The sequence below is a fragment of the Bacillus paralicheniformis genome (assembly GCF_002993925.1).
GTDB lineage: Bacteria > Bacillota > Bacilli > Bacillales > Bacillaceae > Bacillus > Bacillus paralicheniformis.
Window position 1 is genome coordinate 3764381 of record NZ_CP023665.1, and the last position, 57671, is coordinate 3822051.

A 57671-nucleotide genomic window follows, 5' to 3' on the forward strand; every position below is an offset into this window, starting at 1 on the left:
GCCCGCTTTGTATGCAGGATATATAACGGCCGGCTACGAAAATATCGGCACACATATCAAACAAAAACTGAATGATGCAGGAATGCCGATAAAAGAATTTACAGGCGGTGAGTCGGACGTATCGCGTCTGAACGAATCACTCAGCCAGATTCCCGATCCAAAAGTCAAGGACATTATAAGCGAAGCGATCCATGAAAGTGTGGGAACGGGGTTTTTTAACCTCTACTTCACAGCCGCCGTCCTCTCCCTTGCCGTCATCGCTTCTGTCAGCATTTTATCGCTTTACAGAAAAAAACAAGCCGACACGGCAACCCGTCTGAAAAAAGATGTGACAAACTAAAAAGCATTTGCTCCCCTTAGGAAAACAAATGCTTTTTACGTTCACAAATGAATACCGCAGCCAGCCAAAAGCCGATTACAGCAATTGGGGGATTTTTCATACCTGACGGCTCAAGTTTCGCTTGCTTTAACTTTATGCCGGCCGGCGGGGGGCTCCCCGACAATTGCCACAGAGCTGAGCCCACCCCGGCGGTTTGATCTATCAAAAAGGATTTCATGCCGTCATCTTTTGTCGTCAATTTCCACATCTGAGATCTGCTTTTGCCGCCGTAATGGTCAGAAGCTGCGGCGTACCAGAAATAGGTTGTGTTCGGCTGTAAATCCTTCCATGTCACTGAAGCCGTCTTTCCGCTTTTCACCGTTTTTGCTTTCCCAATTTCCTTGTTCGAAAAGACATTCAGCTCAAAATAATCGGTTTTAACCTTTTTCTTCCGTGGTTTCAGATCCGTTTTGATGTTGAACTCGTCTTTCGGGCCGAATTGGTGCGGATCATAAAAATTATAGTCGTCAAGATATGGCGAATACGTTTTGACATGGATCGTGTCATGCTTCGGATCTACATGAAGAATTCTTAAATAACCTTGGCCTCCTTCAGGACCGCCCTGATAGTCGGCAAGCATTTGATACACCTTGCGATCCGGCTTGCCGTCCCCGTTATCATCAAGCCTGTCGACTTGTAAGTTGGAGCTGTGATAGTGGCCGCTCAACACAGCGATCACATTCGGATTCCGCTTGATGATCTGTTCAAATATTTTCTCCCCGATTGGACTTCTGCTTCCGCTGACAAGCAAAAACTCGTGAAATGACAAAATCGCTTTTCGATCGGGATGGCGTTTCAGAACATCATCTATCCACTGCAGTTCTTTTTTTCCGATTCCCCACCCCATCGATACCATGATATAGTCGTTTCCCCCGCTGGAGATGAGATCGTAATGCCCTTTGTTATTCTGATAAGACCCGCCGTAATGCGGTTTTTGTTTAAAACGTCTTTCCCCGAAATACCTGCCGAATTTCAAATAAGACCGGTCTTTATGGCTGACATCGTGATTGCCCGCCAGCACGCCGTATGGAACTTGATGGTCGTCGAGAACTTTCATGAACTGGTCGGCGCGCTTCCATTGCAGCGGCTGATCCGCTTCATCCACAAGATCCCCCGTATGAAAGACGTACTGAATGTTCAGCTTATCCTTTTGTTCGGCGATCCACTTGACCTGACGTTCAAAAATGTGCGGATAGCTTTCCGAATAATATTGCGTATCAGACATCCACACAAATGTATAGTCATTTTGCGAAAGCTGAATTTGATCCTGAATGATGATGCTCGCCTTGGATTGACGGATATAATCGGCAGCTTTTATGCTTCCTTTGAGGGTGAAAGGTTTTTCATCCTTTGCAACATGGAATGTCAGCGTCTCCCACCTCTTGCTCGTCCAATTCCAAGCGAACATGGAGACTTTTCTGCCGGGAAGCGAACTGCCTCGCCACCGCACTTCCACCTTGTCGTTCGGCCCCGTATTTTCATCCACTTTGACATCAAAGCGATGGTACGGAAACTTTGTTGTTGATGACGTTTCAAAACCTTTTCCGTCAGGTGCGGACATGCCGCTGCGCTCTTCTTTTGTCATCGCCTTTTCCCCTCTGACCGCAAAGCTTTGCGGAGGTTCCGTCCCGCTTTCGTTCGCTGACACGTCAACGTGCTCTTCGTCTTTTACAGTGTACTGAAACCCTTGATGGAATGACACTTTCATCTTATCTTTGGTCGGGTCCTTGACGCGAACGGCCAGCTTAGCTTGTGTGCTGCCGGGGGCATTTTTGACCTGGGCTGGCTTGTCCGGCTTTTCCTCTTTAATATAAAATGCCTTTTTCACGATTGACAGGTTGCCGGCGCTGTCCTCCGCTTTTATTTTCAGTTCGTGCTTTCCCGCATCCAGGCCGGCAGAAGATATAAAATAGGGAAGCGCTATTTTTTTGCCGTCAAGAACGGCTTTTATGCTTTTCACACCGCTCCATTTATCGTGTGCGACCGCATTGATCTCAAACGATCCTTTATACGTCCTGCCGTCTTTTAATGACGTTTTGATCTCAGGGCCTGTATTATCAACCGTCACCCTGCGGATGAGCCTTTCTTCGCCATTCTCCGCTTCAACGATGTGCGGCCCTTCATCCCAGGCCCGTGTATGCCATTGACTGGCAAGCGATGTAAACTTGGCTTCCGGAATCGAAAAACGGAATTCATACCATTCGCGCGCCCCTGGACCGTCGCCGGCCGGAAGCTCAGCTTTCGGATCGTCGTACTGCTCATCGCGAATGATGGTCCCATCCGCTAAGATAAGACGGGGATTCTTGAGGACAAAATCATCCCTGTTTTCTTCTGCAGATTGTTCAAATGGGGTTGACTTCGTGCCTGAACGAACTTTAATCGCAAACGGCTTTCCTTTTTTAAATTCCTCCGGAGAAACCGGAACCGTAATGGTCGTATACCGGCGGCGCGAATCGTCAAAAACTTTTTGAACCCTTCTGCCGATCGTTATAGCATTTTTAAAATACAGATTTGTTTGATTGACATCGAATGCAAAGTAGGCCTTTTTTTCAAGCGCTGATTCACCTTTTTTTTGTTCAATTCCGTCAATCCGAATTGTCGTTTCAAAAGGCGGCTTTTCTGCTGTGGCTTTCAACAGCATTTTTCCGGAAACGGTTCCGCCTTCGCTTACATTCAGCCTGAGCCCCTTTAAAATCCGCTGTTCAAGCGGTATCGTTTTCTTTTCAGTCACCGTAACATTTGATCCATCGCCGGACCGCATATAGTATTCCACTTTTTCTTTGCCAATGAGCTCGGCAAAATAGATATTGTGGCGGTACAAACCGTCATTGCGGCTTTTTTCAACACGGACTTCAGTAAACGGCTCATCATCATTCATACGGTAGAAAAACTGCGCCTGTTTCACTTGCCGATTGTCTTTCATGTCAGCTAAGAGCTGAATCGTTTCACCCGGTTTGACCGCTTGATGATCCGTCATATCATGGATCGCCGGCTTTTCTCTGTCAGGCATGACCGTCACCGTCTGTGAAGGAACCTGCGCCTTCAGGAGCGAACCAGGAGACGGTGTTTCTTCCCCGGCCGATATCATTTTCATATGCTTCGTTCCATCCAGCGGATATCGATAAAGAAGCGCTTTATTTTTAGTGACATCAGTTTTATCCGGCTTGCTTTGATAACGGGCGGATGCGACCTCTTCCCCGCTGTTTGTGCAGATAATCACCTCTCTCGGCGCCGTATTTGCCAGGCCGCTCCCTTTGAGAACAGAAAGCGTTTTGCCTTCACGAAGGTGAACACCGTAATGCTGATTGAAGTCATCTTCCGTCAAATGTCCGTTTGAGCGGTTTTTCACCCAAAACACGTGTGTTTGACCGGAAGGAATCGTCACATCATCGCGTTCAAAAGGCCAGACGGTGTCTGATTCCTTGCCCTTTTCAGGATGCCTGTATTTCATTTTGTAATTGTTCAGATGAACAGCTTTATTGGTATTGTTATAAACTTCAATAAATTCATAGCCGTCCTTTGCACCGGTGTTTGACGTGTCGACAGCCATTTCCGTGATCAACAGCTCCGGAAGCTTTTGTGTATCCGTACGTACGCCTTTCAGGGCGACAGTATACACATCCGTCTTCACAGAGGAACGACCGGCCTGAGCCTCAATGTAATACTGGACTTTGTCGGATGCTATGGATTCGCTTTCCAACTTGGCAATATAGCCGTTCTGTTTGCCCGGCTCTACTTCCATCGGAATCCCCCGATACGGCAATTCGGCATGCTGCTTGTAATACAGAATGACCGTGTCAGCGGCCGCCTCCGCGGAAAAATACAAGTCGTCTCCTTTTTTTACTTGTTCAACAGAAGTATGCCTGATGGCCGGTGAACCAAGCTGACTGTGCTCTTTTTCCGCCGCGGACGATATCGGCATCTGTAAGGCAAAAAGTAAAACTGCGGCCAGAAACAAAAGGGTTTGGCGATTTCTGTACTTTTTCATCGTCTACCTCCCTTTCGTATTTTGCCTTTACAGATCATTTTTATGAAAGAGACATCCGTGCAAAAAAAAGAAGCCTGATGATTCATCAGACTTCAACTTATTTTTTGGACATCGGTTCGATAATTGCTTTTTGAATGAGCAAGTGGAAAACCGACAGGACGATCGACGCAAAAATGGCTGTCCCAAAGCCGTCCAGGTCAAAACTGTCCCCCATAATGGATGCGGTCATATAAAGAGTAATCGCATTGATGATAAACAAAAATAAACCTAACGTAATCACCGTGACAGGCAGCGTCAAAATCACCAGCACCGGCTTCACAAACATATTTAAGATCGATAAAATCAAGCTTGCCGTGATGGCTGCCCCGATGCTTCTGACGTGAACCGAATCAAAGTAACCGGCAATAACGATTAATAATAAGGCATTGACAAGAACGTTTATGATCCATTTCATCATCTGTCGACGTCCCCTTCATTCGGCACTAGGAATACCCAGACAATATAAATCAGCAGAACGGGAACTCCGGTCGAAAATATAAATAATAGAACCGTAATGATTCTCAGCAATGACGCATCCATATTTAAATACTCAGCAAGACCCCCGACGACCCCGGCAATCTTTCTGTCTGTTTCGGATCGAAATAGCCTTTTCATTGTATCACTCCTGTGTATGGTTTAAATGGATCGATCCTGTCTTCGATTCCAAAAAAACAGTCATGCTATGATCATGATTTTGATTTGCTTTTAGATACATTTCTTTCTGGATTGTCTCGTTTTTTTCTTTTAAAATTTCCGCATCTGACAGATCATGAGACAGAGAACCGAGATTGCTTTTCAGCTCCGCTGTCACAGCGCAGTCCCGGGGAACATTCAGCTCTACGCTTCCAGTCGTTGTTTTCACATATGCCGTACGGCAGTGCGGATTTTTGACTGTTGCAGCAATATTGCCGTTAAAGCTCTGCAGGTCAATCGCATCACATGAACCTTTAAGATCGATCAATCCATTGATGGTTTCCGCTTCAATCTCTCCGCAAGTATGGTCGGCGAGTTTGATTTGTCCATTTGCAGTTTCCAATGAAGCTTTTCCTGCCGTGAGAGCAGAGAACGACAGCACGCCGTTCGTCGTTTTGGCGGACAGCTCTTTTACGTTTAAATGTTCCCCTCTGACCGGGCCGTTAAACAGCTTAAAGCGGATTTTGCCGTACTCTTTGTCCGGTATATAGACGGTAAGGTTGGTCTTCATTGTTTTTTTCTCCGTGCGGATCGTGAACTTATCGCCTTCCACACCGCAGTCGATATGCTGGAGAAAAGCCTGCCTTGCTTCATCCTGATTTTCGGCGCGGTACACTTTTGCCTGACATTCGACTCTGATGTCGGAATCGTTCCATGGTACAAGGTTGACGCTGCCGTTGGCAAGCTGAATATCCAGAGTCGAAAAATCGGAGTCTTTGAACTGGAATATATGCTGAACCTCGAACGAGTGCCCGAAATTCAAATCCAGGTCTGCTTCTTTCACTTTTTTTACAGCGGTATCAATCCATTCGAACAGTTTGGAACCGATTGAAGGCTTCGGTTCTTTTTTCTTTTCGCTGTAGAAGTCTTCCGCATCAATGACATTTTCAGACAGAGCTGTCACTTTGCTCTCCGTTTCCCTATAGTCTTCTTCAAGTTTTTCGATCAGGATCAGCGCCTCTTTCGCAGACAGTTTTCCTTCCTCGACCAATTTTAAAATTCGCTCTTTCTCATGCTTCATGAAAAGCTCCCCCGTTCTCCTTCTTTTAGGCCTGAGTCAGCATTTTAATCCCTTGAACAACGTTCCAGACCACAATAATCAAGCTGATGATCCCGAAAAAAACAAAACCTCCGACCATGAAAATGACCGCCAAATAACCGCCGTCATTAAAGATAAGCGAACCGCTGATCGCGCCTGCTGCCAATATGACTACGCTTATAAACGGAATAATATGCGAAATAAGCGAACGCATCGCATGCTTTTTCGTTTCTTGATCATCTGTTATAAAATACGCAGCGATTGGCAAAATAAGCGGGGCAAAAAAAACGCTAAAATAACAAATTGCAGAAATCAGTGCGTTGTTTCTCGTCATGCAAAACACTCCTTATCGATGTAAAGCGTTCTTGTGAGTCTAATGTACAGTGACCTTATACTCAGTTTACGTGTATCTTGGCCTTTAGGTTTCATTTTCATTCGATCGGCGTGCGTCAAACTTCGCGAATTGATTTTTTTAGATTTTATGAATAGATTCTTTTTTTATAACCCTTTAAAATATGTGGCAAAGCCAAAGAAAAGGAGCGAGCGTTATGAAACAGAAATCGGAAGTACACGCCTCATCCGCCTCCCAGCTTCTTAGTCTGATTCAGGAACAAAAAAGGATGAATCAGGAGATCGTGAACCGATTGGAAGCGATCAACTCCGCTCCTCCGCTTTCCAGCGAAATCCGCTATTTAAAGGTTCTGCTGAACAGCAGCAGCACCCACATTTTAAACAGTATGATTGAAGCGGCCAAACACATCAGCCGGACTGAGCGTTAAACGTTCTCACGAAGTTCGTTTGATATTTCAACCAGATTTCCGTCGGGATCTCTGATATACACCGAAACGATCGGTCCTTCAGCGCCCGTCCGCTCTGCGGGGCCTTCTTCAATCTGAATGGACAGCCCTTCCAGATGACGGATCACATCATCAATGCCTGTATTTGTGATGAAACACAGGTCCAGGGAGCCGGGCACCGGGTGCTGTGCCTTCGGCTCAAATTCTTTTCCGGCCTCGTGGAGATTTATTTTTTGCCTGCCGAATGTCAGCGCTTTTCTTCCTTCTCTAAAAGTGACCGCATCCATCCCCAACACACGGCTGTAAAATTCGCATGTCGCTTCAATGTCTTTGACCGTCAGGACCAGATGATCAATCCGATCGATCTTCATCACCCCATCCCCCTTTATGGTTTGTTTTTTACGTTATAACAGCTATTGAATAAAAGAGCAATGAAAATCTTTTGAACAAAGCTTGCCGCTGATCATTCGGCCATTGAAAAAGCTGCCGACGTGAGATCGGCAGCATGTTATTTACGGTCTGACAGCTTCTTTTTCCTGAAGCCGCTTTTTCATTCTGTTTTTGTCGCGTTCAATGATCGGTTTTAAATAATGGCCGGTATATGACCCTTCAACTTTCATGACTTCTTCGGGCGGTCCGGAGGCCACGATCGTCCCCCCGCCGTCTCCTCCTTCAGGGCCCAAATCGATCAAATAATCAGCTGCTTTTATAATATCGAGATTGTGTTCGATTACAAGCACGGTATCTCCGTTATCGACCAGGCGCTGCAGAACAGCCAAAAGCCTTGCGATATCATCGACATGCAGTCCTGTCGTCGGCTCGTCCAAGATATAGAGGGATCTTCCCGTTGAACGGCGATGAAGTTCAGATGCCAATTTGACCCGCTGCGCTTCTCCCCCAGAAAGCGTTGTAGCCGGCTGTCCGAGCGTAATATAGCCAAGCCCGACATCATAGAGGGTCTGCAGCTTGCGCTTGATTTTCGGGATGTTCTCAAAAAATTGAACGGCATTTTCGACCGTCATCTCAAGCACGTCAGAAATGTTTTTACCTTTGTATGTGACCTGAAGCGTTTCACGGTTGTATCTCTTTCCGTGGCAAACCTCACAAGGAACGTATACATCGGGCAGGAAGTGCATCTCGATTTTGATAATTCCGTCGCCTTTGCAGGCTTCACAGCGCCCGCCTTTGACGTTAAAGCTGAAGCGCCCTTTTTTGTATCCTCTGACTTTCGCTTCATTCGTCTGGGCAAACACGTCACGGATGTCATCGAACACGCCGGTATATGTGGCCGGGTTTGACCTCGGCGTCCGGCCGATCGGAGACTGGTCGATGTCGATCACTTTATCGAGGTGTTCGATTCCTTTTATTTCTTTGTACTCTCCCGGTTTTGCCTTCGCCCGATGCAGCTTCTGAGCCAGCGTTTTGTGAAGAATTTCATTGACGAGTGTGCTTTTCCCTGATCCCGATACCCCGGTGACAGCTGTGAACACGCCGAGCGGAAACTTCACGGAAACATTTTTCAAGTTGTTTTCCTTTGCGCCTTTGACCTCGATAAAACGGTTGTCAGGCTTCCTTCTCTCGGCAGGAAGAGGAATGAATTTTTTCCCTGAGAGGTACTGCCCTGTCAGCGATTGATCATCGTTCATCACTTCTTCCGGTGTTCCGGCGGAGATCACTTCTCCCCCGTGTACGCCCGCGCCGGGTCCGATATCAATTAAATAGTCGGCGGCAAGCATCGTGTCCTCGTCATGCTCGACGACGATCAAGGTGTTTCCGATATCCCTCATGTTTTTGAGCGTATCAATCAGGCGGTCATTATCGCGCTGATGAAGACCGATTGACGGCTCATCAAGAATGTAGAGGACACCGGTCAGCCTTGAGCCGATTTGCGTTGCAAGCCTGATCCGCTGCGCTTCTCCTCCCGACAGAGTGCCGGCTGCGCGGCTGAGCGTCAAATAGTCAAGCCCGACATTGTTCAAAAACCCAAGGCGCTCTTCAATCTCCCGCAAAATGAGGTTGGCGATCTTCATGTCTTTTTCCGAAAGTTCAAGTTCACGGAAAAATTGAAGGGCGTTAGAAACCGACATTTCGGTTATCTTACCGATGTGAAGGCCGTTTATCAGCACGGCGAGGGATTCCTTTTTCAGACGATAGCCTTTGCATGAAGGGCACGGCTGATTGGCCATGTATTTTTCCATCAGTTCCCGAACGTAATCAGAGCTCGTTTCTTTATAGCGCCTTTCGATATTGCGGATGACGCCTTCGAACTCAATGTAGTTTTCCCGGACCTGTCCGAAGTCGTTTTCATATCTGAAATAAATCTGCTCATCTCCGCTGCCGTAAAGGATTTTTTCAAGCTGGTGCTTCGGCAGCTCCCCGACCGGAACATCCATATCGATTCCATAATGGCTGCATACCGCTTCAAGCAGCTTCGGATAATACTGGGAGCTTTGCGGTTCCCAAGGTGCAATCGCATTCTCCTTTAGCGACAGCTCATCGTTTGGAATGACGAGCTCTACATCGACTTCCAGCTTGGACCCGAGGCCGTCGCAGCTTGGACACGCGCCGAACGGGCTGTTGAAAGAGAACATTCTCGGCTCCAGTTCACCGATTGAAAAACCGCAGTGCGGGCAGGCATGATGTTCGCTGAAAAGCAGCTCTTCCTGTCCGATCACATCGATGATCACGCGGCCTTCACCGAGGCGGAGCGCCGTTTCGAGCGAGTCTGTGAGACGAGCTGTTACCCCTTCTTTTATAACGATACGGTCGACGACGACTTCAATCGAATGCTTTTTATTCTTTTCGAGCTCGATGTCTTCTGAGAGGTCGTTCATTTCGCCGTCGATCCGGACTCTCACATAGCCTTGTTTTCTGATTTGGTCGAGCACTTTCACGTGCGAACCTTTTCTTCCCGAGACGATCGGCGCGAGCACCTGGATCTTCGTGCGCTCGGGATATTCCAAAATTCTGTCCGTCATCTGTTCGATCGTTTGCGAGGTAATTTCAATCCCGTGAACCGGGCAGACCGGCTTTCCGATTCTGGCAAACAGCAGCCGGAGATAATCATAGATTTCCGTCACCGTTCCGACTGTCGACCGGGGGTTCCGGCTCGTCGTTTTCTGATCGATGCTGATCGCCGGCGACAGGCCTTCGATCGCATCGACGTCGGGTTTGTCCATCTGTCCTAAAAACTGGCGGGCATATGCGGAGAGAGACTCGACATAGCGCCGTTGCCCCTCTGCATATATCGTATCGAACGCAAGGGATGATTTCCCTGATCCCGAAAGACCTGTCAGCACGACAAGCTGGTCCCTCGGAATAGAGACATCGATATTTTTCAGGTTGTGGGCCCTTGCACCTTTCACCTCAATTCGTTTCGTTGCCATTCTCCATTCATCCTTCCGATTTTAACTCTAGGAGCAAGTCGCGAAGCTCAGCGGCACGTTCAAAGTCAAGCGCTTTTGCGGCTTCCTTCATGTCGTTTTCCATTTGAGCGATCACTTTTTCCCGCTCTTTCTTCGTCATCTTCGAAAGCTTCGGCTCCTCTTTTGCTTGATATTCTTCCTGCTCTTCAGCAGCATGAGTTGCCCGGATGACGTCCCTGATCTTTTTGTTGATCGTTTTCGGCGTAATGCCGTGTTTATCATTATAGGCCTCCTGCTGTTCGCGGCGGCGCTTCGTTTCATTGATTGCGATTTCCATTGAGTTGGTGATTTTGTCGGCATACATGATCACGCGGCCTTCAGCATTTCTGGCGGCGCGGCCGATTGTTTGAATGAGCGAACGCTCAGACCGCAAAAAGCCTTCTTTGTCTGCATCAAGGATGGCGACAAGTGAAACCTCCGGAATATCGAGTCCTTCCCTCAGCAGGTTGATGCCGATGAGAACGTCATGCTTGCCGAGGCGAAGGTCGCGGATGATCTCGATCCGCTCCAGCGTTTTAATCTCGGAATGCAGGTACGTGACCTTGATTCCGATTTCTTTCAGATAATCCGTCAAATCCTCGGACATTTTTTTCGTCAGCGTAGTGACGAGGACGCGTTCATTCCGCTCGATTCTCTGCTGGATTTCGCCGATCAGATCATCGATCTGCCCTTCAATCGGCCTTACCTCAATGATCGGATCGAGCAGCCCCGTCGGCCGGATGATCTGCTCTACCATTTCAGGCGTATGCTCAAGTTCATAAGGGCCCGGCGTAGCCGACACATACACGATGTTGTGAATGTGCTTTTCAAACTCTTCAAACCTGAGCGGACGGTTATCCAAAGCGGAAGGGAGCCTGAATCCGTGATCGACGAGAACCTGTTTCCTCGCCTGGTCTCCGTTGTACATTCCTCTGATCTGCGGCATGGTGACATGCGACTCGTCTATGACCATCAGGAAATCGTCCGGAAAGTAATCGAGCAGCGTATATGGAGTCGAACCTGCCGGACGAAGCGTCAAATGTCTTGAATAGTTTTCGATGCCCGAGCAAAAGCCCATTTCGCGCATCATTTCCAAATCGTATCTCGTCCGCTGTTCCAGACGCTGGGCTTCAAGGAGCTTGCCTTCTTCACGAAGCGCTTTAAGGCGCTCTTCCAGCTCCTCTTCAATGTTTATGATCGCTTTCTTCATCTTTTCTTCCCGCGTGACGAAGTGGGAAGCCGGGAAGATCGCGACGTGTTCCCTCTCCCCTAAAATTTCGCCTGTCAGGGCATCCACTTCCCTGATTCGTTCGATTTCGTCGCCGAAAAATTCAACCCGGATGCAGTGCTCATCCCTTGAAGCCGGGAAAATCTCGACGACATCGCCGCGCACTCTGAATGTTCCGCGCTGAAAGTCGATATCATTCCGCGCATATTGGATGTCAACGAGCTTTCTGAGCAGCTCATTTCGCTCGATTTCCATTTCCGCTCTGAGCGAGAGCACCAGTTCCCTGTATTCCTCTGGGGAACCCAAGCCGTAAATACAAGAAACACTCGCCACAATGATGACATCTTTGCGTTCAAAAAGAGCAGACGTGGCAGAGTGCCTTAATTTATCAATCTCATCGTTAATGCTGGCATCTTTTTCGATAAATGTATCAGTCTGAGGCACGTAAGCTTCAGGCTGGTAATAGTCATAATAGCTGACAAAATATTCGACTGCGTTGTTTGGGAAAAATTCCTTAAACTCGCTGTACAGCTGTCCGGCGAGCGTTTTGTTGTGGGCGATGACGAGAGTCGGTTTGTTGACTTCTTTAATCACGTTTGACATCGTAAACGTCTTTCCTGTACCGGTCGCCCCCAAAAGCGTCTGATGCTTTCTGCCTTCATTGATTCCTTTGACAAGCTGATCAATCGCTCTCGGCTGATCCCCCTGGGGCTGATAATTCGAGACTAATTCAAAGCGGTCTTTCACAAAAAAGCCTCCGTTTCTTTACGAAATCTTCCTGCTTATTATTTTAACACACCCGAAGTAAAAATACGAACTAAAGTTCGGTTTCTGTGTTTTCCCACAAAAGCCGGCCCTTCCTGATCTATCAAAAAACCCCTCCTTTTTGTCATCAAAAGCAGGGCTTTACGGCAATCATTCTTACGATTTCTATGAGTCTTCCTTCTTTTCACCCGCCTTTTTCGCCGCATAGAGTGAACCGGCCACGAGCGAGACGATATCAAGTCCTACAATAAAAAAGGTTTCCGTATAACCTTTTAAATATGAAGCGAACAACAGCGCTGCGGTCAGCGCAATCCCGACGTAATGGTTATAGGTCACCCTTGTAAAAAACAAGACAAGCAAGAAAGGAAATATCAGTGCAAAAACGGCTTTTGTAAACACAAAAACCCTCCTCACGTTTCTTGATCTTATTCGATTATATTAAAGAACAAAGAAACGGACAAACATGGACACTCATTCATTTTGTCCATTATCATGCCGCGTTATTCGGAATCAGACGTTAAAAGGCGAAAAAGAACGAGATTCCGGCTGCCAGGAGGTTCGGCATGGCGAAAACGGCGAGTGCGTTTGCCAGTTTGCCGTTCCACTCCCTGTGCTCCTTCGTTTCCGAATCGTGATTTCCCTTGAACCGGTCACCGCTGACAAATACGCCGGAACATAAAGCAGACAGCAGAATTGCGCCTAGTCCGGCGGATCCCGAAACTTTGAAAATCAACGTCCAATCCCCGGCCGCAGCCGAAATCAATACAGCTATCAAACAAACAAAAACACCGGCGAGAAAAGCCTTTTTCATCAATCATTCTCCTTCAATCGGTTCTATCCATCATCCTAGCGGAACGTTTTGTAAAAGACAACCAAAAAGATTCCCTAAAAGGAAAAGCAAAAGCGCCCGAAAAAGCGGCGCTTTATTAACATCAATTATTCTGTTTCTTGTGAGGCGGCTGCCTCAGCGTGCTTCATCGCCGCATCCTCTTCTTTTACAAAGATGATGCCAAGCTCATGATGCTCTCCTTCATATGAAGCTCTTTGTTCAAAACGAATTTCATTGTTTAAACCGACGACTTCAAGTTTGAAGAAAGCACGGTTCTTTTGAAGCGCTTCGTAGAAGTCCGCCGCATTTTTCACTGAAATCCCGTTAACCTTCGTGATGATTTCGCCGATCTTGAGACCGAGATCGGCTGCCGGCGTGTTCGGAATAATGCCGAGCACCACGAGCCCCTGGTCTCTCTTTGAAAAATGGAAAGGGGCGGAATTATCGTTCATCCGCTGTTTCCATGATAAAAAGGCCCTTCCTGCGATCGCCGCTCCGGCGGCAAGAGCGGCAAGCGGCGTCCACCATACGCTTCCGGCCGCGAGCAGCAGAATGATAATACCAAGCACGCTGATGCGCTTCGCTGTAATTTTAATGCTTTCAATCGGAAGCGATCCTTGAACTCTTTGGCCGAAGCCGATGAAATAAGGAATCCAGAGGAGCTCAAAGCCTCCGTTAAATGACAGAACGGGCCACCACGGAACCGATGATTCGATCGCATGTCCCGGAATGAGAATGAACAACGGCAAAAGCCAGGTTCTGCCCGCAATCTGCTGGCCGATCGGGAGCCCCCTTTTGCTCATAACGATCGCAGGGGAAGTTTTGATATGTGCCGTTTTGTAGACGAGCACTCCTTCCGCTACCAACAGAAGTCCGAGCAAGACGGCAGCAGCCGGCCAATTCGCGAGGGACAGCTGTGGAAGTAATGCGTCAAGCGCTCCGAAACCGGTGTATTCGATACATAAACCGACGACGATGCTCACGCCAAGCGTATATGCCGCTGACAGCAGACTCTGTCTGAAAGTTAAAGCTGCGGCAACGCTGACCGCCGCTATTAAAACCAGCATACCCATCGGCAGATACAGCCCTAAGCCGAACGAAACAATGGACAGCACGAGTCCTGCCAAGAGTCCTTTGGAATATGTAAACTTAAACTCGTCATAAATATCTTCAATACGCGTATGAAACGTCTTTCTTTCACGTTTGATCCGGGCATAGCCGTAAGCAAGACTCATGATCATCATAAAATAGAAGAGCGGGTGCAGAAAAAACAATCCTGCTCCTTTTAAAAGTTCAATTAAGCTTTCTTCAACTGACAAGGGAACGTTCACCGCCTCAGCCAAGCATTTCAGGCCGCCTTAAATACGGCAGCTTTTTAACGTTGGATATTTTAGGGAAACCCAGCTTGTCTAAAGCGTCGGCACGAGGAAATGACGTGCGGCCGTTCAGGCGGGATGCCTGAGCCGTCAGCCGCAGAAACTTTCGTCATGATGCTTTAACGCCGGTGCTTTTTAAGCGCATTCGTGACGACAAATGCTGGCACCTTTAGGCAAGCTGGTGCATTTTATTATTATTCTAACAAATAATAAAATGCTTGGGTATGGTAAACGTGAGGTTTATTTCTCCTGGCTCATCCAAAGCGTCACATTCGACAAAGAAAAGTCTTTCAGGTAATGATTGACTTCGACATCTAGAATATCTCCTATCAGCTGCATTGACCGCTTGATATCGGTCAGATTGATGCCGAGCCGCTTGTGGTTGTCCATCAAGTAGTTGAAATAAAGTTCCGCGCAATCCTCATTGATATCCTCCACACTTTCGACCGAAGTGTAGTTTACGAGGTATCTGCTGAACAGCATAAGCAACCCTACTGCCTTTGTAGCGGAAAACGTAACGTCTTGTGATCGAACTTTTAACTGCTCCACTAATTCATAGTATTTTTTCTCTCTCACAATACTTGCCCTTTTCAATCGTGTACCCCCATTTATTATTTATATATAAGAAAAGCGCAAGCGTCAGACGACTCCACCAACAGAGACGAAGAACGCAAACCGCGCTAACATTCTCCGCAAAAAAAATGCACACATTATAATTCTTGAAAAAGCTTTGGTTCTATTTTAAAAAGTTTTCCTTAGTTATACAACTTGCAAAAGTTACATTTTTACTGCATCTTTACATCCTTATAAAGTCTCCCATACACTTATGTTATCGGGTCAATTCTATTCATTATGAATGTTTTTTTTATGAAAAAACAAAAATTTTAGGTAAAAAGATTGAGAATTTATTTTCTGAGAATAAAAAAAGTGAGGACATCCTGTGTCCTCACTTTTTATTAAACAGCACTTTTAATGCGGTTTGCAGCTGAAGATCGTTCTTTTCTTTCATCTTTTTCTCTTCAATCCGCAGGTTCATTGTATTTGCCGTTTTTTGGTCAATGATGCCCGTTTGTTTCAGCTTGTTTTCAGCCTGAAACGCCATGACGGCTTTTTTTGTGCCTTCACTGTAATAGCCGTCTTCCCGGCCGGGCACAAACCCGAGTCCTTTCAGCAGGTGCTGTGCCCGCTTAATTTCATTGTTGTTCATATCCGGCTTGAGAGGCTCCTTCAGCTGTACAGGCCCCACCGAGAAATATGCAGGCTGGGCGACTGGAACGGTCGGCTGAATTCCCTGCTTATGGATCCAATTCCCTTTAGGCGTCAGCCATTTATACAGCGTCAGCTTAATATTGCTTCCGTCTCCCATCGGAACCGCTTGCTGGACGGTTCCCTTTCCAAAGGAAGGATCGCCCACCACGTCGTAACCCTCGGCTTCTTTTAATGCACCTGCAAGAATTTCCGACGCTGAAGCGCTGCCCTTGTCCGTAATCACGCTCACAGGATATGGTTTTTTCTCTTTTAATTTTGAGAAGTATTGTTTTTTATTTCCGTTTCTTTCGGCGATTTGTATATATGGATGATCTTTTGTCACAAAATGTTTTAAAATGTCTTCAACGCTTTGCAAGTATCCGCCCGGATTGCCTCTTACATCCAAAACGAGCCCTTTTATTCCCTTTTTCTCAAGCTTTTTCAGTTCAGCAGTAAAATCTTTTGCCGTATGTTCGGAAAAGGAAGATATTGCGATATAGCCGACAGGTTTGTCCTGTACTTTTTTAATGGAAGCAAATACCGTTTCCAGCGGAATTTCATCGCGCTTAATTGTAAATGTCAGCTGATCTTTCATGCCGGGCCGATGAACTTTCAGCGTAACCGTCGATCCCTTTTTGCCCCTGATCTTTAATACGGCGTCATTCAAATCCATTCCGGCCATGGAATCGCCGTCGATACTGATGATTTCATCGTTCGGCTTTAATCCGGCTTTCTCTGCCGGAGACTGTTTAAAAGGAGAAACGATAATGATTTTCCTGTCTTCCATTCCGATTTCTGCGCCGATTCCTTCAAAAGAGGAATCAAGGGAATCTGAAAACCGCTTTGCCGTCTGTTTATCCATATAAACCGAGTATGGGTCATTCAATGTTGAAAGCATGCCCTGTATGGCTCCTTCCAACAGCTTTTCCCTGTCGACCTGCTCTACATATTCATTTGAAATCAGGTCATATGCTTTCTCAATTTTCTCCAATTCGTTTCTGGCGGCAGCCGCTGATGCTTTTGGAACGGCATCATGAAACGGAATCGGACCGACGCCTGTTACCAAGCCGCATAACAGGCTGAGCGCAATGATGAGCCGTGCAATCTTCTGATTCATCCTATACCTCCTCTTCTGCCTGCACTATGTTTTGTTGCTTGAAGTATTATGCGCAAAAACCGCCCGTATCATGTAATCGATTTTCCATTCACAGCAAAAAAACTGCCGGATTGCCGGCAGCTTTTGCTTATATAGTCTTCACACGCTTGATGATTTCTTCTGTCACTTCATCCGTCGTACTTGAACCGCCGATATCAGGCGTCAAGTAACCGCTTTTTAGAACGTCTTCGATCACGTCAAGCAATCTGGCACCAAGTTCTTCTTCTCCAAAATGATCAAGCATCATTTTAGCCGTCCAAATTTGGCCGATCGGGTTTGCAATTCCTTTGCCGATAATATCCGGGGCAGAGCCGTGCACAGGCTCAAACATGGACGGATATTTGCCGTTTACATTGATATTGGCGGCCGGCGCCACGCCTATACTCCCCATAATCGCCGCCCCGATATCGGTCAAAATATCACCGAATAAGTTGCTGGCAACAATGACGTCAAGCTTCTCCGGCTTCGTTACAAAAAAGGCCGACAGCGCGTCAATGTGCTGCGAATCAGCGGTAATGCCAGGGTAGTCTTTTGCCGTGTTCGCAAAGACTTCATCCCAAAAAGGCATTGAATATACGATTCCGTTCGATTTTGTTGCGCTTGTGACATGCTTTTTCCGTTTAGCCGCCAACTCAAATGCAAAGCGCATCGCCCTCTCCGCCCCTTTTCTTGAAAAAACGGCATTTTGGATGGCGATTTCATCTTCATCTCTGAAGATTCTGCCTCCGATCGAGCTGTATTCCCCTTCACTGTTTTCCCTGACGACAAGAAGATCGAAATCTTTTGGATTGGCCAGCGGAGACTTGATTCCTTGCAAATATTTCGCAGGTCTAACATTGATGACCTGTTCAAATTCGCGGCGGATTTTAATGAGCAGCCCCCATAGGGAAATATGGTCGGGGACAAGCTTGCTGTTTCCTACCGCTCCAAGGAAGATGCTGTCGAACTCTTTCAGCTGCTCCATACCGTCATCGGGCATCATTTCCCCGTGTTCCAAATAATACTCGCAGCTGTATGGAAACTCCGTAAACCGAAATGAGAGTCCTCCGTGAACATCAGAAACCGCTTTCAAAACTCGCTGTGCAGCAGGTACGACTTCTTTTCCTACTCCGTCACCGGGTATGCTGGCAATGTTGAATACTTTCATTAGATCATCCCCTATTCAAATAGTCGACTGTCGACAGATGTCACTTTCATTCTATACCTTGTGTTATTTTCTGACAAGAACAAATTTTGAAGCATCTCGATTTGAATAACAAAAAGCCGATTCGGTCCATTTCCGGACGAATCGGCTTTCATTTTTAAAGCGGTATATAATTGGCCGGGTCAACAGCATTGGATTTCGCGTTGTTCCAAAGGCCTTTATGAATTTCAAAGTGAAGATGCTGCCCGTAGGATTGGCCTGTATTTCCCATCGTTCCGATCACTTGTCCCTGTTCAACACGCTGGCCTGTCTGCACTTTAATCGAAGACATGTGAGCGTAGACCGTCTGATATGTTTGCCCGTTGATATTATGGGTAATAAACACAACATTGCCGTAGCTGGACGAGTAATGGGCGTTATAGACCGTTCCGGCGGCTGCCGCATGAATCGGAACACCTGAACCGCGCTTGGCGATATCTACGCCGAAGTGATTCCCGAGCGAACGATTTCCGAACCCGGAAGTAAATGTGCCGGAAGCAGGACGGATAAAGCCCGAGCTGCTTGGTGCCGACGGTTTAGAAGAAGAGGCTTCCGATTGGCCGCTTGAAGCCCGGCGGCTCGCTTCAGCTTCCTGCTTTTTCCGATGCGCCTCTTCAGCTTTGATCGCTTCATCCTGACGCTTTAAAATTTCTGCTTCATTTTCGAGTGAACCAAGTTCTTCATGCGCATGATCTTTATCTTGCTTCACTTTTTTCATGACGTTTGCTTTCTCTTTTTGCTGCTTGTCGAGCGTCTTTTTTAAATCTTCCAGGTCTTTGAGCGCTTTTTCAAGGCTTTCAAGATCCTTGCTCAGCTTTGTCTCCTTTTCCTCAACAAGCTGAAGATCGCGCTTTTGCTCTTCCATCAGGTCTTTATCAGCTTCGACAATTGTCGAAACCGCACCCGCACGGCTGATGAAATCCCCAAAGCTTTTCGAGCCGAGAAGCACATCTATGTATTGAACGGAACCGCCGTTTTCCTGCATGGAGCGAACCCGGTCTTTCAATATTTTATTGCGTTTCTCAATCTTTTCTTTAAGCTTTTTGATTTGCTTTTTCAGCTCTTCAATGCTTTTCTTTGTTTGGTCGATTTCTTCGTTTTTCTTTTCCAGCTTTTCATTCGTGTTCGTCATCTGACGGTCGATTTTCTCGATCTCGCTTTTCAGGCCTGCTTCTTTTGATTCAAGCTTTGAAAGCTCCTGTTTCTTTTTTTCGAGTTTTGACTCGTTTTCAGATTTTTTGCTTTGAACGTCGCTCTTTTCTTTCTCCAAGTCTTCATAAGCTAAAGCATGGTTGCTTTTTAGGGGGATCAGCACTGCCGACGATCCGAGCACAGCGGTCAGCCCCAGCGTCATAAGCTTTCTTTTCAACCTTGGTTCCTCCTTGCCTTCAGAATCAAGGGAGCCCGGCGCTTTGCAGGCATCCCAGCTTTAAACATGATACAACCGGCGAGAGCGCCGGTTTAAACTTTTAAGAATTTGCGAATCGACATCAAGCTTCCCCATACACCGATAACGGCTCCGATCAGCACAAGGATCGCTGAAATTTGGAAGACGAACGGATTGTACGGCAAGAGCTGTATGAACGTGCCCTGAACTTTCGGAGCGATCCACTGAACGGCATGATGATACGTTCCGAGCAAAATAGCGATCGGAATGATAGAACCGCATACGCCTAAGAGCAGACCTTCAATGAAGAACGGCCAGCGAATGAACCAGTTTGTCGCGCCTACAAGTTTCATAATCTCGATTTCTTTGCGTCTTGCAAAAATCGTGATTTTGATCGTATTAGAGATTAAAAACATCGCCGTAAACAGCAGGCCGACAACCAATGCAATCCCGATTATTTTGGTGACACCGCTGATTTTAAACAGGCGGTCTACCTGCTCCTGCCCGTATGTCACCTTATAGACGTTGGTCAGCTTCTCAAGCTTCTTGGCAGCTTTCGGCGTGTCTTTTGGATCTGTGGTCTTTACGACAAACGCATCGTTCAGCGGATTTTCCTGCTCGAACATCGCAAAGAATTTCCCGTCTTCGCCAAAGCTGTCTTTCAGGTTTTTCAGCTCTTCATCTTTAGATGAATATTTGACACTGCTGATTTCCGGTATTTTTTTTATTTCTTTTTCCAATGTATTTTTTTGGTCCTGGTTGGCCGTCAAGTCAACAAGCACTTTGACTTCGACTTCCTGTTCGGCTTTTAATGTCATATTGTATACGTTCAGCATGATGACCATGAACACGCCGACCAAGATAAGTGTAACTGTTACAGCACTGATGGATGCGAAAGTCATCCACGCGTTTCTCCCGAGAGATTTTAAGCTCTCGCGCAAATGCCGTCCGAGAGTTCTAATCATAAGAACCATACTCCCCTCTAGCTTCATCACGCACAATGACCCCGTCTTCGATTGCGATGACCCGTTTCTTCATGGTGTTTACGATTTCTTTGTTATGAGTCGCCATAACGACTGTTGTTCCGCGGTTGTTGATCTCCTCGAGCGTCTTCATGATTTCCCAAGACGTCTCAGGGTCAAGGTTTCCCGTCGGCTCGTCAGCGATCACGACATCAGGGTCGTTGACGATTGACCGTGCAATTGAAACCCGTTGCTGTTCTCCCCCGGACAGCTGATCAGGGAATTGCCTTGCTTTGTGCTTCAGCTGGACAAGATCAAGCACTTCAAGCACTTTTTTTCTGATCACCTCTGGACGCTCCCCGATGACCTCTAAAGCAAATGCAACATTTTCAAACACCGTCAGCTTTGGCAGCAGTTTAAAGTCCTGGAATACAACGCCGATTTTCCTTCTGATAAAAGGAATCTCTTTTTCTTTGAGCTGCGCCAAATTTTTATTGTTTATGACAATCTTCCCTTTGGAAGGCTTTTCTTCGCGGTAAATCATTTTAATGAAGGTTGATTTTCCTGCTCCGCTCGGTCCTACAACATAAACAAATTCCCCGGGATATATAGAGATGCTTATTCCGTTCAGCGCCGAGACCCCGTTGGAATAAGTCTTATATACATCTTTTATTTCGATCATGTAATCACCTAATCTTCTATGTTTATACGGTCATACTCTTCGAAAGGACATGTCGTTTTGTGTCCTGCTAAATTCACGGTAAATGGTATTGATCCAAGCCCTTTTTCAACAACACCCATTATACGTCAAGATTAGACAAAATGATATTACAGTTTTGTTTCAATGCCGACATAAGTTATAGGAAAAACGCAAAATCAGACAAAAAATTTGTACTTTGGGCCTTTTCTGAGATAAAAGAACTTGTTTTTCTTCGTTCTTCAATAGGTATAAAGGCCTTTTCAACAAAAAAAGAACCTTTTTCACCCGAATGTGAAGAAGGTTCTCTTCGCCTCCTGACCGGCAAGGCATTCTTATTTTTTCTCTGAAAGCCACTTCGCGACCGCTTCAGCTTCTTTTTCGTCTACAAGATTGCCAGGCATTCCGCCGCGGCCGTTGACTACAATGTCTTTAATTTCGCTTTCCTTATACTTGCCGCCAACTTCTTTCAAGCTCGGGGCGGAACCGCCGGACAAATCCTTACCATGGCAGCCTGTGCAGTTTTGCTGGTAAATCTCTTCCCCGTCCGTTGCAGTTGCTTGCCCGCCTGTGTTTTTCTCTTTGCTTTCATTGTTATTGCCCCCGCAGGCAGCCAGCACAAAAGAAACAGCCATAAACAGAGTAAACAGCTTCATTTTCATTTTTTTAAGTCAGCTCCTTTAACAAGTCAACCTTTATTATAACCTCGATTACGCGCGTTTAAAACCCTCGCCAAGCACCTCTGAAGCATCCATTGCAATGACAAATGCAGACTCATCAATGTGTTTCACAAGTTGTTTCAGCTTTGTGAACTCGGTCTGGCCGACCACGCACATCAAAATGGGCCGCTCATCATCTGTATAGCCCCCGACCGCTGATATTTTCGTAATCCCTCTGTCAATTTTATTCAGTACCGCATGTCGAACTTCCTCTTCCCGGTTGGTAATGATCATCGCCATTTTGGAACGGTTCAGCCCGACCTGGATAACATCGATGGTTTTGCTTGATATATAAACGCCAAGCATAGCATACAGTCCCTGTTCGATGTTAAAAACAAACATCGCCGACAGGACGATCGTTCCGTCGATCAGCGCCAAACATTTGCCTTGCGAAAGCCCGGTGTACTTATGAATGATTTGCGCAGCCAGCGCAGTCCCGCCTGTAGAACCCCTTCCGAGAAAGACCATCCCGATACCAACTCCGATGCCGACACCGCCGAAAATGGCGGCTAAGAGCGGATTCTCTGTCGCCGGAGCAATGTCCCGTGTCATATATACGATAAAGGGGAGAAAAACAGACCCGACAAGCGTTTTAATGCCGAATTTTCCTCCGAGTATGAGAATCCCGGCAATAAATAAAGGAATATTAAATGCCCATTGCACATAGGCAGCTTCAAAGCCGAATGATTGCAAAATGGTGCTGATGCCGCTGACTCCGCCGGCTGCAATCCGGTTGGGAAGCAGAAACATATTAAATGTCATAGCGACGACAGCTGATCCAAACAGGATATAGCCGTAGTCACGCAACACCGCAAACAATTGATGTCTCGTTTTATCCATATTCATATCTGTCATCCTCCGCACGATTCGTTACCAATCGAGAGTATAGCATTTAGCTTATTGTAAGTAAATAACAGCCAAATAACGTATTAATCGGATAAAGCGGCAGAGGGACAAAGCTTCTTACGGCTTAGGCTGAACATATCCAGGCGGATTTACCCGCAAAAAAAAAGACACATCTCACAATATGGATGTGTCTTTCTCAAATTTAGGAAAGCTTTGAACGCAAATATGCGTCGATGAAAGAGTCAATGTCTCCGTCCATAACCGCCTGCACGTTCCCCATTTCCGTGTTCGTTCTATGATCCTTCACTAGGGAATACGGATGGAAAACGTATGAGCGGATCTGGCTTCCCCAGCCGATTTCTTTTTGTTCGCCGCGAATTTCGTCAAGCTGTGCCTGCTGCTCTTCGATTCTGCGCTGATACAGCTTCGACTTCAGCATTTTCATGGCACGTTCGCGGTTTTTAATTTGTGAGCGCTCCGTTTGGCAAGTGACGATGACGCCTGTCGGCAGGTGGGTGATCCTGACGGCGGAGTCTGTCGTATTGACGTGCTGCCCGCCGGCGCCGCTTGCCCTGTACGTATCGACTTTAATATCTTCCGTACGGATCTCAATGTCGATTTCTTCGTTGAATTCAGGCATGACATCACAAGACACAAACGACGTGTGCCTGCGCCCTGATGAGTCGAACGGAGAAATTCTGACGAGCCTGTGTACGCCTTTCTCGGCTTTTAAATAGCCGTAGGCATTGTGTCCTTTGATCAGGAGAGTGACAGACTTGATTCCTGCTTCATCCCCTGGGAGGTAATCAAGGGTTTCCACCTTAAATCCGCGGCGCTCTGCCCACCTGGTGTACATTCTGAGAAGCATTGAACCCCAATCCTGTGATTCGGTGCCGCCGGCTCCCGGGTGAAGCTCAAGAATCGCATTGTTTTTATCATACGGCTCGCTTAACAATAGCTGCAGCTCAAATTCGTTAAATTGCTTTGTTAAGCTTTTCAGCTCGCTGACCAGTTCATTTTGCAGGTCTTGGTCAGGATCTTCTTTTAAAAGATCGTGTGTCATTTGCAGTTCTTCATGAGATTCGCTCAACTTGTTATACGTGTTGACATAATCTTTTAACGCATTCGCTTCATTAATGATCGTCTGCGCTTTCTGCTGATCTCCCCAAAAGTCAGGGTCAGCCATCTGCTCGTCTAATTCGCTGATTCTTGCTTCCTTTGTTTCGAGGTCAAAGAGACCCCCTGAAGTCCGCTAATCGAGTAGCCATATTTTCAAGTTCCTGTCTGATTTCTGCCAATTCCATTATTCTTTCACCTCATCATAGATTTCAGCCTGTTCAAAATAAAAAGAGGCGTGCACCTCTTTTTATTCTGTTCTTCCGCAGCAGTTTTTATATTTTTTTCCGCTCCCGCAGTAGCAAGGATCATTGCGTCCGATATCCACCGCTTTGCGGACCGGTTTTTTCTTCGCTTGTTTTTCCTCATCGCCTTCTTTCGGCTGATGGGCTGTCGTCTGTCCTTGAATGACCTCTTCGCGCTCAAGGTTGTTTTCAATTTCAGCCTTCATGACGAATTTGGCTACATCATCTTCGATGGCCGCGATCATGTTTTCAAACATTGCAAAGCCTTCCATTTGATACTCGCGAAGCGGGTTTGTCTGAGCGTAAGCGCGCAGATGAATTCCTTGACGCAGCTGATCCATCGCATCGATGTGATCCATCCATTTCGTATCCACTTCGCGGAGAACGATGACTTTCTCAAATTCGCGCATTTGTTCAGAGCCGTACCGCTCTTCTTTCTCATCGTATTTCGTCTTGATCCGGTCATAAATGAGCTCTGTGATCTCCTCAGGCTCTTTTCCGAAAATGTCGCTTTTCTCCACTCCGCCCTCATCAAGGAAATTCGCATTTACAAGCTCGACAAGGCCTTCAAGATTCCACTCTTCAGGCAGATCTTCCTTTGGCGTGTATGAAGCAACAGCCCTCTCAAGTGAAGCTTTAATCATATTTTCGACGATGGAGCGGAGGTTGTCGGAATCGATGACCTCAAAGCGCTGTTTATAGATGACCTCACGCTGCTGGCGGAGCACGTCATCGTATTGCAGAAGCTGCTTACGGGCATCAAAGTTGTTGCCTTCCACACGCTTCTGTGAAGATTCGACCGCTCTTGAAACCATCTTGCTCTGAATCGGCGTCGAATCGTCCATTCCGAAGCGGTCAAGCATCGCCATCGTCCGTTCTGCACCGAAGCGTTTCATTAATTCATCTTCCATGGAAAGATAAAATTGGGTGATACCAGGGTCCCCCTGACGGCCTGAACGTCCGCGCAGCTGGTTGTCAATCCGCCGTGATTCATGGCGCTCCGTACCGATAACGGCCAGTCCGCCAAGCTCTTTTACACCTTCGCCAAGCTTGATGTCCGTACCACGTCCCGCCATGTTGGTCGCGATGGTGACCGCGCCTTTTTGCCCGGCATCTTCGATAATCTGGGCTTCCCGCTCGTGGTTTTTCGCGTTTAACACCTGATGCGGAATGCCTTTATTTTTAAGCAGCTTTGAAATCAATTCAGATGTTTCAACCGCAACTGTACCGACAAGAACCGGCTGACCGACCATATAGCGCTGGGCGACATCCTCTGCAACAGCTTTAAATTTTCCTTCCATGGTCCGGTAAATTAAATCCGGGCGGTCATCACGGGCGATCGGCTTGTTGGTCGGAATCGTTACAACCTGCATGTTGTAGATGTTGCGGAATTCTTCTTCTTCCGTTTTTGCCGTACCCGTCATCCCTGCCAATTTTTCATACATGCGGAAATAGTTCTGGAAGGTGATCGTCGCGAGCGTCATGCTCTCATTTTGGATCTCAAGCCCTTCCTTCGCTTCAATGGCCTGGTGGAGCCCGTCGCTGTAGCGGCGGCCTTTCATCAGACGGCCTGTGAAAGAGTCGACGATAACGACCTGGCCGTCTTCGACGACGTAATCGACGTCTTTATGCATCGCCGCATGGGCTTTAAGCGCCTGGGCAATATGATGGTTTAAGGCGACATGGCGGACATCAAACAAGTTTTCGATGCCAAATGCCTTTTCGGCTTTTGTCATCCCTTCTTCAGTCAGCTGAACGCCTTTTGTTTTCACATCGTATGTGTAGTCCTGATCCACTTTTAATGTGCGGACAAACGCATTGGCCTGAACGTACAGCTTTGTGGATTTGGCCGCTTGTCCAGAAATGATGAGCGGCGTTCTTGCTTCATCGATCAAAATCGAGTCGACTTCATCGATGACTGCAAAATGAAGCGGACGCTGAACCATCTGCTCTTTATAAAGCACCATGTTGTCGCGCAAGTAGTCAAAGCCAAGCTCATTATTCGTAGAGTACGTAATATCGGCTGCATAGGCTTCACGCTTCTCGTCTTTTGAAAGGCTGTTCAGGTTTAAGCCGACTGTCAGCCCGAGAAATTCATAGATTTTCCCCATCTCTTCAGCATCGCGGCTCGCCAGGTATTCGTTGACCGTCACGATGTGAACGCCTTTCCCTGACAAAGCGTTCAAATAAACAGGCATTGTGGACGTCAGCGTTTTACCTTCCCCCGTTTTCATTTCGGCGATATTCCCTTCATGAAGGGCAACGCCTCCCATCAGCTGAACCTTAAACGGGAACATGCCTGTCACGCGCCGGGAAGCTTCCCTGACAACGGCAAACGCTTCAGTCAAAAGGTCGTCAACTGTTTCGCCTTTTTCAAGGCGCTCTTTGAACTCGATTGTCTTTTGTTTCAAAGCTTCGTCTGAAAGCCTCTCTATATCTGCCTTGAGCGCATCAATCTCGTCCGCTTTCTTTTCATAACGGCTGAGCGTGCGTTTTGTCGGATCAAACACTTTATTTAAAATTCCAAGCATAGAATAACGCTCCTCTTTATTTTCCTTGTTTAAGTATGAGTAAACAGTAATTTTTATATATGCAATATCATATCATACCTTTTGTCATTTCCAAACAATTTACCGCGGGGAAACGGAAAAAATCCCCTCTGCGGAAGATCCGGGAGGGGACTTGATATATTTATTCGTTCGGTTCGATCAAACCGTATTTTCCGTCGTTTCTTCGGTAGACCACATTGGTCAGATTGGTTTCGGCGTTCGTGAATACAAAGAAGCTGTGTCCAAGCATATTCATTTGTAAAATCGCTTCTTCATTATCCATCGGTTTTAAATTAAAGCGTTTTTGACGGACAACCTGCGGCTGTTCATCCTCAGCGTCATCCTGCACGGCCGTTCCGATGCCGTTTTCTTCGGCAAAAACATACTTCGGAGAACCTTTTTCGCGGAACTTCCGGTTCACTTTTGTTTTGTGCTTGCGAATTTGACGTTCCAGTTTGTTCGTTGCGAGATCGATTGCATTGTACATATCTTCGTGGTGAACTTCCGCACGGAGAGAGAGGTCTGTCATTGGAATTGTCACTTCCACCTTAGATTCCTGATCGTTGTAGAATTTCAAGTTGACGTGAACAATCGCATCAACGTTATTTTCAAAATAACGCTCAAGCTTTCCAATTTTCTTCTCGACGTGTTCTCTTAACGCTGGTGTTACATCAATGTTTTCTCCTCTGACGTTGTACTCCATCAAAAGAACGCCTCCTTTATATTAAGGATATGTAAATACATTTCGTCTTTTCCCTGCTGAATTCCTGCATAAACGTAAAAATTATGTGAAAAATCCGTGAATTTTGACGAAGATTGTCTCCTGTCATTTGAACCCCTTTATTAAATCTTAAATATATTCACATGCGAATAAAATCAGAACGCCATTTTTGCTTTTTAAAAAATATGGCATACACCTGTCAGGTGTATGCCGTCAATGGATAACGTAAGGTCTCATGCATTGGTGGATCGTTTTCATCCATTCCCGATAAAGCGGTAAAAAATGATGGGTTAAGTCATGCTGAAATTCAGCAGACGGATAATTGTAATAAATCAGACTGTCAAACTCACGGAAGACTCTGTCAAAAAAACGAATCGAAGATTTGGCACAGCTTGTCTCCAAAATCGACAGCAATACAGCGTGCGACGAATCTAACTGAAAAAAAGCATAGATTAAATCGTTAAAAATCCGCTCTCCTTCTGTCTTCGCCAAATCTTGATTCGCTTCTATTAAATAGCAAAACCCCTCTTCAATCGTAAACAAAAGCTGATAATAAGTCGTTAAGAGCATGTAATCGTCGGTGCTTGTCAAAGCGATCACCTATTTGCGCTTGTCATAATATGTGCCGTCAATCGTCATGTTGGCGTACGGATTGATATAGGAATGATGCATGGCTCGCTTCTGCTTCGCCTGAAGCAGCTCATGTTTGACAGCCTGCTGCAGCCTTTTCAGTTCGGCCATGAGCAATGGCTCCATATCCGTCACTTGCCGCAGCTGCTGCTTTTCTGTCTCAGAAAGAGGCGGCTTGATCTCCTTGATCAAGCCATCGCGTTTTTCAAGAAAAGCTTCTATTGCCTGAACCAGCTCATCACTTTCCGGGGCGTCTTTTATTTGAGCGAGCATATGTTTTGTTTCGCTGTACAGCAGCTCAATCTTTTCCATTATGCCAGCCCGCCCGATCCGAACCGGCCCTGCCGTTCGATTTGAAGCGCTTGCTTCCAGGCATCGCGTAAATCTTTAACATACCCTTCGACTTCCGTCACGATATCTTTGTCATTGCGAATGTTGGCTTCAACCAGGCGGCGGTGGATATACTCGTACATTGCCCCCATTGATGCGGCCAATTCGACTTTCCGGTCAAGAGTGATATTGAGCTCCTGAATAATCTTTTGAGCTTTAACAAGGTTCGTATTTTTCGTTTCCATATCCTCTTGTTCAATCGCCTGTTTCGCCAGCTTCATAAATTTAAGGCAGCCATCAAATAGCATAAGCGTCAATTCTCCAGGGGTCGCCGTGTTGATTGAATTTTGCTGATAAGCTGCATACGGGTTGTTTAAAGCCATTCTTGATCCTCCACAATATTATTGTCCAAGCATTTGTAATAAGTATGTCGATTGTTCGTTCGCTTTTTGAATCGCTTTTTCCATCGCCGTGAATTTTGTGTAATAGCGATTTTCGACTTGTTTCAGGCGGGCGTTCATTGACGAAATGTCAGATTCAACTGTATTCAAGTTTTTCCCGATTGTAAATTGATTGTTTGTCATTGCTGAATTTCCGGCTTTATCCTCAATCTGCTTTTTCGTATCGGTCAAAACAGTCTGAAGGCGTCTCATGATGCCTTTTTCATTATAGTTTTCAGTGCTGCTCGTTCCCGCCATAAAGAGATTAGCCACACTGTCGGGATCTTCTGCGATCTTTTCTTTCAGTTTTTTTTCATTTATCTCTAAATGACCGCGCTGACTGTAAACGCTCGATGTCGTAATTCCAAACTGAGTGAGCTGCAGCGATTCGCCGTTTACAGAAACATTTGAATAAAAATCAGTACGCATTTGGTTGGTGGCACCGCTTAAAATCGTGTCACCCCTTAACAGTCCGCTTTTCGCTTTTTCTTCCCACAGCTCAATTTGCTTTTCCGTCATATCTTTTTTCTGTTCTTCTGTCAGCGGTGTATAGTCGCGGTATTTCTTTTCCGTGAGCTTGCCGTTGGCCATATCGATCAGTTCATTGTACTGTGTAACAAAATCTTTAATCTTTTCGTATATACCGTCCACATCAGTAGATACATCTATCGAAACGGGGCTGTTTGTCGTATTCTTCAGCTGATATGTCACATTATTAACGGTAAAGTTGTTCGTTGTCTTCTCAATCTGCAATCCGTTGATGACAACTTCGGCATTTTGACCTGCCTGACTGGCTGTCAGCTTGTTGTCTGCGTCAAGCGCAAAACCGAGCTGATTGGACATAAAGCTCGCCGTCGCATCATCAGCTGCCTGGATGCTGCCCCCTGCGCCGGTTGCTTTTGATGTGAAAGCGATCGTTTCTACGTATTCAGAACCGTTATAAATCTTTTCTTTCATAGCGGTTACGCCCAAATTTGATTTATTGACTTTGGAAACGATGTCATCCAGCGTATCCGTGCTGCTGACGCTGATTTCAACTTTTTTTGCAGTCGTTTCTCCAGGAGCTGTCACTTGGAAAGTTAACGTTTGATCGCTCCCTGTATACCCTGAAAGGCTAGAAGTCTTATAGGTGGCGGCGGTTGCCAGCTTGTTGATTTGAATCGTGCCTGATGCCGCATTCGTGGTACCTGTTGCCGTAACAGCCGACTCGTTAGAGCTTATCACCTTTTTCGCGCCGTACGTGCTGGGACGGAGCATAAGGTTGATTGATTCCTGCAAGCCTTTGATTTTCGTATTGATTTCACGATAACTGTCACGCTGCCATTCCAAAGTCTGTTTCTTTTGTGTGAGCTTATCGAGCGGGACGCGCTCCGTTTTCATTAATTTGCTGACAATATCGTCTACATCCATCCCTGAAGCTAAACCTGATATTCTGATCGCCATATCATCTAACACTCCTGTTCTATGTAGTTTTATCGACAATTAATCCCATGAACTCCGCCATCGCCGCATAAAAATCGAGCCACTCTTTTGGCGGGATCTCACGGACGACTTCCTCTGTCCGATTGTCCACGACTTTCACATAATACTCTCCCAGTTTTTCATGAAGCACAAACTGAAGGTGGACTTGCGACGGCTCTAAAAGGTTGTTTGCGCCTTGTACGGTTTTCTCAAGCTGAGCAAATGTAAATTCTGCAGCGTCCGTCTGCTGCGGGCGTTCTACAGCTTCAGACTGTTTATTCATCATCTGCGTTTTGTAAGCATCAATAATGGGTTCTAAAGATGACAATCTATTGATCGACAATTTTTACCATCCCCTATGCTATGATCTAAAACTTATATCGGCTAAGGGCGAATGAGATTAAATATCTTTATGGAAAAAAATTAATTAAGGTAGATAGAAACTAGCCACTCACAGTATATTTTAAGAATAAAGACCATGATAGAACTTCCTTATGATAGCCATTATAAAATCCTTTTGGATACGAAAATATCTTTCAATAAATATTCAAATTTGTTATTTATTATAATGTTATAATTGAACTGACAATATCTACAAGAAAGGGGATTTGTTCATGAAAAAAATATTTGTGTCGCTGGCACTAGCCTTTGTATTGTCATTTAGTTTTTACTCGTCTTCGAAGGCAGCAGTTTTGGCTCGAGTAGCTGTATACCCTGGTGAAGTTCGCCAAAGCGCTGATATTTTTCGTGGCGTTGGGGAGGGGGATTTCCGGTGCAGATTTTATAATGCAACACGTTTAGGCGGTGGCACTTGTTCACTTTATGAAATTACTCCAGATGGAAGAAATACATTAGTTGCCTCTTCCAGTGTAGATTACTCGCTACAACAAGAAATTCAGACAGTTTATACAGATCCAGATCACCTCTACTATATAAAAGGGAAGAATTCTGCACTAAGTGGTACAAGAACACTTATTATTAGCGATTTCTCTAATTAATAGGCATTCTATATTGAGACACTCTAAGGTCAATGATTGAGTGTCTCTTTTCTAGTCTTACAAAAAAGGATCTTAGTTGATGTTGCAATAAAAAAGACCTTGGCAAAAGCCAAGATCTTTTTTAAGCAATTAACGAAGCAACTGAAGAACGTTTTGCGGCTGTTGGTTCGCTTGAGCAAGCATCGCTTGAGAAGCTTGAGAAAGAATGTTGTTCTTTGTGAACTCGCTCATTTCTTTAGCCATGTCTACGTCACGGATACGAGATTCAGCAGCTGTTAAGTTCTCAGAAGAAGCACCAAGGTTGTTGATTGTGTGCTCTAGACGGTTTTGTACCGCACCAAGTTTTGCACGTTGTGCAGATACTTGGCTGATTGCACTGTCAACGATTTTTAATTGGTCATTGAAACCAACATCTGGTTCAGTAGCTGCGTTATCAGCAAATTTAGTTACATTGATATCTCCAACTGTTTGGTTAGCTAACATAGTTTGACCAGTAGTATCTGCAGGATCTTTAACTCCTAATGCATCAGTGCTCATTTTTTCAATGTTAACAGAAATTTGTTGCTTTGCGTTAGCACCAATTTGGAATACTAAAGATTTATCGGTTGGTGCTGGGTTTGCTGGATCTGCTGGTGCTTTGAAAGTACCATCCAACAATTTTTTACCGTTGAACTCTGTACGTTCTGAGATGCCGTCAATTTCGTCTTTTAATGCTTTGATTTCATCTTGAATGGCTGTTAAATCTTCAGTTTGTTGTGTACCAGTGTTTCCAGCTTGAACAACTAGTTCACGAACACGTTGAAGGATTGAGTGAGTTTCAGTCAATGCACCCTCAGCTGTTTGGATAAGAGAGATGCCATCTTGAGCGTTCTTAGAAGCCATTTCTAGACCGCGGATTTGTCCTCTCATTTTTTCAGAGATTGCAAGACCTGCTGCGTCATCTCCAGCACGGTTGATGCGAAGACCTGAAGAAAGTTTCTCCATGTTCTTTTGGCTTGCGCCATTGTTTGCTGACAGACGGTTCAGCGTGTTAAGCGCCGCAATGTTGTGGTTGATTCTCATTGTGTATTTCCTCCTTGAAATGTGTTTGATTGCACGTCCATGTGCATGTTTGAAGCATTCAGGCTGTCCTTCCTGCTACATATTTTATATCGGAGGTGCCTTGAAATTGTTTATAGCAAAAATAAAAAAATCCTCACTTTTTTTGTGAGGATAATTTCGCAAGCAAATCGTTTGAGATGGAAGCGGCCCGGCTGTTTTCTTCCTGGATCGCCAAATAGATTTCCTTGCGGTGAATTTCGATATGCTTCGGCGCGTCAATGCCGATTTTCACCTGATCTCCGTCAACGGATATGATTTTCACTTCGATTTCGTCTCCGATTTGAATCGCTTCATTGAGCTTGCGGGATAAAACTAGCATGCTTCCCCTCCTATCGGCTGCTTAGTCTGATAAGAAGAGTCATGCAAAATCACTTGTTTGGCAAGCATTTTTCTGCGGTTCACGACAATCGGCGCCATCAAATTGGCCGTTGATTTCTCGAATGGCTCTTCGATCGTTAAAATCGCCATCACTTCAACGTCTTCGGCAGATTCGATTTCAAGAAGTTCAACCGTCGTTTCATCAAGATCAAAACCATAATCTTTGAAAAAGACGAACGGACTGGCGACAATGAATGCAAGCTCTTCCGACTGCACCGACTGAAGGACGACAAACGGCGAATCCTCGGAAAGCGGCAGGATGACGAACTTCTTCTCCCCTGTAAATCCGGGTAGGCCGTTTTTAAACATGATCGTCTGATCTTCTTGAATTTGTGTTTCTCCGTGATACTTCGTTTTAATGATCATCATTCACGATCCTTTGCTAAATTACTTTTGTTTTGGGTATTCCACATCTATTTTTACCTCCGGATATTGGAGCATGTCAACCTTCACACTGCCTGGCGTATAGTTAACAACCGGTTTATTCGGCGTTGCTTCGATAACAGGCTTACGCGGCGTCGCTTCAATGTTCACTTTAGCCGGTTCATATGCGATCTTCACCCTGTCAAATGACGGCGTAAAATGAACGCCGATTTGAATCGGTTCAGGCTCGCTGATTCGTCTCGCCTGGTCTGCAAGCGGATTGCCTTCGATTTCAATCCGCATCATCTCGTCCCCTTCTTCAGCGGTCCGAGCCATTCCGGCAAGCCAATCCTGATAGCCTTGCTGCGCCCCTTCTTCAATCCTTTTAAAGATATGCTTTCTTTCTAAGTCTTCCCATGCTTTAGTCTGGTCAATCGTGAGCTTCGAAGGGGTAGTTGTAATCTCCAGTTCAGCCGGCGGCTGCTCGATTTTCAAGTCGGCGCGCGGCTGTTCCATTTTCAAATCCGGCGGCGTTGTTGTTAAACCGATGCGGCCGGGGATATTTTGCATGATCAGCCTCGGCATCTCCATTATGATATCCTCCTTTTGCTAAAAAAAAGCAACTCGGGTAGAGTCGCTTTTATCTTAAAAAGTCAACCAGTGTCGGCTGAACAATTTTCGCGTTTACGGCAAGTGCAGCTCTGTGAACCGATTGCTGTGTAATAAATTCAGTAATGATTTCTTCAAGCTCAACATCTTCGTTGTCTGACAATACCTTTGTCGCCGTCTCTTCCTGTTCGCTCAGCCGCGCATTAATCAATTCGAGCCGGTTGTAGCGCGCTCCGATATCAGACCGCTCATTACTCATCTGATTGGAAAACTGGTCAATGTCTGAGAGGGCGTTTTCCATTCCTTCCATTGTTCCCGCTTTTAAGGCGTTCTCGAGAGACTCAATCATTTCAAACACATTTTGTCCGCTGCCTGACTGTCCGCCGAAAGCCGAAATCGGATTTGAGTTTACATTTAAGGTTGCGTTTGGCGAAACATTGATGAGAACGTCAGAGCTGCTTGTATAGTTTTCAAAATTGTATGTGTAAGTACCATCGGCGTTTTTTGTGATCGGAGCGACGTCAGAGTTCGTACCGTTAAAGAGGTAGCGGCCGTTGACCTGCGTATTGGCGATCTGAATCAGCTGGTCTTTCAGCTGGCCGATTTCGACTCCGATCGCATTTAGTTCATCCCCGCCGTTTGTACTGTTTTGAGCCTTAACAGTCAGCTCCCTGATTTTCCCCATGATATCAATGCCTTCTGTAATGTTCGTTTCCGTGTTTTCAAGCCATGTAAAAGCTTGGGAGGCATTACTTTGATATTGTTTAACCTGGGACAATTGCGTATTGTACTTCAGGCTTTTCATTGCGACGACGGGATCATCGGACGCCTTTGAAATCTTTTTTCCTGACGAAATCTGGGATTGAAGCTTATCCAGCTTTCCATAGCTTGAATTGATGTAGCGCAAAGAGTTTTTTGCGATCATCCCTTGGGTTACCCGCATGAATCTTTACCTACCTTCCCACGACACCCATGCCGTTAATAATTTTATCGAGGACTTCGTCCTGCAGCGTTATCATTCTCGCAGCTGCGTTATAAGCATGCTGGAATTGGATCATGTTCGACATTTCTTCGTCTAATGATACGGCGCTTACAGACTGCCTGTTCAACTCAGCAGTGTTTACAAGCGTTTCTGTATTTTTGGCCAGTCTGTTTGTTTCCTGAGCTTTTACACCCATTTCACCGATAATACCTGCATAATAGTCTAAAACGGTCGTCGTTTTGTCGCCGATTTGAATTTTCTTGGTGAAGACATTAGCCAGATTTGTCGCGTTGGCGTTGTCACTCGCTTCACCATTCAGCGATGCGGCGATTTTATCGCCTTTTGAATTCATGATCTCATCGGCTACTTTGATTTTGCCGGCAGCTCCCTTTGCAGGCTCAGCCTCTCCCCCGGTGAATTCAAAGAAAATGCCTCCCGGTTCTCCTGATGAAGTAAACCCGCTTTGATGGACTGCATTAAACTCTTTCGCAAAAGCAAGCGCCATCGTATCCAGGTCTGCGAGCATTTCAGGATATAAACCTTTTTCTTCACCGTTTGACATATATCCGAAGGACTCGATTAAACCGAGCAGCGACCCTTTGCTAGTAAACGAATCGATGCCGATGTCCGTCCCGCCGAGGGAAACGCCTGTCACAAGGCCTGTATCGTTGTCGTAATTTACTTTGACCGTTTCAGTCGTGAAGTTTGGTCCGTCAAGAACCTGGCCCAGAGACTGGCCGTTTTCGTCCAGGATTTCTATTGATGCAATGCCTTCAGCGGTTGCAAGTGGGTTGCCGCCAGTCTTCGTATAGCTGACTTTGATATTAACCATTGAAGACAGCTCATCAAGGAGCTGGTCACGCTTATCGTACAAATCATTCGGGAGATAGCCGTTCGGCTCGACTTTGGCGATTTGCTCGTTTAAGCTGTTCAGCTGTGACAGAAGCGAGTTGATCGTCATCACATTTTGATCAATCTGGTCGCCTAAATTTGATTGAACGGTTGTCAGCGATTCATACAGAGTGTTAAATGTCTCGGCGACCGCCTGCCCTTTTTGTCCGACGACAGAAGCTGCGCTCGGCTCGTGGGCGTTGTTCGTCAATTCCTGAATGGAATTCCAGAATGAATTCAGAACCTTGTTTAATCCGGTGTCGTTCAGTTCATTCATAATCCCTTCCATTTGGTTAAAAGCGTCCACTTTTGCATTGTAATAGCCTGCCTTTGTATTCTGCGTCCGGTATTGATAGTCCAGAAAGCTGTCTCTAACCCGTTCAACCGAACCGATTTCAACGCCTGTACCCATCTGGCCGGCAAGCCCGACAGAGTCTCTTGATACGGATGGATAAGGGGTTGATGCTTTAAATGTAACACGTTGTCTTGAATACCCTTCGGTATTGGCGTTGGATATATTGTTTGCTGTTACGCTCAGAGCTGATTGCTGCGCGGACAATCCTCTTTTGGCGATTTCCAGCCCTAAAAAAGTTGGGTTTGTCATCTTTTTCACTCCGTTCTAAGCTTTTGAGTCGAATAAAGAAAGCCGTTTTGCCCCGCCTGTCTGGTTTGGCTGCTGCTCTTTTCCGTAATTTGAACCGCCTTCTTTCGGAAGGAGCATATCAAATGTAAGCGAGATAAATTGAAGCGACTGAAAAGTCAGCTGCTTGTTCAAATCGTTCACATCCTTTAAACGGATGACGAGCTGTGAGAGCTTGGCATACAGCTGTTCCAGCACCTTTTTCTCGCCGCCCGCAGCTTTGCTGATACATGCGCTGATAGTCGCGTCCGAGCTGCCGATACAGCTTTTAGTTGCTTCAATGCGGGACTGCTCCGTTTGTTCAATCGCCTGCACATACTTTTGTTCTTTCGTCACGATTTCTGAAAGTGCCTTTATTTCGTTCGTCTTCAGCGCCTCCGTTTTTTGTTCCGACAGAGACAGCAGATGTTCATGCAGCACGCATAAGCGCTCCAGCTCTTCAATCACCCGTTTCACTGAACTGACTTCCTCCTTTTATTGCTGTTTATAAAAATTGACCATTTTTTCAGCTATGCCTTTGCCGTCCACTTTGTACGTTCCATTCTCCACGGCTGCTTTCAGCTGGGCAATTTTCTCCTGACGCTCTTTCATTAAATCAGGACCTTTTTGCAGCTCCTTTGCTTTCGCAGAAATCTCAACTTTATCTTCCGGCTGGGCTGCACCCTGTGAAGAAGCTGTTTGTTTTTCAAATGATTTATGATAAGGATTAACAGGTTGTGTTCCATATTGGTTGATCTTCATGGGATTCCTCTCACTTTCCGCCATAGTTATCTATGATCATACTCATTTTATCGTCTGAGCTTCAAGTTAGTTTAGGGAATCAGTCATTTTTAGGATTAAAGGTATAGTACGTGCCTTTAGAACTATTTCTCTTCTCTTTTTCAAGCTGCTCCAGCTGGTCTAATTGACTCATTTGCGATGCTAAATCTTGATCGCATGACAGGCAATAACGCCCCTCCCGAATAAGTGTGCCGCACCTTTCGCACGGATAGCCGAGATTCGGAAAATTGGAGATTTGAATGCGTTTCTGTCTGATGAACTTCAATATTAACTCTTCTTCGACACCTGTTTTTTCTACGATCTGAAACATTGTAGACTGCCGGTTTTCTTGTTTTTTCAGAAATTTATAAACGGTTTCAAACGCACGTTCTTCTTCTTTCAAGCATGAAACGCAAACGGTTTGAAAACTGCTTTTCATAAACAATGCATTACATCTTGGACAATTCGCCAATTGACTCATAAATTTTGACCCCTATCCTTAAATTCTATCTTTTATATCGGCAGTGAAAAAAAATGATTTAGCTTCGAATTAATGTAAATGATGATACAGATTTTGCCTCACCGGATGTCATCAGACAAGCAGCGGCATGATGAAGGGTCGCCCCTGTCGTATACAAGTCGTCGATCAATATGATATCCAGATTCTTTACCGATCCCTTTTCGGTTCTAAAAACCGTTTTGGGCTTGATCCGTTCTTTTCTGCTTTTTTTGGATTGTTTTTCATTTTCGATTCTGATCAAAGGATGCATAACGGGTTTTTTTAATAAGGAAGCAAGCCTCTCCGCCTGATTGAATCCCCGCTCCGCTTTACGTTCTTCACTGAGTGGTATCGGAACTAAAACAGCTGGAGTGCGGCGGTAATATTGGTGGAAAGCATTGATAAATAAAGGAGCAAAAGCGAAGACCAGTTCAGCATCACCTCTGAACTTAAAACGGGCAAGGACTTCTTTCATGAAGGTATTGTAGATATAGACAGAGCGGTTTTGCCTCAAAAGAGAGCGGGTTAACGGATCAGCTTCCCATTTTAGGCAGTCACCGCAAAGTTCTTCGCTCTCTTGGGGGCGCCCGCACTTAGGGCACACCGTTCTTCCTTCGATCCTGATAAAATTGTCTTTACATGCCCTGCATATTTTCTCTTCTGATCGTAAAAAGAATAAAGCGCGCCATGAAAGAGAATGTAAAAGAGGCGCTTCACAAATTAAACAATGCAGTTCATTTCCTCCCTTTTCGATTGCTTTCGCAAAGCGGGTTGTCATTCACCTTTCTGGCAGCTTCAGCCAAGGTGACGAGCATTGATGTATTTTTTTGTTTGTCAACGAGCTCTGCTTTTATGTAAGTCAGCTTCGACTCATCTGTTACATATTGCGGTTTTACTGCATTTAAAGCCAAGGCGAGCACATCCTCTCTGCACCTGCTGCACTTACAGCTCATGTGCAGCTGTTCGATATACTGATCAAACAACTCTTCCAAAACAGCCTCTTTAGCATTGACTAGCATCCGGCACCGCTCCTCATTTTATATTCATAGGTATACTTTACCATGAATATCAGACTAGTCAATCAACATTTCCTTTTTAGACAGTTTATTCATATATTGAATATGACGTCGTGCCGCATTCATCGACTTTGTCCTACCGTGATGAAAGAAACAGACGTCTCCATCTGTGTGCTCAGGATGCCTGCCGGCTCTGCCGGCCATTTGGACAAGAGCGCTTTCCGAAAAAACAGCCGACTCTGCCCCCAATACTCCAACCTGTGCTTTTTTGACGGTTACACCTCTTTCCAAAATCGTTGTCGTCACGAGCACCTCAAGCTTACTTTTCCTAAACCGGTTCACTTTTTCATTTCTCTCAGGGTCTTCGGCATAGACTCCTTCTGCGCGAAATGTTTCCTTTTTCAGCAGACTGACCACGGTTTTAAGAACAGGGATAGAGGGAACAAACAGAAAAACCGGATGCTGCAGTTCCTGGTGCTTAAAAAGCCATTTTTTGAGGCGTAAAGGAACTTTTCTTCGTTTCAAACCCCTTTCCCAATTTCCGCACCAAATCAATGTAGGTTCAGGCAGCGGGCTGCGGTGGAATCTTGCGGAAATACGGACGGTGTGCAGCTTTCCGCTCTCAGCCCTTTTCTTCATATCTCTAGAAGGCGTGGCGGTTAAATAGATATGTGCGCTTTGCCGTTTGGCCGATTTTTTAACAGCGTATTGCAGCGTATTATCAATAGAATACGGAAAAGCATCCACTTCATCTATGATGATCACGTCAAATGCTTCTTTATAGCGGAGCAGCTGGTGGGTAGTTGAAATGACAAGCGGCGAGAGAGTTCCAACGTCTGGGCTCCCTCCGTATAAAGGGGCGATTTCCACCCCGGGAAAGGCGTGGCGAAACCGCGGTTCAAGCTCAAGCACAACGTCTGTTCTCGGAGTGGCGATACATACTCTCAAACCGTTGTTCAGCGCGAATTCGATCCCTTGAAAAAGAAGTTCCGTTTTTCCCGATCCGCAAACCGCCCAGATCAACAGCTCTTCTTTCCTGCGTATAGCATCGATAATAGATTTTGCCGCTTTTTCCTGACCGGCTGAAAGTACGCCTTTCCACTCCGTGTAAACAGGCGCCCATTCATGTCTGCCATGTCCACGCCAAGTCAACAGAGACGTACACTCGCTCACCCTGCCCATCATGACACAGGCTCGGCAGTACACGCAGCATTTATTGCACCTATAGCAAGGATATCGAGCGAAACAGAAGCGCTCGTGCTGGCCGCACCTCAAGCAAACAAAGCCTCTCTTCGTTTTTTTAATGCCTTCCTCCGTTTTTATCAGGCCTTCTTGGATATGCCAATCAATGACAGGTTCCGGAAAAGGAAGTTCGCTTTTCAGAAGGTGGCGCTGCTCCAAACATGACCGCAATTCACAGGAATAGGATGCCGGATGTTCGATGTGAATCACCTCCAATCTGCCATTCAGTATCTATCATCCATGTTTTCTTGTAAAACAGTCAAAATCTAAAAATCTCCCTCAAAAACCGTAGAAAAAGAAAAAATCTCCGTTTTGCAAAACGGAGATTGGCTTTTATACTGTATACCAGGCGATACCCATTGCTCCTTCACCAAGGTGGGTGCCGATCACAGGCCCGAAATAGCTTTTATAAAATTCGACATGTGCGTATTGCTGCGACAATTCTTCGATTATTTGATCAGCTTCTTCTTCACGGTTGGCATGAATCACAACCGCTCTCAACGGCTTTCCTTTTTCGGCATCTTCGCCAAAAAGCTCAAATAAACGGTTCATCGCTTTTTTTCTCGTCCGGATTTTTTCGAAGGGAACGATCAGCTTGTTCTCAAAATGCAAAATCGGCTTTACTTTTAAAAGGCTTCCGACAAAAGCCTGGGCGCCGCTCAGACGTCCTCCCCTTTGCAAATGCGAAAGGTCGTCAACCATAAAATAAGCCCTCATTGAGGTTTTCATATGATCCAAGTGGCGAATGATTTCTTCCGGAGCCGCTCCTTTTTCCGCCATCTCAGCCGCTTCGATCGCATAAAAACCTTGAGCCATGCAGCTGATTTCTGAATCAAACGGATACACTTTAATTCCTTCAAGCATACCGCGTGCTGATACAGCGCTGTTAAATGTTCCGCTGATGCCGCTGGAAAGGTGGATGCTGATGACCGCATCATATGTTTCCCCGAGTTTTTCATAGAGAGAAATCAGCTCGCCGTATGCGGGCTGGGAAGTCGTCGGGAGATTTTCGTGAGCTTTTACTTCTTTGTAATAGTCCTTCCAGCTCATATCGATTTCTTCCCTGTATGAAGTCTCTCCAAAGATCACATTGAGAGGTATCATATAAATATTGTAGCGCTCACGCAGGTCTTTAGGTATATATGCCGTACTGTCTGTTACTACTGCTGTTTTCATGAAATAAACCTTCCTTATGAAAGATACTCTTTTCTATTCTAAAAGAAAAAGCAGCTTTTTTCATTATAAAGTTTGATTTTCTGCTAAAAGAAAAGACCTGCCTTATGGCAAGTCCACCTTTATCTCATTTCTACCCAGCCATTTTTAATGGCTACAACGACAGCCTGCGTTCTGTCGTTTACATTCATTTTTTGAAGGATGTTGCTGACATGGTTTTTAACCGTTTTTTCACTGATAAATAATGATTCGCCGATTCCGCGGTTGCTTTTTCCGTCCGCCAGCATCTGCAGAACCTCGCATTCCCTTCTGGTAAGAATGTGAAGAGGTCTCCGGATTTCCGGATACACTTCATGCTGAGCGTGAGATGATACACCGCTTGTTGCAAGACGGCGGAATTCATTCACAAGATTATGAGTAACCTTAGGATGCAGATAAGATCCGCCTTCAGCCACAACTTTCACGGCTTCGATCAGCGTGTCGGCATCCATTTCTTTCAGCAGATAGCCGCGGGCTCCTGTTTTTAATGCATGTGTAACATAGTTTTCATCGTCATGGATAGATAAAATAATAACCTTTGATTCCGGATACAAGTCGACCAGTTGTTTTGTCGCTTCTACGCCGTTTACATTCGGCATATTAATATCCATGATTACCACATCAGGATGGTAGTGCTCGACAATGCGAGCCGCTTCATCTCCGTCGTCTCCTTCGGCCACTACCTCAAAGGTAGGTTCGAAATCCAAAATCCGTTTGACACCTTCACGGAATAACTGATGATCGTCAATAATTACAATATTTACTTTAGTCACAAGCTACGCCTCCCCATTCTCATTGTTAAACACACCGCTTTTATGGTCAATATGTCTTTTGTCTCTATTTTACAATTATCTTTACAAAGACAGCGGAACTTTAATCAAAATAAATGTCCCAAGACCTATTTTCGAATCGATTGTCATTGAACCTTCGAGCAAATCGACTCTTTCTTTCATACCTAGCAGACCGAAAGATTTGTTCTTCTTGCCTTTAACTTCTTTTAAGTCAAAGCCGTTTCCATTGTCTTTGATAATCAACGTCACAAAATCTTTTGTCACTTCTACTTTAACATGAATCTCAGTTGATTCGGAGTGTTTTAAGGCGTTTGTCACTGCTTCCTGTGCAAGCCGGAAAAGTGCAACCTCAAACCGCGGTGCTATTCTTCTATCTTCGGATTCTCCGATGCATTGGAAATGGATCTTTGCTTTTCCATGATAATCTTCGATCGTGTTCAAGTATTTTCTGAGCGTCGGTATCAATCCCAAATCGTCTAAAGCCATCGGTCTTAAATCATAAATGATTCTTCTGACTTCATAAAGAGCATTTCTGACGTTTTGCCGGAGGTTTCTAATTTCCTGAAAGCCTTCTTCTGTTCCTTTGTCTCTGAAGATGCGTTCGATCAGCTCAGATCTCATCATGACGTTGGCCAGCATTTGCGCAGGGCCGTCGTGGATTTCCCTTGAGACCCTTTTTCTTTCTTCCTCTTGGGCTTCGATGATCCGCAGTCCGAAATCCTGTTTGGCCTGCGCATCTTCTAGGAGAACGCCAACCTGGCGCAGATCCTGATTTAAATAGTTTAAGACGACGGTAATCTGGCTGACAAGCCCTTCTGAACGCTCGATGATTTCCTGAAGCCCCAAAAGGCGCCGTTCCAGATCATCACGCTTCTCTCTCAGCTGCTTTTCACGCTGCTGGATCATCGTCAGTTCAACCTGCAGTTTGTGGGCTTTTTCATAAGCTTCGCGAATCTCTTCTTCACTGAATTTATGAAAGTTTCTGCTGACCTCAGACAAGCGGTTTCGCGCATGGCGGGCATGCACTTCCAGCCTGTCTCCAAGATCGATGACTTCGTTGACCTGCTGTTTAATCTGCTTCAGCTCTTCTACCAAGCCTTCATATTGCTGACGGGACTGCTCTCCGATTTGAAAGACCTCATCCTTGCTCCCATCAACCGTTTTTAACATCTTCATAATGATTGAATCTAAAACTTTGGAGTCCATTTTGGAAACACTCACCCATTTTCCCTCCGTAACAGCATTGTCATTTACTTTTATCATAAATTTCATTGAACTGAAATTCGTGTCGAATTATAATGAAAGAATGCGTATTCTGGTTTTTTGGTCTTTTTATGGTTACCGATCCATTTCTATTTAATCATAACAAAATACGCGCCAAAATTCTAAGTCTGTTCGATTTTTAGGAGAACAGCCGCATGGCTTGTCAGGAGGTAAGCAGGCATGCTGCAAAGTTATCTCACTGTTGCAGGTGAAGGGACCCATGAAATCGTGATTGAAAAATCCCGGTTTATATGTCACTTAAGCCGCGTCAGTACTGAAGAAGAAGCACAGAACTTTATCAATCACATAAAAAAGCAGCATTGGAATGCGACGCATAATTGCTCGGCTTACGTCATAGGAGAAAATGATCAAATTCAAAAAGCGAATGATGACGGAGAACCGAGCGGGACAGCTGGAGTTCCGATGCTTGAAGTTTTGAAGAAACGCAACCTTAAAGATACGTGCGCCGTTGTGACGAGGTATTTCGGCGGTATTAAACTCGGCGCTGGAGGGCTGATACGGGCTTATGGAAAATCCGTGTCAGAGGGGCTGAACCATGTCGGCGTTGTCGAACGAAAGCTGGTGCGGGTGATGCACACGACAGTGAACTATACATGGCTCGGCAAGCTTGAAAACGAGCTTCGCGAGTCCCCTTATCAAATAAAAGACATTCATTATGCCGACGATGTCGAATTTGAAACGTATGTGAAGGAAAGTGAAAAACAGGCATTTACGGAATGGATAACCGAATTAACAAATGGCAAGAGTGAGAATAGAGAAGGCATTCAAGTTTATTTGGAAGAAGCTTTTAACAATTAAAGGAGAATTATTATATGGCTGAGCGTATTAAAGTGAAAGTGCGAAAAAAAAAGAATAAAAAGAGAAAGCTGATTAAACGGTTTATAGTCCTTATGCTGCTCGCACTTCTCGTAGTCGGCGGAGTGGGCATATATAAAATTATTAACACGATTTCCGCTGCTGACGGCACTTATGATGAGCTTGAGCGCGGAGAGAAGTCAAAGCTCAGGGACGATGTCGTTAATATTCAAAAAAAGCCGTTTTCGATTCTTTTTATGGGTGTTGAAGATTATTCGACAAACGGCGAGCACGGACGGACGGATTCCCTGATTGTCGTGACGCTCGATCCTAAAAAGAAGTCGATGAAAATGCTGAGCATTCCGAGGGACACAAGGGTGCATTTGGCCAGTGACACAACCGGCACAAAAACAAAAATAAATGCGGCCTATGCAAAAGGCGGCAAGGATGAAACAATCGAGACGGTAGAGGACTTCCTCGGAATCCCGATCGATTACTATGCCACAGTCGATTTTGACGGGTTCAAAGATGTCATCGATGAAATCGGCGGAATCGATATTGACGTCCCGTTTGATTTCAGCGAAAAAAGCGATGTCTCCAAATCCAAGAGAATCTATTTTAAAAAAGGGAACATGCATCTAAATGGAGAGGAAGCTCTTGCCTACGCAAGGATGAGAAAACAGGATAAGCGGGGAGACTTCGGGAGAAACGACAGACAAAAGCAAATCTTAAAAGCCGTTCTTGATCAAATCTCAAAACCGCAAAACCTCGCTAAAATTGATAAAATAGCCCAAAAAGCAAGCAAAAACATTCAGACAAACTTCAAAATCACACAGGCTCTGGCGCTTCAGCAAATCTACAGCGGCTTTGCTGGTGATGATATAAAAACATTAAACATCACAGGAAAAGATCTTACGATCGCTGATGTTTACTACTTTGAGCCTGACCAGCAAAACCTTGCAAACGTGCAAAATGAATTGACCCATCACTTGTATCCGGACTCAACCGCTGATTCAAGCGGAACATCGTCTGAATCTTCCGCAACCGCTGACGGGACAGACAGCTCAGCTGAATCGTCTGCTGCTTCTTCTTATTGATTGGCTCTGTTGAATGTGAAATTCATAATCGAATAAAATGAAGGGGAACTCTTTATATATTAAGGGTTCCCCTTTCTTTTGAAAAAGACAATTGATTGATAACACTTTGTTTTAAATAGTTATACTGTTTTTCGTTGGTATCTGTATTTGAGGGAACATCCATATACAGGATGTCTTCTTTGAATTGGGAAATTGTTAAATCATATCTTTTACCATTGATAACATTATAAAAATGCCACCCTTCAGGCAGCTTTGTTTTTCTTATTTCTCCACCTAATAGATCATATACGATTAAGGCGGTTACGCTGCATTGTCCCTTCGCAGGGTTATCCTGACTCCATTTTGAACTTGAATCTGAAGACCAGGATTTATAGAGTGCTTTCATAATTTGTTCGATCTGTCCAAGGTGATGATCATCCATAAAAAATCCTCCTTCTCATAGAGTTTTAGTTAATCAACCAACCGCTTGTGAGGCTTCCTGAGTTGCAGCAATAATAAAACCCCTGGAATCCAGGGGTTTTTGTGCACATTAATTCCTCTTCACCATCCGCCTGTAAAACTTCGTAAAGGGCTTGTACTGCTCATTTACAAGGCCTGTCACCTCTGCGATGATCTGCATGAACAGAATTAAGCCGAAGATGATGAAGATGGACACCCAGAGCGTCGCGGTTTTTAAAAGAATGGCGCTCAGGCTGAAAACGACGCCAATTAAATAAATGACGATGACGGCTTTCCGATGGGACAGGCCAAAGGCCATCAGCCTGTGGTGAATATGCGATTTGTCGGGCGCCGAAATCGGCTGTTTGTTTAAAATACGCCTGATGATCGCGAATGTCGTGTCAAATATCGGCACTCCTAATATAATGATTGGAATGACGACGCTGAACAGGGTCACGCTTTTATACAGTCCGAGCAGCGACAGAACCGAGATCACATAGCCCAAGAAGAGCGAGCCCGTGTCTCCCATAAAAATTTTCGCCGGGTGGAAGTTATAGAACAGAAAGCCGATCGTGCTTCCGATGACAACCAGCGACAGAGAGAAGATCAAGATTTTATCGGCAGAAAAAGCCATGACGGCAATCGTCGAAAGGCCGATGACGGATATACCCGCAGCCAGTCCGTCCAATCCGTCGATTAAGTTGATGGCATTGGTGATCCCGACGATCCATAAAATCGTCAGAGGGTATGCGAGCCACCCCAAATCAAAGCGAAGATCCCAAAATGGAATCGATAAAAATTCCATTTTTAAGCCTGTACTGACGATGATGCAGGCTACTAATATTTGAACGATAAATTTAATTCTCGCGCTCAAATTGTGTTTGTCATCTACAATGCCCAAAATGACAATCATAAAAGCACCGAGTGTAATTGCTGTTATTCTGTTTTCATAAAGGCCGCCGGCAAGCGAACCGGTCAATACTCCTATAAAAATGGCTAAACCGCCCATTCTCGGCATTACTTTATCATGTATCTTTCGTTTATCCGGCTGATCCACGACCCCGGATTTGATTGCTAGACGTTTGACAAGCGGAGTAATAATTAAAACAGTAATGAGAGAGACAAAAAACGCAAGTACAGTGCGTTCATAAGACATAAGGAAGTCTCCTTTTTAAATGAAGTCTGGTCGTATTAAAGATCATACCTTTTCATTATACAATTTCATTATTTATTATAACAAGCTCCAGCCAAAAGAAACATCATGAATTAATATCCCCCGCCGCAAATTATGCATCTTTATTCAAGTTCAATTTATCAAGCATCGATAAAAATAAATGATGCCAGTCTCTTTCATGTGCGATCTTTCTGCGCAGTTCCACATGGGAGACATCTTCATGAGCAAGCTCCAGCTCTTCACACAGCGCTGTAAATTCAACGGGGTCGTTTCCTGTTAGATGACGGTAAACGTGTTCCTGTTCAACCTTTTTTGTTGAAGGAAGGTTCATACCGGCGACAGGCTTTCCGGCAGCCAAAAATTCAAACAGCTTTAAAGGGAATACCGCATTATTATATGGCGACGGTTTATACGGCATGATCCCGATATCCACTACATTCATATAAGCCGGTACTTCCGACGGCGCAGCGGGCCCCGTCCAAATGACATTTTCTTCTTCAAGAAGCGCTTTAAAATCTTCATCTCCGTTTGTCCCGTCAGGACCGACAAATAAAAACGTCCACTCTTTTTTGGTTTTGGCAGCTTCTTTGATGAGCTTAAAATCGAGCTTCGGCTTAATTCCGCCGATAAAGCCGAGGACGGTGCCTTCCCTTCCGTTCAATACATCGGCTTTTTGCTTATTTTTCGCAAACAAGCTGTATTCCACACCATTTTCGATTGTAAAAACCGGCTTTGTCTCTCCTTGAAGCCGGTCTGCTACGTTTTGGTGCAAATATTCAGAAGTGCAAAAAATCGTATCAGCAGCTTTAATGATTCTGCCTTCAGCTTCAAAAATAACCTTTTGCCTGAATCCTGAGACAAGGCTTTGGCTTCCGCTGATCGGCGCCGCCCACAGGTCACTGCAGTCATAGATGACCTGATCCCACTGATAAAGTGATGACAGCAGCGGAAAACCGGGGAATGTGTACCATAAGCACACCTTTTCCCCCTGAACGTCTTCTTTCAGCCGGTCAAGCAGCGGCTTCAGCTTGCTTTTATAAAAAACATCCTTGTAGCGGGCAAACCTGAATATTTTCTTTTTCAAAAAATCTTTGACTGCAAATTGCTTGATTCCGTTGTCAAGCAATGTAAATGTCTCTCGGGAAGGATTTTCAGACGGACAGACCCAAATGACTTCCTTCGTCTCCTTGCGGCCAGCCAAAAACTCAGCAAGGCGGTGCCTTCTGTACCTTAGCTGATCCTGTCCCCATTCACCTGTCGCTACTATGACGTGTATGACTTGATCTGCTTTCACTTTCAATCACCTTTTCTGTCAATGCCGTTATAATCTTTTCATGACTGCGTTCTTAGCGTAATGGAAAAAGCACCATGTCGCTTTCATCAAGTGAAGGCGTTCGATTTCCCTGTACACATACCAGGTTTTTCGCGCCGCCTTCCACTTGTTTCTGGAGATCGATGTTTCAACGATGCGGTATTCGGCGAGGGGTTCGTTCAGACCGAATGCCTTGAATCCTCGCTTTAATACGGACAGCCATGTCGCCAAATCCTGACGGGTTCTGATATTCGGCATCCGGATATCACCCGTTTGCTCTCTGTCAATCATTACCGTCAAACAGCCGATAATCGTATTTTTTAATACATCATCATATGTAAGGCTGACGGGTGCATGAATGGTTTTATGAAGCGGTTCGCCGTCTTGGCTGATCAGCTCGTATGCCGTAAATGTGAAAGCGTGCTGATGCTTCCTCATAAAGGCAAGCTGCTTATCCAGCTTTTCTGCTTTCCACACATCATCGCTGTCCAAAAAGGCGACATAGCGCCCTTCGGCTTTGCTGAGCGCTGCATTTCGAGCCGCTGCAGCGCCTTGATTTTCTTTCAGAAAAATGGCATGGATCCGTTCATCATCTTCTTCATAGCGCTTCAAAATGTCTCTTGTCCCATCTGTTGAGCAATCATCGGCAATGATCATTTCCCAGTCGGAAAACGTCTGATTTAAGACGGACTGAATGGTTTTTTCGATAAATTCCTCCGCGTTATAGGAAGGCGTAATGACAGAGATTAAAGGTTTTTGCCTCGTCATGGTCCTGATCCACATCCCCAATTAAAAATTTAACGTTCTCTGAATACTTCCGGAACGACAATGATAAAAAACGACAGCGCTAAACCGATCAGTACGCCTAATACCGCTCTTTTTTTAGGCGACATGCCGGCAGCCTGGTTATCCAGCACGATCAAAGGCTCAATTTCTTCAGCAGCCTTCATATCGAGCCTGCTTGTTTCAAGCTCATACAAAAACCGCTGTTTATCAACTTTGGAATCAGCGCTGACTGTTTCGCCTTCAAGCGCCTTTATATTCTTTTCGATGACTTCTTCCCTTTTTGAAAACAGCGCCTTATCGCCTTTCATATAGGCATCTTTAACTTTTCCTAAAGTATCCAATGTTTTCTGTTTGTCAGGCCCTGTATAACTTAAGTTAAAAAGTGAATCCGTTCTGATTTCAATCGCCAGATCGTCTTTCAACTGCGCCAGATCCTCTTCCGGCATATCCGGGAAAATGTCCTTTAAAAAGGCTTCGTTTTTCAACAGCAGCGGCACCTGCTTTGCATTGTTGTACTTCGCTTCTCCATAATTCCCGGTTGATATCGTTACAGTAGCCGTGTAATCGGACGGAGCAACGCTCCCCTTCGGCATAAAATAGCCGACAAGACCAAGAATAAGAGGAAGCGCAATAATCGCCACAATAAACTTTTTCACTCTACCAGCAATACGTTTGATTAAATTCATCACATGAATTTCTCCCTGTTTTTAAATTCGATTTTCAAAAATCACCTATACTGTTCGGTTTCATCCGTTCCGCTGACTCTAAAGGTATTAACCGTCGCAATCACAAGGGCGAGAAACACCCAATGGAAATATAGATTCGAGACGGAACTCGGACTGATGCTTGATACAAGGAAGGCGACGAGCGCGGCTGTCAAACCTTCAATGAGAAGCTTGTACCGCTTTCCAAGCGATCTTTTATAATATCGGTAAAGCACGGTTATTAAATAAATGTACATCGTTAAATAACCGAGCATCATCACAACTCCAAAATTCGTCATGATCTCTACGAGCCAGTTATGAACCTCCACGACCCGGTCTGTATCGAACAATGCGTGATGTTCCAAATAATAAGGTACATTGCCGGCGCCGACGCCAAATCCGTAAGTATCCAGCACATAATGCCCGGCGTTTTTCAACAAGTTTGCCCTGGCGACATTGGATGGCAGCGGCTCGCTGAAATCGTGTGTAGTTTGCGGAGCCAAAAAGTATGTATAAAAAGCTCCGGTGATCTTTCCTGCAAACAGTGTGACAAAAGCGATACATCCTGCAGCTGCGGCGATGAGCGCCCATTTTTTAAGCACCTTCGGCAGCAAAATAAATGCATAAACGGCAAGTCCGGCTATAATTCCCAGGATGCTGGCTCTTGATCCTGTCAGGAAAATCAAATAGGCCGAACAGAACGCAAGGAGCAGCCCCGCTATTTTTAAGTAGCTGTTTTTAATGTTTTTGAAAAAAGATAAATAAAAGAAAAAGCTGATGGATAGAAATGTCGCAAAGTCATTCTGATTGAAAAAGACGGATGTCGGATAGTGCTGTTTATAGTGCGGCCCGTTATAAAGGGTCGAGCTCGGCAGGTGGTTTAATGTAAAGTGGTTGTAAAACCCGATGACCATTAAAAATACGGTCATGACCAACCATATGTAATAAAACGCGAGAATTCGATCCATTTTTTGAAAAAACATAACAATCAGAAAAACAAAAAACATTCCCATTGCCAATAGGAACAGATATTTTACGCCCTCAGTAGCAGACTTGACCCAAAGCAGCGAAATCATTCCATAGCAGAACCAAAACGTGAAAAACATCAGAATGCCTTTAACATGCACCTGCTTCCACTTTTCAAGGTGCTGACTGCCTTTCAACATTTCCGCTATGAATAAGAACCCTGCCAGAATCAGAAGAATTCGATATGGAAACAGGCTGAAAAAGCCCAATTTAATCGTAAAAAAAGCATTGTTGGCAAAAGTTGCAGCGATGAGCAGATATAATACGGGCATCAGCAATTGCTCGGACGACAAATACTTCCGGAGCACAATGATCAAAGTCAGCGCAATCAAAATCAGACATGCTAACAAGACTTTTTTTGCATTGGACTGGGCCAATACAACGAATGCTAACCCTGCGGTCAATGCGGCGAGCCAAACCAAAACATTGACCGCGGAACGTTTGAGACTCATTTTTCCCCCTCCTTCCGCTTCTTTCTGGAAAAGGGCTGCCGACATCAGCCAGCAGCCAGTGATTTACATATTCATTTCTTTTTTATAATATGAAATGGTCTTTTCCAGTCCTTCAGCGAGCGGCATTTTTGGTTCCCAGTTTAAAATTTTCTTTGTTTCTTCATTACACAGTGTGCTGTGGCGGATATCCCCCGGTCTTTCATCTTGATAAATCGGAGACAGCGCCGAGTTCGTCGCTTTTTTCATCTCTGCAAACAGCTCATTGACTGTGATCGAAAAGCCGTTCGAAACGTTTAAACAAACGTTTGATTGAGCTTTGAGCGCCTTGACGTTGGCGGAAGCCACATCACCGACATAAATAAAATCGCGCGATTGTTCTCCGTCTCCAAAAATCACTGGAGCCTTGCCGCTTGTCAGCAAATCGGAGAAAATCGATACGACGCCGCCCTCTCCTTTTGCGTCCTGGCGCGGCCCGTATACATTGCTGTACCGCAAAATGCAATACTCGGTTCCATACAGATCATAGGCCAGCTTTAAGTAGTTCTCCACCGTAAGCTTCGTCAGCCCGTAGGGTGAGCCTGGATTTGTTTTATGACGAGTGTCGACAGGCAGATATTCAGGATCTCCATAAACAGCTGCTGATGATGCAAAGACAATCTTTTTCACGCTGCATTCACCCGCTGCCTTAATGATATGGAGCGATCCCTTGATATTGATGTTTTCATCATTTAAAAAATCGCTGACAGACTCCGCCACGCTTACTTGTGCAGCTAAATGAATAATATAATCGGGATCAATGCTTTTGATGACGTCGATGACTTCCGGCTTTGTTATATCCTGCTCATAAAAGTCAACCGCGAGACCTTCAATGTTGGAGCGGTGTCCCGTAGTTAAATTGTCAAGAATTGAAACCCGGTAATTTTCTTTCAGAAGCTGTTCAGCGATATGCGAGCCTATAAATCCGCATCCGCCTGTCACTAGTACTTTTTCCATTAATAACACCCCTCGTTTTATACTTTTGTTAAGCTTTTCTCTCCCTGTACTCCAGGGCGGCCAATTGAATGATAAATAAATCCTTCTCTTCTCATATCTTCAAGTTTAAACAAGTTACGTCCATCAATTAGAACAGGACGATTTAAATATGTTTTCAATTTCTTAAAATCCATTTCTTTAACCTGTGGCCAATCTGTCAAAATGAGGCAAGCATCAGTATCCTTCACAGTATCATACAAATCGTTGCTGTATATGGCCTGATCTCCCAATAAGCGTTCTGCCTCCGGAATTGCAATGGGATCGTATGCTTTAATATGAGCACCAAGGCCTCTCAGCATCGGAATGACATCCAGAGACGGCGCCGAGCGCATATCGTTTGTATTCGGCTTGAATGCCAGCCCAAGAACCGAAATGGTCATGCCGTTTAAATCGCCAAACACATCAAGGAGCTTTTGCACAATGTGGGCGCGCTGCTTTTGATTCGTCTCAATAACGGCTTCAATCATTTTAAAAGGATAGCCGACTGACTTCGCGATGTGCAATAAAGCCATTGTATCTTTAGGGAAGCAAGAGCCGCCAAAGCCGATTCCGGCATTCAAAAATTTATTGCCGATTCTGCTGTCCAGTCCGACACCTTCAGACACCTTTGATACATCAGCTCCGACCCTTTCGCAAATATTTGCGATATCATTAATGAACGAGATCTTTGTAGCCAAAAATGCATTTGCAGCGTATTTAATCATTTCTGCACTTTCAAGGTTAGACTTGACGATTTTCGTTTGAAAAGGCTTATGGAGCTCTTCAATAATCGCAGCAGCCTTTTCGCTTGTCGCACCGATGACGGCTCTTTCCATATTCATCGTATCGTAAATAGCTGTTCCTTCACGAAGGAACTCCGGATTCGAAACGACGTCGAAAGGGAATTCCCCTTTTGAATTGCGTTCTATAATGGCTTGTACGAGCTTTCCTGTTCCAACAGGGACAGTGCTTTTGTTGACGACGACTTTATAGCCGTTCAGATGCTTCCCGATCATTTCGGCAACAGATTTGACAAATGTCAGGTCTGCTTCCCCTGTTTCCGACATCGGTGTTCCGACTGCAATATAAATAATCTCTGCTTCTTCAATCGCCTTGGGAATATCAGTAGAGAAAAATAAGCGATTTTCGTTTACGTTTTTATCCACAAGTTCTTTTAGGCCGTTTTCATAAATCGGCATCACTCCTGCTGAGAGTCCTCTTATTTTTTCTGCATCAATATCGCAACAGACAACCGAGTTTCCCACTTCGGCAAAACAAGTTCCAGACACCAGCCCGACATATCCCGTTCCAATGACAGCGATTCTTTTCAACATTATCATTCCCTTCTTTCAGCTGACCCTTCAAATCCAATAGCTTGATTTAGGTAATGATCTTTATCTCTTTTCTATTGAAAAAATCTGGGTTTTCCGTTTTCCCAATTCTTATTTTTATTAGCTTAGACGCAAATAAATGGGTTTAAACAGTATTATATTCAACACTCATACGCATATTAACCGACAGATCCCAACTTAATTTTTGTTCTCGGCAACATCCCCATACACATCCAGCAACTTGCCGGCATTTTTAAAGGCGTCATAATCATCGTGCACCGTTTGATACAGCTCTTCAGCGATGTCTTCTTGCCAATTCGCGCCTTCCAAATAACCTTTGACAGCTTCTGTTATGCTGGAAGCCGAGCGCGGCTTAATCAGCAGATGTTCGTGTTTTCCGAATAAAGACGGAACCCCTCCGACCGCCGTACAAAGCACCGGAACCTTGAGGGCGAGCGCTTCAATGACGACAGTCGGCATCCCCTCAGAATACGAAGGAAGCGCAAACAGATCTGATGCAGCCAGATATTCTGATATCTCATGGTTTGCGACCTGCCCCGTCAATATCGCTTTTTCACCGGCGGTTTGACGAATGTGCTGCTTCTCCGGTCCGTCGCCGATGAACACAGCTCTGTAGCTGTCATCAAGCTGCTTGACCGCTTCCGCCAGCTCGGCTACTCCTTTTCCTTTCACCAAGCGGCCGACGAACGTCAGCAATTTTTTGTCTTTCGGCAGGCCGAATTTCTCCCTCAATTCAAATGTTGAAGCGGAGGGTTTTTGAAACCGGTCCAGGTTGACGCCGATAGGAAGAACCGAGCATTCAGCACCGGTCATTTCTTTTGTTTTGGCTTTCAGCTCATCGCTGACAGCCAGAACTTTTGCCGCGGAATGCACAGCTGTTTCAAATGCTCGAAATGCACCTTTGCTGTAATGGGGATAAATATTGACATCGCTTCCGTGCAAAGTCAGAACATAAGGAACTTTCAGCCTCTGTGAAACAACGGCAGCGGCACCCCCGGATGGCATCGCGAAATGGGCATGGATAAGATCCGGCGCAAGCCCGTGCTTCTCGATCGTCCTCAATACAGACTTTGCAATCCGGCGATGCGGCTGTGCCCATTTTAGCTGTCCAGGCAGAGCCGTATACGGCGGTCTGTAGACCGGGATGCCTTTTCTTTCTTCATATTCCGGGACTGTTCGTGCTTGACGGTATTTTTTTTTCAGCAGCCTGAGGGGAGCAGGGTTCACAGGTGATGGACATATGACCGCCACATCAACGCCCTGCATCTGCAGCGCCTGAACCTGTGTTTCATGAAAAACGCCTTCTCCCGGTTTTTGACTGCTTGGATAAACACTGGTAATCCAAAGAACCTTCAATGATGAAACGCCCTTTCTGCTGTCATCTTCCTAATTGGATCTTCATAGCCTGCCGATAAAATTTACTGACCAGAAAACCGTAAAAAATTCCGCTGATTCCGACGGAAACTGCCAGCTGAAGCATGGCGCCGTGAAGCAGATGTCTGCTGCCGACGCTCAAGACAAGAGCCAGCAATGCCATGAGCAGTGTCAAGGCCAGCGGTTTTCCAACGGTTCTGAAATATTCGCCCATCTTCAGCTGGATGACATATTTGAGCAGCCATCTGCCGATAAAGAAATTGATCAGGCTGATCGCTGCATAGGTCCAGGCGGTGATCGTCAAATCATTCGTTAATACCGCCGCATAAAGAGACAGCCCGTAAAGGAGCATGATCCCGCTGTCCCAATAAAATGCCAAGTCTGCTCTCCCCTTCGCCAGCAAAACCGATCCGTTCGGATTCATCAAAACCCTGAGCAGCCCGACAATCGCGAGGATATTCAGAACCGGTACGGCCTGCAGCCATTTTTCTCCGAAGACGACTTCAATAAATAAATCTGAAACAGTCATCAGTCCGATCAGAAGCGGGAATGAAATCAGCGAGAGAAGCTTTGTCATATTTAAAAAGCCTTCGCGCAGCGTTTGATTGTTCCCTTGATTCTTTGAGAAGACGGGAAACGCTACCCGTGTCACGATCGGATTGATTTTTAATACGGGAATCGTAATAATTTGATACGCCAGGTTATAGATTCCCAATGCTTCCGCACCGAGAAACCGTCCGATCAAAATCATGTCGATATTGGCGCCAAGCCTGTTTACAAGCCTTGAAGCGAGCTGAAACGCGCCGAACGAGAAAAATTCTTTCACTTCCCCCAACGCAAAGACGAGAGAAGGACGCCATTTTTTTAAATATACAGCAAAAAACATGATGCCTTTAACCGAATTAAGAAAAACTTGTGACAATGCATAGGCCACAATCGGATCCATCAGAAAAACCAAAACGAGCAGGAGCACAAATGACAAAACGGTGACACCCGCTTCTATTTTGCTCAGCACATTAAACTTCAGATCTTTTTGCAGCATATATTGATACTGCTGGCCGACCGGGGCGATCAAAAACATGATGGCCAAAATCCGCACAAGAAAAACCAGTTCGTCCCGCTGATAAAAGTCTGCGATGAACGGACTCAGGAAAAAGAGGCCGATAAACAAAAGGATGCCCGTTAGGATATTCAGCCAATATAAGGTCGATAATTGGCGTTCACTGATGTTCTCCTTTTGAATTAAAGCGGCCCCGAATCCCATATCTAGTACAATTTGTGTAAAAATCGTTACGGTGGTCAGCATTCCGACCAAACCGAATTCGGCAATTGTCATGATATTGCCGAGCAGTGCAAACTGTATAATTTGAATGACCGTGACGATCAAAGTTGAAACACTTGTCCATTTTGCACCGCTTAATATTTGTTTCGTAATGGTAGACATAGCATATTCCTAACTTCCTCGTATTATCTGGCTCCTTCGCCGGTTAATACTACTTTAATCGTTTTCAGCATAACCTTCAAATCGAGAAGAAACGTTAAATTCCGAATGTAATACAGATCGTGCACCAATTTTTCTCTCGGACCGATATCATAGCCTCCGTTTACCTGTGCAAGTCCCGTTAACCCAGGCTTAACAATTAAGCGGTTTTTAAATCCCGGAATTTCATGGTGAAACTGAGCGGTAAACATCGGTCTTTCAGGCCTTGGTCCCACAAGGCTCATATCTCCGGCCAGAACATTGATCAGCTGCGGAAGTTCATCGATTCTTGTTCTTCTTATAAAAGACCCGACTGCAGTGATGCGCGGATCATCCTTCTGCGCCCATTTCGCACCGGATTTTTCTGCGTCAATTCTCATAGAACGCAGCTTGATCACCTTAAAATGCTTTCCGTCTTTTCCGACGCGTTCCTGCCGGTATAACGGAGAACCCGGTGTTTCGATACAGATTAATATACAAAACAGCAGAATAAACGGCAGTGTAAGAGCGAGCCCAATCAAGGAAAGGACGATATCCATTATCCGCTTCATATATAAATAACGTACTGCTTTTTTTGATAGAGCACAGGAATAAGTTTGCTGGCTTGAATATTCATTGTACATTCTTAAACTTTTGTCGATACTCACTAGCATACACCTCGATTAGTATGTTACTGTTTGATCTATTCGTCAGTGTAGCATACGAACGTAAACACAATGTAAAGGAGTCATTAAAATTAGTAAATTCATTGATTTTATGTTAAAAATGCATCGCCTCCGTTTTGTCTTTAAATTCACCAAAAATATCATACTATATTATAAAGACAAAACAAAGGCAGCATAGGCAATTTTTCCGAAAAACGAATTTCTTTATATTTTAATAGTAAGCAACAATTCCGTCGTAAATCGCTTTAGCGCCTTTTTCTTTGTAAGTCGAGCTTTTGAGTTTTGTCGCATCACTTACATTGCTGATAAACGCAAGTTCAACAAGGCAGCTTGGCATTTTTGATTCCCTGATGACATGGAAGTTGCCGATTTTCACACCGCGGTTTGACGTATTCAATGCAACATAGAGACGGTTTTGAATCTCGGTTGCCAGCCTTTTGCTGTTGGCCGATTCATACGTTGTATAATAGTAGGTTTCTGTTCCGGAAGCAGCAGGTGTTGCCGAGTTTGCATGGATGCTGACAAACAAATCCGCATGATTTGACTGCGCTTTTGATACACGCTGTGCGAGCGTCAGGTAAGTGTCGTTCGTTCTCGCCATAACTGGCAGCGCCCCGCCGTTTGATAATTTCGTATTAATTAATTTTGCGACATCAAGGTTCACGCTTTTCTCATATAAACCGTTGCCGACAGCACCGCTGTCTGTACCACCGTGCCCTGCATCAATGAAGATTTTTTTGCCGACGATCGGATTCTTCAGCTGTGATACGACATTGGATTGAAGAGAAACCGTTCCGCCAAGCACGGTAAACGTCGTCATGTTTTTGGAACCGATCACTTCTCTTGTCGGTGTCGGCAAAGATGATGCATTCGTGAACATCATCGGACGGTTTTGCTTAGCCGCCAGAACAGATCCTGTTAATCCGTCGGCATACGCATAGCCATTGCTGATGATTGCACTCTTGGCAGAAGAATAGTATTTCTTGACGACATTGGCCGCGACTTCATAGCGG

At 45.2% G+C, this 57671-nt stretch carries 59 protein-coding genes (2 of these 59 running past the window's edge); 5 read left to right on the forward strand and 54 right to left on the reverse strand.

Annotated features, from left to right (window positions below):
- Window positions 1-340: the final stretch of an MFS transporter gene (locus CP943_RS19300; protein ID WP_234026584.1), read on the forward strand. Its footprint begins 1175 nt before the window's first position; only the last 340 of its 1515 coding nucleotides appear in the window; its start codon lies beyond the left edge, outside the window; its stop codon occupies window positions 338-340.
- Window positions 341-356: 16 nt separating this feature from the next.
- Here the strand turns inward: CP943_RS19300 and CP943_RS19305 are convergent, their stop codons facing one another.
- The 5 genes from CP943_RS19305 to CP943_RS19325 all read right to left on the reverse strand — a co-directional run bounded on the left by CP943_RS19305 (window position 357) and on the right by CP943_RS19325 (window position 6472).
- Window positions 357-4367 (reverse strand): lamin tail domain-containing metallophosphoesterase family protein, encoded by a 4011-nt coding sequence (locus CP943_RS19305; RefSeq protein WP_105981252.1) that lies wholly within the window; start codon window positions 4365-4367, stop codon window positions 357-359.
- Window positions 4368-4464: 97 nt separating this feature from the next.
- Entirely contained in the window at window positions 4465-4824 is a 360-nt protein-coding gene (locus tag CP943_RS19310; RefSeq protein ID WP_023856370.1) for a phage holin family protein, read from the reverse strand.
- Complete coding sequence (locus tag CP943_RS19315) at window positions 4821-5021, reverse strand: PspC domain-containing protein (RefSeq protein ID WP_020453083.1); 201 nt, start codon at window positions 5019-5021, stop codon at window positions 4821-4823. Before CP943_RS19315 ends, CP943_RS19310 begins: the two co-directional genes overlap by 4 nt.
- A 4-nt stretch (window positions 5022-5025) precedes the next feature.
- A complete protein-coding gene (locus CP943_RS19320) occupies window positions 5026-6120 on the reverse strand; it encodes a DUF4097 family beta strand repeat-containing protein (RefSeq protein ID WP_105981253.1) in 1095 nt (364 codons plus the stop codon).
- Window positions 6121-6145: 25 nt separating this feature from the next.
- Entirely contained in the window at window positions 6146-6472 is a 327-nt protein-coding gene (locus CP943_RS19325; RefSeq protein ID WP_020453085.1) for a DUF4870 domain-containing protein, read from the reverse strand.
- Between the two features lie 214 nt (window positions 6473-6686).
- Between CP943_RS19325 and CP943_RS19330 the strand changes: the two genes are divergently transcribed.
- Entirely contained in the window at window positions 6687-6917 is a 231-nt protein-coding gene (locus CP943_RS19330) for a hypothetical protein (protein ID WP_026580162.1), read from the forward strand.
- On the opposite strand, the gene CP943_RS19335 is transcribed toward CP943_RS19330, so the two are convergent.
- The 22 genes from CP943_RS19335 to flaG form a co-directional block, all read right to left on the reverse strand.
- The gene (locus tag CP943_RS19335) at window positions 6914-7306 is read right to left on the reverse strand and encodes a VOC family protein (RefSeq protein WP_197197170.1); all 393 of its coding nucleotides are present in this window, start codon (window positions 7304-7306) and stop codon (window positions 6914-6916) included. The two genes, CP943_RS19330 and CP943_RS19335, sit on opposite strands and share 4 nt — an antisense overlap.
- A gap of 141 nt (window positions 7307-7447) precedes the next feature.
- On the reverse strand, window positions 7448-10321 hold the full coding sequence (gene uvrA, locus CP943_RS19340) for an excinuclease ABC subunit UvrA (RefSeq protein ID WP_075212706.1): 2874 nt from the start codon (window positions 10319-10321) through the stop codon (window positions 7448-7450).
- Between the two features lie 7 nt (window positions 10322-10328).
- The gene (gene uvrB, locus CP943_RS19345) at window positions 10329-12314 is read right to left on the reverse strand and encodes an excinuclease ABC subunit UvrB (RefSeq protein ID WP_025810713.1); all 1986 of its coding nucleotides are present in this window, start codon (window positions 12312-12314) and stop codon (window positions 10329-10331) included.
- A gap of 183 nt (window positions 12315-12497) precedes the next feature.
- Window positions 12498-12731 carry a CsbA family protein gene (locus CP943_RS19350; protein ID WP_020453089.1) on the reverse strand — a complete coding sequence of 78 codons (234 nt, stop codon included), beginning with the start codon at window positions 12729-12731 and terminating at the stop codon, window positions 12498-12500.
- A gap of 118 nt (window positions 12732-12849) precedes the next feature.
- Window positions 12850-13143: a DUF5316 domain-containing protein gene (locus CP943_RS19355; RefSeq protein WP_020453090.1), complete on the reverse strand. Its 294-nt coding sequence runs from the start codon at window positions 13141-13143 to the stop codon at window positions 12850-12852.
- Between the two features lie 125 nt (window positions 13144-13268).
- Complete coding sequence (locus CP943_RS19360) at window positions 13269-14504, reverse strand: PDZ domain-containing protein (protein ID WP_082021589.1); 1236 nt, start codon at window positions 14502-14504, stop codon at window positions 13269-13271.
- A gap of 273 nt (window positions 14505-14777) precedes the next feature.
- Window positions 14778-15131, reverse strand: coding sequence for a swarming motility protein SwrAA (swrA, locus tag CP943_RS19365; RefSeq protein WP_003185659.1), 354 nt, complete (start codon window positions 15129-15131; stop codon window positions 14778-14780).
- A 352-nt stretch (window positions 15132-15483) separates the two neighbouring features.
- Window positions 15484-16902, reverse strand: a complete 1419-nt coding sequence (gene ctpB / locus CP943_RS19370) for a carboxy-terminal processing protease CtpB (RefSeq protein ID WP_105981254.1) — start codon at window positions 16900-16902, stop codon at window positions 15484-15486.
- A gap of 127 nt (window positions 16903-17029) precedes the next feature.
- Complete coding sequence (locus CP943_RS19375) at window positions 17030-18088, reverse strand: tartrate dehydrogenase (RefSeq protein ID WP_020453093.1); 1059 nt, start codon at window positions 18086-18088, stop codon at window positions 17030-17032.
- 154 nt (window positions 18089-18242) lie between these two features.
- Entirely contained in the window at window positions 18243-19493 is a 1251-nt protein-coding gene (locus CP943_RS19380; protein ID WP_020453094.1) for a murein hydrolase activator EnvC family protein, read from the reverse strand.
- A gap of 92 nt (window positions 19494-19585) precedes the next feature.
- Window positions 19586-20476: a permease-like cell division protein FtsX gene (gene ftsX, locus CP943_RS19385; RefSeq protein ID WP_105981255.1), complete on the reverse strand. Its 891-nt coding sequence runs from the start codon at window positions 20474-20476 to the stop codon at window positions 19586-19588.
- Window positions 20469-21155, reverse strand: a complete 687-nt coding sequence (gene ftsE, locus CP943_RS19390; protein WP_003185670.1) for a cell division ATP-binding protein FtsE — start codon at window positions 21153-21155, stop codon at window positions 20469-20471. The genes ftsX and ftsE overlap by 8 nt, the downstream gene beginning before the upstream one ends.
- A gap of 350 nt (window positions 21156-21505) precedes the next feature.
- Entirely contained in the window at window positions 21506-21832 is a 327-nt protein-coding gene (cccB, locus tag CP943_RS19400) for a cytochrome c551 (RefSeq protein ID WP_020453096.1), read from the reverse strand.
- A 48-nt stretch (window positions 21833-21880) separates the two neighbouring features.
- Window positions 21881-22735: a YitT family protein gene (locus CP943_RS19405; protein WP_020453097.1), complete on the reverse strand. Its 855-nt coding sequence runs from the start codon at window positions 22733-22735 to the stop codon at window positions 21881-21883.
- A 202-nt stretch (window positions 22736-22937) separates the two neighbouring features.
- A protein-coding gene (prfB, locus tag CP943_RS19410) for a peptide chain release factor 2 (protein ID WP_096748347.1) occupies window positions 22938-24039 on the reverse strand; the annotation gives its coding sequence in 2 pieces (ribosomal slippage) (window positions 22938-23966 and window positions 23968-24039; 1101 coding nt in all).
- Window positions 24040-24101: 62 nt separating this feature from the next.
- A complete protein-coding gene (gene secA, locus CP943_RS19415) occupies window positions 24102-26627 on the reverse strand; it encodes a preprotein translocase subunit SecA (protein WP_023856379.1) in 2526 nt (841 codons plus the stop codon).
- Between the two features lie 160 nt (window positions 26628-26787).
- On the reverse strand, window positions 26788-27348 hold the full coding sequence (gene hpf, locus CP943_RS19420) for a ribosome hibernation-promoting factor, HPF/YfiA family (protein WP_026580169.1): 561 nt from the start codon (window positions 27346-27348) through the stop codon (window positions 26788-26790).
- Window positions 27349-27579: 231 nt separating this feature from the next.
- Window positions 27580-27957 carry a DUF8042 domain-containing protein gene (locus tag CP943_RS19425; RefSeq protein WP_020453101.1) on the reverse strand — a complete coding sequence of 126 codons (378 nt, stop codon included), beginning with the start codon at window positions 27955-27957 and terminating at the stop codon, window positions 27580-27582.
- A gap of 9 nt (window positions 27958-27966) precedes the next feature.
- Window positions 27967-28308, reverse strand: a complete 342-nt coding sequence (locus tag CP943_RS19430) for a flagellar protein FliT (protein ID WP_020453102.1) — start codon at window positions 28306-28308, stop codon at window positions 27967-27969.
- Window positions 28308-28709 (reverse strand): flagellar export chaperone FliS, encoded by a 402-nt coding sequence (gene fliS, locus CP943_RS19435; RefSeq protein WP_020453103.1) that lies wholly within the window; start codon window positions 28707-28709, stop codon window positions 28308-28310. Before fliS ends, CP943_RS19430 begins: the two co-directional genes overlap by 1 nt.
- Window positions 28710-28727: 18 nt before the next feature.
- Window positions 28728-30209, reverse strand: coding sequence for a flagellar hook-associated protein 2 (locus tag CP943_RS19440; protein WP_023856382.1), 1482 nt, complete (start codon window positions 30207-30209; stop codon window positions 28728-28730).
- Between the two features lie 19 nt (window positions 30210-30228).
- Complete coding sequence (flaG, locus tag CP943_RS19445) at window positions 30229-30570, reverse strand: flagellar protein FlaG (protein ID WP_023856383.1); 342 nt, start codon at window positions 30568-30570, stop codon at window positions 30229-30231.
- 271 nt (window positions 30571-30841) lie between these two features.
- Between flaG and CP943_RS19450 the strand changes: the two genes are divergently transcribed.
- The gene (locus CP943_RS19450) at window positions 30842-31225 is read left to right on the forward strand and encodes a hypothetical protein (RefSeq protein ID WP_026580170.1); all 384 of its coding nucleotides are present in this window, start codon (window positions 30842-30844) and stop codon (window positions 31223-31225) included.
- 129 nt (window positions 31226-31354) lie between these two features.
- Here the strand turns inward: CP943_RS19450 and hag are convergent, their stop codons facing one another.
- The 15 genes from hag to CP943_RS19525 all read right to left on the reverse strand — a co-directional run bounded on the left by hag (window position 31355) and on the right by CP943_RS19525 (window position 42929).
- Window positions 31355-32287, reverse strand: a complete 933-nt coding sequence (gene hag, locus CP943_RS19455) for a flagellin Hag (RefSeq protein WP_025810704.1) — start codon at window positions 32285-32287, stop codon at window positions 31355-31357.
- 133 nt (window positions 32288-32420) lie between these two features.
- Window positions 32421-32645: a carbon storage regulator CsrA gene (csrA, locus tag CP943_RS19460; RefSeq protein ID WP_023856386.1), complete on the reverse strand. Its 225-nt coding sequence runs from the start codon at window positions 32643-32645 to the stop codon at window positions 32421-32423.
- A complete protein-coding gene (gene fliW / locus CP943_RS19465) occupies window positions 32639-33070 on the reverse strand; it encodes a flagellar assembly protein FliW (RefSeq protein WP_023856387.1) in 432 nt (143 codons plus the stop codon). The genes csrA and fliW overlap by 7 nt, the downstream gene beginning before the upstream one ends.
- 21 nt (window positions 33071-33091) lie before the next feature.
- Window positions 33092-33658 (reverse strand): DUF6470 family protein, encoded by a 567-nt coding sequence (locus CP943_RS19470; protein ID WP_026580171.1) that lies wholly within the window; start codon window positions 33656-33658, stop codon window positions 33092-33094.
- A gap of 49 nt (window positions 33659-33707) precedes the next feature.
- Window positions 33708-34619, reverse strand: a complete 912-nt coding sequence (gene flgL, locus CP943_RS19475) for a flagellar hook-associated protein FlgL (protein WP_026580172.1) — start codon at window positions 34617-34619, stop codon at window positions 33708-33710.
- A 10-nt stretch (window positions 34620-34629) separates the two neighbouring features.
- Window positions 34630-36153 (reverse strand): flagellar hook-associated protein FlgK, encoded by a 1524-nt coding sequence (gene flgK / locus CP943_RS19480; protein WP_026580173.1) that lies wholly within the window; start codon window positions 36151-36153, stop codon window positions 34630-34632.
- A gap of 15 nt (window positions 36154-36168) precedes the next feature.
- Window positions 36169-36645 carry a flagellar protein FlgN gene (locus CP943_RS19485; RefSeq protein WP_025810700.1) on the reverse strand — a complete coding sequence of 159 codons (477 nt, stop codon included), beginning with the start codon at window positions 36643-36645 and terminating at the stop codon, window positions 36169-36171.
- An 18-nt stretch (window positions 36646-36663) separates the two neighbouring features.
- A complete protein-coding gene (gene flgM, locus CP943_RS19490) occupies window positions 36664-36930 on the reverse strand; it encodes a flagellar biosynthesis anti-sigma factor FlgM (RefSeq protein WP_003185713.1) in 267 nt (88 codons plus the stop codon).
- A 79-nt stretch (window positions 36931-37009) separates the two neighbouring features.
- On the reverse strand, window positions 37010-37429 hold the full coding sequence (locus tag CP943_RS19495; protein WP_020453114.1) for a TIGR03826 family flagellar region protein: 420 nt from the start codon (window positions 37427-37429) through the stop codon (window positions 37010-37012).
- 58 nt (window positions 37430-37487) lie between these two features.
- Complete coding sequence (locus CP943_RS19500) at window positions 37488-38225, reverse strand: ComF family protein (RefSeq protein WP_026580174.1); 738 nt, start codon at window positions 38223-38225, stop codon at window positions 37488-37490.
- Window positions 38182-38466: a late competence protein ComFB gene (locus CP943_RS19505; protein ID WP_020453116.1), complete on the reverse strand. Its 285-nt coding sequence runs from the start codon at window positions 38464-38466 to the stop codon at window positions 38182-38184. The genes CP943_RS19500 and CP943_RS19505 overlap by 44 nt, the downstream gene beginning before the upstream one ends.
- A gap of 54 nt (window positions 38467-38520) precedes the next feature.
- Window positions 38521-39915, reverse strand: coding sequence for an ATP-dependent helicase ComFA (locus tag CP943_RS19510; protein WP_026580175.1), 1395 nt, complete (start codon window positions 39913-39915; stop codon window positions 38521-38523).
- Between the two features lie 123 nt (window positions 39916-40038).
- Window positions 40039-40881 (reverse strand): DegV family protein, encoded by an 843-nt coding sequence (locus CP943_RS19515; RefSeq protein ID WP_020453118.1) that lies wholly within the window; start codon window positions 40879-40881, stop codon window positions 40039-40041.
- A gap of 119 nt (window positions 40882-41000) precedes the next feature.
- Window positions 41001-41690 (reverse strand): two-component system response regulator DegU, encoded by a 690-nt coding sequence (gene degU / locus CP943_RS19520; protein WP_003185730.1) that lies wholly within the window; start codon window positions 41688-41690, stop codon window positions 41001-41003.
- A gap of 81 nt (window positions 41691-41771) precedes the next feature.
- Window positions 41772-42929: a two-component sensor histidine kinase DegS gene (locus tag CP943_RS19525; RefSeq protein ID WP_020453119.1), complete on the reverse strand. Its 1158-nt coding sequence runs from the start codon at window positions 42927-42929 to the stop codon at window positions 41772-41774.
- 222 nt (window positions 42930-43151) lie between these two features.
- On the opposite strand from CP943_RS19525, the gene CP943_RS19530 reads away from it, so the two are divergent.
- Window positions 43152-43790 (forward strand): YigZ family protein, encoded by a 639-nt coding sequence (locus CP943_RS19530; RefSeq protein ID WP_095292066.1) that lies wholly within the window; start codon window positions 43152-43154, stop codon window positions 43788-43790.
- A gap of 14 nt (window positions 43791-43804) precedes the next feature.
- Window positions 43805-44884 carry an LCP family protein gene (locus CP943_RS19535; protein WP_026580176.1) on the forward strand — a complete coding sequence of 360 codons (1080 nt, stop codon included), beginning with the start codon at window positions 43805-43807 and terminating at the stop codon, window positions 44882-44884.
- Window positions 44885-44936: 52 nt separating this feature from the next.
- Here the strand turns inward: CP943_RS19535 and CP943_RS19540 are convergent, their stop codons facing one another.
- From CP943_RS19540 to CP943_RS19595, 12 genes are all read right to left on the reverse strand, one after another.
- Entirely contained in the window at window positions 44937-45305 is a 369-nt protein-coding gene (locus tag CP943_RS19540) for a YunG family protein (RefSeq protein WP_105981256.1), read from the reverse strand.
- A gap of 108 nt (window positions 45306-45413) precedes the next feature.
- Complete coding sequence (locus CP943_RS19545) at window positions 45414-46478, reverse strand: glycosyltransferase family 4 protein (RefSeq protein WP_095292064.1); 1065 nt, start codon at window positions 46476-46478, stop codon at window positions 45414-45416.
- Window positions 46479-46608: 130 nt separating this feature from the next.
- Window positions 46609-47796 (reverse strand): teichuronic acid biosynthesis protein TuaH, encoded by a 1188-nt coding sequence (gene tuaH, locus CP943_RS19550; protein WP_026580178.1) that lies wholly within the window; start codon window positions 47794-47796, stop codon window positions 46609-46611.
- 21 nt (window positions 47797-47817) lie between these two features.
- Window positions 47818-48576, reverse strand: coding sequence for a teichuronic acid biosynthesis protein TuaG (gene tuaG / locus CP943_RS19555; protein WP_026580179.1), 759 nt, complete (start codon window positions 48574-48576; stop codon window positions 47818-47820).
- A 29-nt stretch (window positions 48577-48605) separates the two neighbouring features.
- Window positions 48606-49280 (reverse strand): teichuronic acid biosynthesis protein TuaF, encoded by a 675-nt coding sequence (gene tuaF / locus CP943_RS19560; protein WP_035337789.1) that lies wholly within the window; start codon window positions 49278-49280, stop codon window positions 48606-48608.
- Window positions 49281-49321: 41 nt separating this feature from the next.
- Complete coding sequence (tuaE, locus tag CP943_RS19565) at window positions 49322-50776, reverse strand: teichuronic acid biosynthesis protein TuaE (RefSeq protein ID WP_020453127.1); 1455 nt, start codon at window positions 50774-50776, stop codon at window positions 49322-49324.
- A 63-nt stretch (window positions 50777-50839) separates the two neighbouring features.
- Window positions 50840-51769 carry an NAD-dependent epimerase/dehydratase family protein gene (locus tag CP943_RS19570; protein ID WP_020453128.1) on the reverse strand — a complete coding sequence of 310 codons (930 nt, stop codon included), beginning with the start codon at window positions 51767-51769 and terminating at the stop codon, window positions 50840-50842.
- Between the two features lie 17 nt (window positions 51770-51786).
- A complete protein-coding gene (gene tuaD, locus CP943_RS19575) occupies window positions 51787-53118 on the reverse strand; it encodes a UDP-glucose 6-dehydrogenase TuaD (RefSeq protein ID WP_095292153.1) in 1332 nt (443 codons plus the stop codon).
- 198 nt (window positions 53119-53316) lie between these two features.
- A complete protein-coding gene (gene tuaC, locus CP943_RS19580) occupies window positions 53317-54495 on the reverse strand; it encodes a teichuronic acid biosynthesis protein TuaC (protein WP_020453130.1) in 1179 nt (392 codons plus the stop codon).
- A gap of 22 nt (window positions 54496-54517) precedes the next feature.
- Window positions 54518-55957: a teichuronic acid biosynthesis protein TuaB gene (tuaB, locus tag CP943_RS19585; RefSeq protein WP_105981257.1), complete on the reverse strand. Its 1440-nt coding sequence runs from the start codon at window positions 55955-55957 to the stop codon at window positions 54518-54520.
- Between the two features lie 23 nt (window positions 55958-55980).
- Window positions 55981-56640 carry a sugar transferase gene (locus tag CP943_RS19590; protein ID WP_020453132.1) on the reverse strand — a complete coding sequence of 220 codons (660 nt, stop codon included), beginning with the start codon at window positions 56638-56640 and terminating at the stop codon, window positions 55981-55983.
- 229 nt (window positions 56641-56869) lie between these two features.
- Window positions 56870-57671: the 3' portion of an N-acetylmuramoyl-L-alanine amidase gene (locus tag CP943_RS19595; RefSeq protein ID WP_105981258.1), read on the reverse strand. Its footprint extends 686 nt past the window's final position; only the last 802 of its 1488 coding nucleotides appear in the window; its start codon lies off the right edge, out of view; the stop codon is at window positions 56870-56872.

What these genes read in the sequence shown, in the direction of transcription:
- CP943_RS19540 (WP_105981256.1), bottom strand. Translation starts at nt 45,305, where the DNA reads ATGGATGATCATCACCTTGGACAGATCGAACAAATTATGAAAGCACTC.
- CP943_RS19320 (WP_105981253.1), bottom strand. Translation starts at nt 6,120, where the DNA reads ATGAAGCATGAGAAAGAGCGAATTTTAAAATTGGTCGAGGAAGGAAAA.
- tuaB (WP_105981257.1), bottom strand. Translation starts at nt 55,957, where the DNA reads ATGTCTACCATTACGAAACAAATATTAAGCGGTGCAAAATGGACAAGT.
- CP943_RS19450 (WP_026580170.1), top strand. Translation starts at nt 30,842, where the DNA reads ATGAAAAAAATATTTGTGTCGCTGGCACTAGCCTTTGTATTGTCATTT.
- CP943_RS19530 (WP_095292066.1), top strand. Translation starts at nt 43,152, where the DNA reads ATGCTGCAAAGTTATCTCACTGTTGCAGGTGAAGGGACCCATGAAATC.
- CP943_RS19310 (WP_023856370.1), bottom strand. Translation starts at nt 4,824, where the DNA reads ATGATGAAATGGATCATAAACGTTCTTGTCAATGCCTTATTATTAATC.
- CP943_RS19375 (WP_020453093.1), bottom strand. Translation starts at nt 18,088, where the DNA reads ATGAAAGTATTCAACATTGCCAGCATACCCGGTGACGGAGTAGGAAAA.
- cccB (WP_020453096.1), bottom strand. Translation starts at nt 21,832, where the DNA reads ATGAAAATGAAGCTGTTTACTCTGTTTATGGCTGTTTCTTTTGTGCTG.
- CP943_RS19430 (WP_020453102.1), bottom strand. Translation starts at nt 28,308, where the DNA reads ATGGAAAAGATTGAGCTGCTGTACAGCGAAACAAAACATATGCTCGCT.
- flgK (WP_026580173.1), bottom strand. Translation starts at nt 36,153, where the DNA reads ATGACAAACCCAACTTTTTTAGGGCTGGAAATCGCCAAAAGAGGATTG.
- CP943_RS19570 (WP_020453128.1), bottom strand. Translation starts at nt 51,769, where the DNA reads ATGGAAAAAGTACTAGTGACAGGCGGATGCGGATTTATAGGCTCGCAT.
- CP943_RS19405 (WP_020453097.1), bottom strand. Translation starts at nt 22,735, where the DNA reads ATGAATATGGATAAAACGAGACATCAATTGTTTGCGGTGTTGCGTGAC.
- CP943_RS19330 (WP_026580162.1), top strand. Translation starts at nt 6,687, where the DNA reads ATGAAACAGAAATCGGAAGTACACGCCTCATCCGCCTCCCAGCTTCTT.
- CP943_RS19495 (WP_020453114.1), bottom strand. Translation starts at nt 37,429, where the DNA reads ATGAGTCAATTGGCGAATTGTCCAAGATGTAATGCATTGTTTATGAAA.
- secA (WP_023856379.1), bottom strand. Translation starts at nt 26,627, where the DNA reads ATGCTTGGAATTTTAAATAAAGTGTTTGATCCGACAAAACGCACGCTC.
- CP943_RS19440 (WP_023856382.1), bottom strand. Translation starts at nt 30,209, where the DNA reads ATGGCGATCAGAATATCAGGTTTAGCTTCAGGGATGGATGTAGACGAT.
- CP943_RS19545 (WP_095292064.1), bottom strand. Translation starts at nt 46,478, where the DNA reads ATGTCTTATGAACGCACTGTACTTGCGTTTTTTGTCTCTCTCATTACT.
- uvrA (WP_075212706.1), bottom strand. Translation starts at nt 10,321, where the DNA reads ATGGCAACGAAACGAATTGAGGTGAAAGGTGCAAGGGCCCACAACCTG.
- CP943_RS19335 (WP_197197170.1), bottom strand. Translation starts at nt 7,306, where the DNA reads ATGAAGATCGATCGGATTGATCATCTGGTCCTGACGGTCAAAGACATT.
- CP943_RS19305 (WP_105981252.1), bottom strand. Translation starts at nt 4,367, where the DNA reads ATGAAAAAGTACAGAAATCGCCAAACCCTTTTGTTTCTGGCCGCAGTT.
- hpf (WP_026580169.1), bottom strand. Translation starts at nt 27,348, where the DNA reads ATGGAGTACAACGTCAGAGGAGAAAACATTGATGTAACACCAGCGTTA.
- CP943_RS19325 (WP_020453085.1), bottom strand. Translation starts at nt 6,472, where the DNA reads ATGACGAGAAACAACGCACTGATTTCTGCAATTTGTTATTTTAGCGTT.
- ftsE (WP_003185670.1), bottom strand. Translation starts at nt 21,155, where the DNA reads ATGATCGAAATAAAAGATGTATATAAGACTTATTCCAACGGGGTCTCG.
- fliS (WP_020453103.1), bottom strand. Translation starts at nt 28,709, where the DNA reads ATGGCTTTAAACAACCCGTATGCAGCTTATCAGCAAAATTCAATCAAC.
- flgL (WP_026580172.1), bottom strand. Translation starts at nt 34,619, where the DNA reads ATGCGGGTAACCCAAGGGATGATCGCAAAAAACTCTTTGCGCTACATC.
- ctpB (WP_105981254.1), bottom strand. Translation starts at nt 16,902, where the DNA reads ATGAATCAGAAGATTGCACGGCTCATCATTGCGCTCAGCCTGTTATGC.
- CP943_RS19515 (WP_020453118.1), bottom strand. Translation starts at nt 40,881, where the DNA reads ATGAAAACAGCAGTAGTAACAGACAGTACGGCATATATACCTAAAGAC.
- CP943_RS19505 (WP_020453116.1), bottom strand. Translation starts at nt 38,466, where the DNA reads ATGCTAGTCAATGCTAAAGAGGCTGTTTTGGAAGAGTTGTTTGATCAG.
- CP943_RS19355 (WP_020453090.1), bottom strand. Translation starts at nt 13,143, where the DNA reads ATGAAAAAGGCTTTTCTCGCCGGTGTTTTTGTTTGTTTGATAGCTGTA.
- CP943_RS19470 (WP_026580171.1), bottom strand. Translation starts at nt 33,658, where the DNA reads ATGGAGATGCCGAGGCTGATCATGCAAAATATCCCCGGCCGCATCGGT.
- CP943_RS19500 (WP_026580174.1), bottom strand. Translation starts at nt 38,225, where the DNA reads ATGACAACCCGCTTTGCGAAAGCAATCGAAAAGGGAGGAAATGAACTG.
- csrA (WP_023856386.1), bottom strand. Translation starts at nt 32,645, where the DNA reads ATGCTAGTTTTATCCCGCAAGCTCAATGAAGCGATTCAAATCGGAGAC.
- CP943_RS19315 (WP_020453083.1), bottom strand. Translation starts at nt 5,021, where the DNA reads ATGAAAAGGCTATTTCGATCCGAAACAGACAGAAAGATTGCCGGGGTC.
- CP943_RS19535 (WP_026580176.1), top strand. Translation starts at nt 43,805, where the DNA reads ATGGCTGAGCGTATTAAAGTGAAAGTGCGAAAAAAAAAGAATAAAAAG.
- hag (WP_025810704.1), bottom strand. Translation starts at nt 32,287, where the DNA reads ATGAGAATCAACCACAACATTGCGGCGCTTAACACGCTGAACCGTCTG.
- tuaG (WP_026580179.1), bottom strand. Translation starts at nt 48,576, where the DNA reads ATGACGAGGCAAAAACCTTTAATCTCTGTCATTACGCCTTCCTATAAC.
- flgM (WP_003185713.1), bottom strand. Translation starts at nt 36,930, where the DNA reads ATGAAGATCAACCAATATGGAACACAACCTGTTAATCCTTATCATAAA.
- tuaF (WP_035337789.1), bottom strand. Translation starts at nt 49,280, where the DNA reads ATGAATTTAATCAAACGTATTGCTGGTAGAGTGAAAAAGTTTATTGTG.
- fliW (WP_023856387.1), bottom strand. Translation starts at nt 33,070, where the DNA reads ATGATCATTAAAACGAAGTATCACGGAGAAACACAAATTCAAGAAGAT.
- tuaE (WP_020453127.1), bottom strand. Translation starts at nt 50,776, where the DNA reads ATGAGTCTCAAACGTTCCGCGGTCAATGTTTTGGTTTGGCTCGCCGCA.
- ftsX (WP_105981255.1), bottom strand. Translation starts at nt 20,476, where the DNA reads ATGATTAGAACTCTCGGACGGCATTTGCGCGAGAGCTTAAAATCTCTC.